A 54,391-nucleotide genomic window follows, 5' to 3' on the forward strand; every position below is an offset into this window, starting at 1 on the left:
GCCGTTGGCGAACTCGTAGGACGCGGTGGGGGTCGGCGTCACGCCGAGGTGCCCGGCGATCTCGTCGGTCAGCTCGGGGAAGGCCCGGCCGGAGAAGAGCATCAGGCTCTTGCTGGTCGCCTGCCGGATCGCGCTCATCGGCTCGTCCACCCCTGCTCGTCCGTCGGTCGGGCGACCGGCGGGCCCTACTCGGACGCCTCCGCGCGAGTGTCGGCCGCCGCCTCGGCCCCTGCATCCCCAGCCGCCTCGGCGGCCTGCGCGGCAGCCGTCCCGGGACGACGCCGACGTACCCAGCCTGCCACATTGCGCTGGCGCGCCCGCGCGACGCCCATCGCCCCCGGGGGGACGTCGTTGGTGATCACCGAGCCGGCCGCGGTGTAGGCGCCGTCCCCCACGGTGACCGGCGCCACGAGCATGGTGTCCGAGCCGATGCGCACGTGGTCGCCGACCCGCGTGTGGTGCTTCTCGACGCCGTCGTAGTTCACGAAGACCGTCGCCGCGCCGACGTTCGAGCCCCGCCCGATCGTGGCGTCGCCGACGTAGGAGAGGTGCGGCACCTTGGAGTCCTCGCCGACCTGCACGTTCTTGGTCTCGACGAAGGCGCCGACCTTCGAGCCGGCGGCCAGCCGGGTGCCCGGCCGCAGGTAGCTGAACGGGCCGACGGTGGCGCGGGGGCCGACGACCGCGCCGAGGACGTGCGAGCGGACCACGCTCGCGCCCTCCTCGACGGTGGTGTCGACGAGGGTGGTGTCCGGTCCGACGACGGCGCCGGTCGCGACCGACGTCGTCCCCCGGAGCTGGACGCCGGGCTCGAGCATCGCGTCCGCCGCGACGGTGACGGTGACGTCGACCCAGGTGGTGGCCGGGTCCACGACGGTGACGCCGGCGCGCATCAGGTCGTCGAGCACGCGGTCGTTGAGGGTCCGCCGGCGGGCGGCGAGCTCACGGTGGTCGTTGCAGCCGAGCACGTCGACCGGGTCCTCGGCGGGGGCACCGCCGACCGGGGCGCCCTCGGCGACGAGCAGGCCGAGGACGTCGGTGAGGTACTGCTCGCCCTGGTCGTTGTCCTCGCCCAGGGAAGCCAGCGTCCGGCGCAGCGCAGCGGCCTCGCCGACGTAGACGCCGGCGTTGACCTCGCGGATGGCGCGCTGCTCGGGGGTGGCGTCGCGCTGCTCCACGATGGCCCGCACCGCGCCGTCGGCGTCCCGCACGATCCGGCCCAGGCCGGTGGGGTCGTCGACCTCGGCGGTCAGCACGGTGAGCACGTTGCCGGCGGCGCGGTGCGCGTCGACCACCGCCGTCACCGTCTCGGGGCGCAGCAGCGGGGCGTCGCCGTTGACCAGCAGCACAGGGCCCTGGAGGTCGGGGACGGCGGCCAGCGCCACCGCCGCGGCGTGCCCGGACCCGCGCTGCTCCTCCTGCACGACCGGCCGGGCCTGGGGGGCGACCTGCGCCAGGTGCTCCCCCACGGCCTCCCGGCCGGCGCCGACCACCACGAGCGTGTGCCGAGGGGCGAGCGGCGCGGTCGCGGCCAGGACGTGGCCGAGCATGCTGCGTCCACCGAGGGCGTGCAGCACCTTGGGCGTCGACGACCTCATCCGGGTGCCCTGCCCGGCGGCGAGGACGACGACGGCGGCGATCCCGCCCTCGGGAGCGGCACCGGGCGGCAGCGGTTCGGACACGGATCTCCTCGGCCTCGGGCGTCTGTCGTTGCTGGGGGACTCGGACTCGAACCGAGACTTCCCGGCTCCAAAGGCCGGCGGGCTGCCGATTACCCCATCCCCCATCGCGGGCGGCACGGACACCGGACCGGCGCCCTCCGAGAGCCTAGGCGTCCGCCCCGCCGGGCTCCGACCCCCGCGCCCGGCGGGCGGGGTTCCCTACGGTGACGTAGCTTACGGTTCCGTACCGGTACGGCGGCCTCGCCGGACCGCACGACGCGACCTGGAGGCCGCTTGTCCGCTCCTGCCCGCACCCGGCCCACGGCCCCGGTCCTCCGGCCGGCCGCCCCCGACGCCGGTCTCCCGGCGAACGCCCTCGGCAAGGAGAAGGGGGCGTTGGAGCAGGTCACCCTCTACGTCTTCGTCGTCGTACCGTTCCTCGCCCTCGCCGCCGTCGTCCCCGCCGTGTGGGGCTGGGGCCTGTCCTGGCTCGACGTGGGTCTGGCCGTCGGCTTCTACTCCCTCACGCTGCTGGGCATCACCGTCGGATACCACCGGCACTTCACCCACGGCTCGTTCAAGGCCGCGCGGCCGCTGCGGATCGCGCTGGCCGTCGTCGGCTGCATGGCGATCCAGGGCCCGGTCGTGCAGTGGGTGGCCGACCACCGCCGGCACCACGCCTTCTCCGACCGCGAGGGCGACCCGCACTCGCCGTGGCGTTACGGCACCGACGCCCGCGCGCTGCTCAAGGGCATGTGGCACGCCCACCTGGGCTGGCTGTTCGACCGCCGGCAGACCAGCGCCGAGCGCTACGCCCCCGACCTGCTCAAGGACACCGGCCTGCGCCGCACCAGCCGGCTGTTCGTCGTGTGGGCGTTCCTCAGCCTCGCGCTGCCGGCCGTCATCGGCGGCCTGGCAACGGCGAGCTGGACCGGCGCGTGGACGGCGTTCTTCTGGGCCGGGCTGGTGCGGGTCGCGCTGCTGCACCACGTGACCTGGTCGATCAACTCCGTCTGCCACGTGGTGGGTGACCGGCCGTTCGTCTCGCGGGACCGCGCCACGAACTTCTGGCCGCTGGCGATCCTCAGCGCCGGGGAGTCGTGGCACAACCTGCACCACGCCGACCCGACCTGCGCCAGGCACGGCGTGCTGCGGGGGCAGGTCGACATCAGCGCCCGGGTCATCTGGGTGTTCGAGAAGCTGGGCTGGGCGCACGGCGTCAAGTGGCCCGACCCGGTCCGGCTGGCGGCCAAGCGCCGCCAGCCGGTGACGGCCGCGTCCTGAGAAGCACCCCGTCCCCCTCACCCTTCGCAGGCTCAGGGCGAGCCTCTGGACGGGGCCGGGGGACGACGGGCAGCGCGGCGCGGCCCCGGGTGCGGATGACCGGCGCCCAGCGGCGCCAGCAGCTGCTCGACGTCGGCCGGGAGGTCTTCGCCCAGCGCGGCTACGACGGCACCTCCATCGAGGAGCTCGCCGCGCGCGCCGACGTCAGCAAGCCCGTGGTGTACGAGCACTTCGGCGGCAAGGAGGGGCTCTACACCGTCGTCGTCGACCGGGAGATGCAACGGCTGCTGGACCGCTTCACCTCCGCCCTGGCCGCCGGCGGCTCCCCGCGCGAGCTGCTGGAGCGCGCCGCGCTCGTCCTGTTCGACTACATCGAGGAGGACACCGACGGCTTCCGGGTGCTCTCCCGCGACTCCCCCGTCACCGACCCGCCCGACGGCTACGCGTCCCTGCTCGGGGAGGTCGCGCACCGGGTGGAGCACGTCCTCGGCGCGCAATTCAGCGCCCGCGGCCACGACCCGGCGCTGGCCGAGCTCTACAGCCAGGCGCTGGTCGGGATGGTCGCCCTGGTCGGGCAGTGGTGGCTGGAGCGCCGCTCGCCGAGCAAGGAGGAGGTCGCCGCGCACCTGGTCGACCTCGCCTACAACGGCCTGGCGCACCTGCAGCCCTCGACCGGTCGCCGTCCCGACGGGTCACGCCGCGAGCCTGCGAGCGGTGGGGGGTGAGGGGCGGCCCCGTCCAGGGCACCGCCCTGAGCCTGCGAAGGGCGGGTGGGACGGGGTCCTTCTTCAGCCGACCAGCCGCGCGCCGGGCACCGGTCCGTGCACCGCCCGGACGGTGCGGTAGACGCCCTCCCCGGCCAGCGCCGCGGTCAGCCGGACGGCGGAGTCCTCGTCCTCGGCGAGCGCCGCGACCGTCGGGCCCGACCCGCTGACCAGCGCGCCGGCGGCCCCGGCCGAGGTCGCCGCGCGCAGCGCCCGCCGCAGGTCCGGCCGCAGCGAGAGCGCCGGGGGCTGCAGGTCGTTGCCGAGCGCGGCGGCCAGCGCCGGGACCGGCCCGCTGCGCAGCGCCGCGATCACCGGGTCGGGCGCGCAGAGCTCCTCCCCGTCGGGCACCCGGCCCGCGGCCCGCAGCCGGTCCAGCTCGGCGTAGACCGCCGGCGTGGACAGCCCCTCCCCGGCGATGCCGAGCACCCAGTCCCAGCGGCGGCGGGCCAGCACCGGCGACAGCTGCTCCCCGCGCCCGGAGCCCAGGGCCACCCCGCCGAGCAGGCTGAACGGGACGTCGCTGCCGAGGCGCGCGGCCAGCGCCGTCAGCTCGCCGCGGGTGGCGTGGGTGCCCCACAGCGCGTCGAGGGCGACCAGCGCCGCGGCGGCGTCCGCGCTGCCCCCGGCCAGCCCCGCTGCGGCCGGGATCGACTTGTCGATGGTGATGGCGGCGTCGGCGGGCACCCCGGCCTGCTCGGCCAGCAGCTCGGCGGCCCGCCAGACGAGGTTGCGGCGGTCGGTCGGGACGGCGTCGCCACCGCTGCCCGTCGTCCCCTCGCCGGTGACGGCGAGGGAGAGCCCGTCGCCGGGCCGCACGGTCACCGTGTCGAACAGCGAGACGGCCAGGTAGACGGTGCGCAGCTCGTGGAAGCCGTCGGAGCGCAGCGGCCCGACCGCGAGGTGCACGTTGACCTTGGCGGGAGCACGGGCGACGACGGCGCCGTCCCCGGCCAGCCGGCCGGGACCGCCGGGTGAGGACCAGCTCATGCCGGGACCTCCGTCGCGGCCAGTCGGGCGAAGTCCTCGACCGACAGCTGCTCGCCGCGGGTGGTCGGGTCGATGCCGGCGGCGCGCAGCCGGGCCTCGGCGGCCACCGGGCTGCCCGCCCAGCGGGCCAGCGCCGCGCGCAGTCCCTTGCGGCGGGTGGCGAAGGCGGCGTCGACGACGGCGAAGGTGGCCGCCCGGTCCCCCGGTGGCGGTGGACGGCGGTCCAGGGCGACCAGGCCGGAGTCGACGTTGGGCTCGGGCCAGAAGACCCGCCGTCCGACGTTGCCGGCCCGCCGCACGTCGCCGTACCAGGCGGCCTTCACCGATGGCACGCCGTAGGCCGGCGAGCCGGGGGCCGCGGCGAGCCGCTCGGCGACCTCGGCCTGGACGAGGACGAGCGCGCGCCGCAGTGTCGGCAGCAGCTCCAGCAGGTGCAGCAGGACGGGCACCGCCACGTTGTACGGCAGGTTGGCCACCAGCGCCGTCGGAGCGGGCCCCGGGACCTCGCGGATGCGCAGCGCATCGGCCTCGACGACGGTGAGCCGGTCGGCCATCTCGGGAGCGCGCTCGGCCACGGTGCGCGGCAGCAGCGCGGCCAGCCGGGGGTCGATCTCGACGGCGGTGACGTGCGCGCCGGCGGGCAGCAGACCGAGGGTCAGCGAGCCCAGCCCCGGGCCGACCTCGAGGACGACGTCCTCCGGGGTGAGCTCGGCGGTGCGCACGATCCGCCGGATGGTGTTGGCGTCGTGCAGGAAGTTCTGCCCGAGGGTCTTGGTCGGACGCAGGTCGAGCTGCTGGGCCAGGTCGCGGATGGCGGCCGGGCCCAGCAGCCCGTCGGCCTGCTCGGGTGGGGTGCTCAGCTCAGCAGGGTCCGATCAGTTGAAGAGGCGCGAACCGCAGTGCGGCCACTGGCCGGCGCCGGAGCGCTGGTAGAGCAGCTGCGCACGGTAGGTCTGCTCGTCGGCCGAGGCGGCGGCCGGGTCGCCGCTGCCGCCGACAGCGTTCCACGTGCTCTGGGAGAACTGGTACATGCCCCGGTACTTGCCGCTGCCGCTGACCGCGTGGGGGCGGCCGCCGGACTCGCACGCCGCCAGGGCGGCCCAGTTCAGGCCGTCGGCGCTGGGCTTGTTGCCGGCGGAGACCGGGCGCTCCTTGGTGCCGACGGTGACCAGCTCGTCGACCGGCTCGCGGGTGACCGTGGTGGCCAGCTGCTCGCGGCCGGTCTCGACGCCGTCGGTGACGGTGACCCGGTAGGTGGTCACCTGCTCGCCCTCGACGCCCTCCTGCGTGACCGTCTCGTCGCCCTCGAGAGCGTTGGGGTCCTCGGTCTCGACGGTCCGGTAGTCGATCGGCGTGGGGACGGCGACCTCGCTGACCTGCACGCGGAAGACCTGCAGCCGCATGTGGGCCAGCAGCGCCTGGTCCGGGTACATGCTGGTGCGGTCGGTCGCGCCGAGCGCGATCCCCTGCTCGACGAGCAGGTCACCGGCGGTGGCCGCGGTGGTGGTGACGACGCGCTCCTGGCCGTCGACGACGAGCGTCACGGGCTTGGGCGTGGTGATCGACAACTCCATGCCGTCGAGCGGGAGGCGCTCGCTGCGGCTGGCGGAGACGACCAGGTCCTCGGCGCGGTAGCCGAGCTGGGCCAGCGCCTCGTCGACCGACAGCGCGGTCACGTAGACCTCGCTCTGCACGCCGTCCACGGTGAGGGTGAGCGGGCGGGCGCGGTTGACCACCACGGTGTCACCATCGGCGACGGGAGCGGCGGCGTCCGGCAGGACGACGTCGTGCGACTGCGTCTGCAGCCCCTCCTCCTCGAGCACGTCACCGACGGTGCCGGCGTAGGTGCGGACCTCGCGCGCCTGCCCGTCGACGGTCAGCGTCACGGACTTCTGCGCGGCGACGTAGGCCGCGGAGCCGCCCACGAGTCCCAGCAGGACCAGGGCGAAGAGGACGGACTTCAGCGATCGGGGCACGACTCTTCCAGGGCTCAGGAGACCCGGGTAGAGGCGCGCACGGGCACCACGCCGGCTGGCGGGTACCGAGCACGTCCCGGCCCGGACGGCAGACGACCGGGAGACGGAGCTCCCGGTCGTGGTGCCCTCCGGGACGGTCCCCACCCCGGCTGGTCACGACACGATAACGGACACGATCTGTCTGGCGACGGTGCGCGACGAGTGAACCAGCGAGGCGATGTGTCGACTCGGGGACGCGCCGACACGGTCCGTGACGGCCGCGCCGCGTGGGACGCGTGTGACGAGTGCGCAGCGTGAGGCCGGAGGGGTGAGCAAGCCCACGCCGGGTGAGCCCGCGATCGAGCGCCGGGCGCGGCTCAGCGCAGACCGGGGACGGCGCCCGGCCGCGGTGTCAAGGGGAGTCGCCCCCGCGAGGGTCGGCCCGCGGCGCGGGGGCCGGAGGCTCCCCGACGCGGGGCGACGGATCAGCTCAGCGCAGGCCGGGGACGGCCATGGGTCGCGGTGTCGGCCGGAGGCCGACAGATCACACAGGTCACACGGTCAGCGCGCGGTCGTCGACCCGGATCGGCTTGAGCCAGGTGACCAGGAAGACGGCGAGGGCGAGGCCGGCGGCCAGCCCGGCGAAGCCCCCGGCGACGAGCGCCACGGGCACCAGGTCGAAGCCCGCCGTCACGCGGTCGCCGAGGTCGATGCCCGCGGTCAGCAGCAGGGCCCCCAGAGGCAGCAGCGCCAGCACGCTGACCGCCGCGGCGACCAGGTGCGCCGTCCAGGTGCGCAGCGCCTCGTCGACCGGCACGTCGGCGCCCTCGGCGGGCAGCGGGCGCACCTGCGCACGCAGCAGCGCCACCTCGGCGAGCACCCAGGCGACCAGTGGGACGACGACGGCGACCCCACCGACGCTGTCCGGCAGCTCGCCGCGCTGCCACATGAGGACGGCGGCGGTCAGCTCGGCGACGATGACCAGGCGCATCGACCAGAGCAGCCCCATCGAGATCAGCTCGGACTGGCGCGGACGGCGGGGCGGGGAGCCGGTCCGCCAGCGCGGCCGGGGGCGGGTCGCCTCGGCGAGGACGACGCCCAGCAGCAGCCCGAGGACGAGAGCCGGGAGCCACAGGAAGACCGACGCCTCGCCGAACAGCGCGATGCTGACGCCGATCCCGGCCAGCCCGAGCAGGAAGCCGAGCCGGCGCACCCGGCGTCCGTGCTGGGCCTGACGGGTCAGGGTGGCGAGCCCCTCCGGCGTGGGCGTGGTGAACCCGACCGCCGCTGCGGCGACGGCACGGCGTCCGGCGGCCAGGGCCCAGGCGCGGGCGAGCAGGACACCGGGCACCAGCACGGCGATGAAGAGCACGACGGCGATGAGGCGGCCCACGCAGACCAGTGTGCCCCTCCGATGCCACCGTCGGCCCCGCCGCAGGGTCCCGCGCCGAGCGCCGGCGAGGGTGGGGGCAGCCGGCCCCCGCTGCAGGGGCCCGCGCCGAGGGGAAGCGGGGTCCTTCACCAGCTGCCGAAGACGCGCTCGGCGGTGGCGGTGAGGTGGACGCAGAGCTCCTCGAGCTCGACGCCGGTGACCTCGGCGAGCGCGCGCACGGTGTGCGGGACCAGCCGGGAGGCGTTGGGCCGGCCGCGGAACGGCACCGGGGTGAGGAACGGCGAGTCGGTCTCCACCAGCAGCTGCTCGACCGGCGTCAGCGCGGCGGCCTCCCGCAGGTAGGCGGCGTTGGCGAACGTCAGCGTGCCCGCGAACGACAGCACGAAGCCCCGCTCGACGCACGCCGTGGCGAACGCGGCGTCGCCGGAGAAGCAGTGCATCACGACGTGCTCGGGGGCGCCCTCGTCGTCGACCACCCGCAGGATCTCGTCGTGCGCGTCGCGGTCGTGGACGACCAGCGCCACGCCGCGCTCCTTGGCGATCCGGATGTGCGCCCGGAAGGAGGCCTCCTGAGCCGCCCAGCCGTCGGGCCCGGTGCGGTAGCGGTCCAGGCCGGTCTCCCCCAGCGCCCGCACCCGCGGCAGCGCCGCCAGCCGGTGGATCTCGGCCAGCGCGTCGTCGGTCGCCGCGCCCGCGCCCGCCTCGTTGGGGTGCAGCGCGACGGCGGCCAGCACGTTCGGGTGCCGGGCGGCGAGCTCGGCCGACCAGCGGGAGGAGTCGACGTCCACCCCCACCTGCACCAGCCGCGGGACGCCGACGGCCGCGGCCTCCGCGATCTCGGCGTCGACGTCCTCGGGGGCCGGCGGCTGCCCGTCCTCGGGACGGAAGCCGCTGAGCACGATGTCGAGGTGGGTGTGGCTGTCGACCGCCGGCGCCGGCAGCGGCTCGGGGGACGGCGGCTTCTCCCCCCTCCGGTTGGCCCGCGACCCCGCCGACCGGCTCACTCGCCGCCCTCGAGCCGGGCCAGCTCCTCCTCGACGATCGACTCGTCCAGCTTCCGGAAGACCGGGGTGGGCGGCGACAGCGGCGTCCCCGGTGGCAGCGGCCGGGAGGCCCAGACCGCCTGGCCCTCGTCGTAGTCGCCGGTGATGATCGGGTACGGCGAGCCGTCGTCGAGGTCGGTGGCCTCCTCGACGCGCGGCTCCGGCGACCACACGCCGGTGCCGCCGAGCAGCTCGTGCACCTTCTGCGCCGAGTGCGGGAGGAACGGGGTGAGCAGCGCGTTGCAGTCGCTCACCGCCTGCAGCGCCGTGTGCAGCACGGTGTCCCGGCGGGCCGGGACCTCCTTGAGCTTCCACGGCGCCTGGTCCGACAGGTACTTGTTCGCCTCGCCGACCACCCGCATCGCCTCCGCGGCCGCGGCCTTCTGCCGGTTGCGCGAGAGCAGCTCCCCGACCGGGCCGAAGGCGCCCTGCGTGCTCCCGAGCAGCGCGCGGTCGGCGTCGGTCAGCTCGCCCGGCGTCGGGACGGCGCCGACGTTCTTCGCCGCCATCGACACCGTGCGGTTGACCAGGTTGCCCCAGCCGGCGACCAGCTCGTCGTTGTTGCGCCGCAGGAACTCCGCCCAGGTGAAGTCGGTGTCCTGGCTCTCCGGCCCGGCCGCGGCGATGAAGTAGCGCAGCGCGTCGGCGTCGTAGCGGGCCAGGAAGTCGCGGACGTAGATGACCACCTGGCGGGAGGAGGAGAACTTGCGCCCCTCCATCGTCAGGAACTCGCTGGAGACCACCTCGGTCGGCAGGTTGAGCCGGCCCAGCGACCCCGGCGTCCCGCCCTTGTCGCCCTCGCCGTCGTAGCCGAGCAGCTGGGCGGGCCAGATCTCGGCGTGGAAGACGATGTTGTCCTTGCCCATGAAGTAGTAGGCGTCGGAGTCCGGCGTCTGCCACCACTGGCGCCACGCGTCGTCGTCCCCGGAGCGGCGGGCCCACTCGATGGAGGCCGACAGGTAGCCGACGACGGCGTCGAACCACACGTAGATGCGCTTGTCGGGGCGGTCGCGCCAGCCGTCGAGCGGCACCGGGACACCCCAGTCGATGTCGCGGGTGTAGCTGCGCGGCTTGAGGTCGGTGAGCAGGTTCTTCGCGAAGTTCAGGACGTTGGGCCGCCAGCCGCGCCGCGAGTCCAGCCAGTCGCCGAGGGAGCGGGTGAAGGCCGGCAGGTCGAGGAAGTAGTGCTCCTCCTCGACGAACTTCGGCGTCTCGCCGTTGATCCGGCTCTTCGGGTTGATCAGGTCGACCGGGTCCAGCTGGTTGCCGCAGTTGTCGCACTGGTCGCCGCGGGCGCCGTCGTAGCCGCAGATCGGGCAGGTGCCCTCGATGTAGCGGTCGGGCAGGGTGCGCCCCGTCGACGGGCTGATCGCGCCGAGCGTCGTCTTCGGGAAGACGTACCCGTTCTTCAGCAGCCCGAGGAAGATCTCCTGCGCGATCCGCGCGTGGTTGACCGTCGTCGTCCGCGTGAACAGGTCGTAGGACAGCCCGAGCGACTGCAGGTCGCCGACGATGATCCGGTTGTTGCGGTCGGCGATCTCCCGCGGGGTCACGCCCTCGGCGTCGGCGGCGACGGTGATCGGCGTCCCGTGCTCGTCGGTGCCGCTGACCATCAGCACCCGGTCGCCCACCATGCGGTGGTAGCGGCTGAAGACGTCCGAGGGGACGCCGAAGCCGGAGACGTGGCCGATGTGCCGCGGGCCGTTGGCGTAGGGCCAGGCCACGGCGGTCAGGATGTGCCGATCACTCACGGCACGAGCCTAGGCGGCGGCGTCCACCCGGTTCAGCGCTGGCTGGTGCCCGCGGTCGCCGGGGCGTCGGGAGCGGCGGTGGGCGCCGGGGTGGTGAGCGCGACGGCGACCAGGGCCAGGCCGATGACGGCGAGGGTGGCCACCCGCGTCCGCGGGCCGGCGGCGGCCGGCTCGGGACGGCGGGCGGGGGTGCGCGGGCCCTCCGCGACCCACGCCACGACCGAGGGGGCGCCGGCGAGCAGCAGCTTGCCGACCGGCAGGCCCAGGGACAGCAGCGCCAGCGCCGGCAGCGGCAGGGCCACCGGCAGCGTGTCGAACAGCGGGGTCGTCAGGGCCAGCGCCGTGAACGCCCCGACGAGCGCGATCTCGGCGGTGGCGACGGCGGTGTGGACCCGCCGTCCGGACCCGTCGAGCAGCAGCACGCCCCCGCCGGCGCACAGCACCACCCAGCCGGCGAGGAGCAGCAGCACGACCGCCACCACCGGGCCCGCCGGCCGCAGCGGGGACAGCAGCAGGCCGTCCAGCCCGGTCAGCCCGCCCGCCAGCAGCGCGACCGCTTCCGCCACGCCGAGGGCGGCGACCGCCAGCACGGCGGCCGGCGGCCGGCGGCGGTCGGGGGACGACGGCGCGCGCGGGGTCTCGGCAGTGTCGAGGACGGTGCTCGCCACGGGTGTGCCCTCCCTGGCCGGGGACGTCGGTCACCGGTCGGGTCGGCGTGCGCGGCGGGCCGCTGGAGGTGTGCAGCGGGCGGCCTCACCCCTCCGAGGGGGTCATCGACGGGCGATGTTCTCGGCAGCCGACATGCGCTCCCCGGTGGCCATCCGGCTCCGGCGGCGGCCGTAGACGAAGTACATCCCGACGCCGAGCGCCATCCAGATGAGGAAGCGCAGCCAGGTGTCCGTGGGCAGGTTGGTCATGAGCCACAGGGAGGCCAGCGCCGAGACGATCGGCAGGACCGGCACCCACGGCACCCGGAAGCTGCGGTGCAGGTCCGGGCGGGTGCGCCGCAGCACCCAGACGCCGATCGACACGAGGAAGAAGGCGAACAGCGTCCCGATGTTCACCAGCTCGGCGAGCGCGGTGAGCGGGACGAACCCGGCCAGCAGCGCGACCACGACGCCGGTGGCGATGGTGATGCGGTAGGGAGTGCCGTACTTGGGGTGCACCTTCGCCAGGGCCGGTGGCAGCAGGTGGTCGCGGCTCATCGCGAACAGCACCCGGGACTGACCGAGCATCAGGATCATCACGACCGAGGTGAGCCCGGCCAGCGCGCCCAGCGAGATGATGCTCGAGAAGACCGGCATCCCGTTGGCCGAGAACGCCCCCGCGAGCGGCGCGGTCGCGCTCAGCTCGGTGTAGTTCTGCATCCCCACGACCACCAGCGAGACCGCCACGTACAGCGCGGTGCAGATCGCCAGCGAGCCGAGGATCCCGCGCGGCATGTCCCGCTTGGGGTTGCGGGTCTCCTCCGCGGCGGTGGCCACGATGTCGAAGCCGATGAAGGCGAAGAACACGATCGCGGCGCCGGCGAGCACGCCGCCCCAGCCGTACGTGCCGGGGCTGAACCCGGTGAGCAGCGAGATCAGCGGCGTGTGCAGCCAGCCCTCCTCCCCCGCGGCCGCGGGCTCAGCCGGGGGGACGAAGGGCGTGTAGTTCTCGGCCTTGGTGTAGAAGAACCCGACCACGATCACCAGCAGGACGACGACCAGCTTGATCCCCACGATGATGGCGGTGACGCGCGACGAGAGCTTGATCCCGAGGATCAGGACGCCGGTCATCACCAGGGCGATGAGGATCGCCGGGATGTTGACCGTCGCCGTCTCGCCCGCGATCGACGTCGGCAGCGGCGTGCCGATGTCGTCGAGCAGCTGGTTGAGGTAGCCCGACCAGCCGACGGCCACCGTGGCCGCGCCCAGGGCCAGCTCGAGGACGAGGTCCCAGCCGATGATCCAGGCGATGAACTCGCCGAAGGTGGCGTAGGAGAACGTGTACGCCGACCCGGCCACCGGCACCGTCGAGGCGAACTCGGCGTAGCAGATCGCCGCCAGGCCGCAGACCACGCCCGCGATGACGAAGGAGATCGCCACCGCCGGGCCGGCCTGGTCGCGGGCGACGATGCCCGTGAGCACGAAGATGCCGGTGCCGATGATCACGCCGACGCCGAAGACCGTGAGGTCCAGGCCCGACAGGTTCTTCTTGAGCCGGTGCTCCGGCTCGTCGGTGTCCCGGATGGACTCCTCGACGGACTTCACCCGACGGGTGTTGACGGCCACGACGCCCCCTACCTCTCGGCAGACTCCGACCCCGCGAGCGTGGCACGGGCAGCGCCCGACCGCATGCCTACGCTGTGCCGTCGACCCGCTCGGAGAGGAGTGCGGATGCCCGGCACGGAGGTCCCCCGGGGCGTGCGTCGCGAGCCGGCGACGGAGCCGCCGTCGACCCGGCCGCGGCCCGAGGGCCGGCCGCGCACGACGCCGTCCCGGCCGGACGGCATCGGCCCGGTCGTCGACTGCGCCGTCTACGTCGACGGACGCCGGGAGCCCCCCGTCGAGCCGCACGACGCGCTGCGGACGGCCGTGGACAAGGGGGGCTTCGTCTGGCTCGGCCTCTACGCGCCGACCGAGGGGGAGCTGGGCGAGATCGCCCAGCACTACGGGCTGCACCCGCTGGCCGTGGAGGACGCCGTCTACGCCCACCAGCGGCCCAAGCTGGAGCACTACGACGACGTGCTGTTCATGGTGCTGACCACCGCCCGGTACGTGGAGCACGACCAGCTGACCGCGACCAGCGAGGTCGTGGAGACCGGCGAGGTGATGGTCTTCGTCGGGCCGCACTACGTGATCACTGTGCGGCACGGCGAGCACGGTGCCCTGTCCGACCTGCGCCGCGGTCTCGAGGAGCAGCCCGACCTGCTCTGCCACGGCCCCGCGTCGGTGCTGTACGCGGTCGCCGACAGCGTGGTCGACGCCTTCGTCGACGTCGCCACCGCGGTCGAGGAGGACGTCGACGAGCTCGAGGCCTCGGTGTTCAGCCCGGAGCGCACCGACGACATCGGCCGGCTCTACCAGCTCAAGCGGGAGCTGCTCGCGCTGCGCCGGGCGGTCTCGCCGCTGGAGGTGCCGCTGGAGAAGCTGGCCGAGAAGCAGATCCCCGTGGTCCCGGCGGCGATGCGCTCGTACTTCCGCGACGTCGAGGACCACGCCATCCGGGTGCGCGACCAGGTCGGCGCCCTCGACGAGCTGCTCACCTCGATCCTGCAGGCGTCGCTGGCCCGCACCTCGCAGGCCGACAACGAGGACATGCGCAAGATCAGCGCGTGGGCCGGGATCATCGCCGTCCCCACCGCGATCGCGGGCATCTACGGGATGAACTTCACGCACATGCCCGAGCTGCACTGGCGCTACGGCTATCCACTGGTCCTGCTGGTGATCATCGGCACCTGCCTGCTGCTCTACCGCGGCTTCAAGCGCAACGGCTGGCTGTAGCGCGGGCCGTCGTGCGCTGAGTGTGGTCTCGTCCCGGCCGGAGACCGCATTCAGCGCACAGGCGTCAGGGCCGCGGCGATGCGGGCCCCCACGTCGTCAGGTCGGTGCAGATCGACCGCCGTCACGAACACCACCCGCCAGCCGGCCGCCTGCAGCCGGTTCAGCCGCTGCCTGTCCTTCGCGAACTGCCCCGGCTCGGCGTGCCAGGCGCCGTCGTACTCGACGGCGAGGCAGTGCTCCGGCCAGGCGAGGTCGACCCGCGCCACGAAGCCGCGGGCGTCCCGGACGACGTACTGGGCCACCGGCGCCGGCAGTCCGGCCCGCATGACCAGGAGACGCAGCCGCGTCTCCTGCGGCGACTCGGCCAGCCGGCAGGCCTCGCGCGCGCGTGCCGAACCAGGACCGCGGCCGTCGCGGCGAGGCCACGCAGCGGCCCGAGGTCGACGACCCCCGATGCGACCAGCCGGTCCACCGCGACGACGGCGTCGTCCCCCGACAGAGCCGCAGCGATGCGGACCGCCGTCGCCTCCGGCGTCGTCACGGCCACGCCGCCACGACGGCACACCCATCCGTCAGGCAGCCGACTCCGGCGCACGCGCAGCCCTGCGACCCGCACCGGGTGGTGGCCGGGCGGGACGGTCAGCTCGACGTCGGCCACGGCGTCGACGAGGTCGACACCCCACAGCACCCCTGCGCTGCACCCCGTCACGACGGACCCGGGCACGAGGAGCGTCGCCGCGGTGCGAGCTCGGAGGGTGTGCGTGACCTCGACGTCGCGGTGCACGTAGAGGTCCGGCCACACCCTCTGCCAGGTCGGGCCTCTCAGTTGGTTGCGGGTGAGCAGGCCCCGCTCGATGACCGCCGAGGCGCGGAAGACCCGGCCACGGAGGACGTCGGGCACGGTGGGCGGAACAGGCACCGGCGGACCGTGCCGCAACCGGCCCCTGAGCCCTGGGTCGTCGTCCACAGCTGCGCGGCTGTGCACCGATGGGGGTCTCCGGCTGGCGCGGGACCACCGGACGTGCACACCGGAGCGAGCTAGGAGGACTTGGCGGCGACGACGGCGTCGTACACGGTGCGGCGGGGCAGCCCGGTGCGGACGACGACGGCGCGGATGGCGTCCTTGCGGGTGGCGCCCGAGGCCTCCTCCGCGGCGACCTCCGCGGCCAGCTCGGACGGCGACAGCGCCACCGGAGCCACGGGTGCGCCACCGACGACCAGGGTGATCTCCCCGCGCACGCCGTCGGCCGCCCACGAGGCCAGCTCGGCCAGCGGCCCGCGGCGGACCTCCTCGTGGGTCTTGGTCAGCTCCCGGCAGACGGCGGCCGGGCGCCCCTCGCCCATCACCGCCGCGGCGTCGGTGAGCGCGTCGGCCAGCCGGTGCGGCGACTCGAAGAACACCATCGTGCGGCGCTCGTCGGCCAATCCGGCCAGCCGCGTCCGCCGCTCCCCCGCCTTGCGCGGCAGGAACCCCTCGAAGCAGAACCGGTCGACCGGCAGGCCCGACACCGCCAGCGCGGTCGTCACCGCCGAGGGCCCGGGCACCGAGGTCACCTCCACGCCGGCCTCGATCGCGGCGCGCACCAGCGTGTAGCCGGGGTCGGAGACCGACGGCATCCCGGCGTCGGTGAGCAGCAGGACGGTGCGCCCCTCGGCCAGCGCGTCCAGCAGCCCGGGCAGCCGGGAGCGCTCGACGGACTCGTGGAAGGAGACCACCCGACCCGACAGCTGCACCTCGAGGTCGGTGGCCAGACGGTGCAGGCGGCGGGTGTCCTCGACGGCGAGCACGTCCGCGGTCGCCATCGCGGTGCGCAGCCTCGGGCCGACGTCCCCGGGCTGTCCCAGCGGCGCTCCACCGAGCACGAGGCGTCCTCCCATGTCCCCGAGCCTGTCACGACGCCTGCCGTGGGCCCGCCTGCAGGGGCCCGCCGGCCCCGTCCAGGGCACCGCCCTGAGCCCGCGAAGGGTGGGGAGGACGGGGTCCTTCTACGAGCGCCGGAGGGCAGGCGGGTCCTTTCACTACCCTGGCCGCATGGCGGTGCTGGCTCCCGATCGCACGGACCGGGAGCCCGGCGAGCGCCGCCCGGCCCGGACGCGTCGCCGTCCGCTCCCCCGGCCGCGCCGCGACACGACCCCGCCGCTGCCGTCGGACCGCGTCCTCGCGTGGGTGCTCACCGCGCTGCTGGGCCTGTTCGCCCTCGGGATCCGGCTGTGGGACATCGGATACCCGGCCGACCTGCTCTTCGACGAGGCGTACTACCCGCCGGAGGCACGCGAGCTGCTCGAGTGGGGGCACGAGTACAACCGCGGCTACACGTTCATCGTCCACCCGCCGCTGGGCAAGTGGCTCATCGCCGGCGGCATCGGGCTGTTCGGCTACGACTCCTTCGGCTGGCGGTTCCCCTCCGCGCTCGCCGGCAGCATCGCCGTCGTCGTCCTCACCCGGCTGGCCCGGCGGCTGACCGGCTCGACGCTGCTCGGACTGGTCGCCGGCCTGCTGCTGGCGCTCGACGGCCTGGCCTTCACGCTGTCGCGGATCGGCCTGCTCGACGTCTTCCTGCAGGTCTTCGTGCTCTCCGCGGTGGCCTGCCTGGTCGTCGACCGGGACCGGGTGCGGGCCCGCACCAGAGCGGCCACGGCGACGGCGGCCGGCTTCGCGCTCGGCCCGCGGGGGTGGCGGCTGGCCGCCGGGTTCCTGTTCGGCTGCGCCTGCGCGGTCAAGTGGAGCGGGGTGTACTTCCTGGCCGCCTTCGCGGTGCTGAGCCTGTTCTGGGACCGCGCCGCCTGGCGCGAGGCCGGCGTCCTCTGCCCGACCCGCACCGCCGCGCGCCGCGGCCTGCCGGGGGCGCTGTGGGCGCTGGCCACCGTCCCGGTGCTGACCTACCTCGCGAGCTTCACCGGCTGGTTCCTCGGCGAGACCTCGCAGGGCAAGGCGTGGGCGCAGCAGCACCCGGAGACGGCGTTCCCGTGGGTCCCCGACGCGCTGCGCTCGCTGTGGCACCAGCACGCCGAGTGGCTGGCCTTCCACAACGGCCTGTCCACCCCGCACCCGTGGGAGTCCGGGCCGTGGAGCTGGCTGGTCAACGGCCGGCCGATCCTGCTGTGGAACCCGCAGGGCCTCACCGACGCGGCCGGCGACCCGGTCATCCGCTACATCCTCATGGTCGGGACGCCGACCCTCTGGTTCGCCTTCGCGCCGGCGCTGGTGTGGGTGGCCTGGCGCCTGGTCGCCCGCCGGGACCCCGCCGCGCTGACCGTCGCCGTCGCGGTCGCCGCGGGCTGGGGCACCTGGTTCCTCAACCCCGAGCGCACGATGTTCGCCTTCTACACGGCTCCCGTGCTGCCGTTCTTCGTCCTGGCCGTCGTCCTGGCGCTGCAGGACGTGCTGGGCCGCCCCGGCGCCTCGCGGCTGCGCCGGCAGATCGGCCTGGGCGTGGTCGCGCTCTACGTCGGCGTGGTGGCGGCGACCTTCGTCTTCTTCCTGCCCGTGCTGACCGGGGAGCCGCTGACGCGGGCGGAGTGGCTCGACCGGATGTGGTTCCCGTCATGGTTCTGACCCCCGGCCGGCCCGGGAGATGGTTGCGTATTACAACTGGATGACGTGAGTGCCTCCACCCGGGCGGCCACCCAGGCCGTCATGCTCGTCTCCCCGGTGGAGCGGCCGGTCGCGTCGGCGGCCTACGGCTTCGTGCGCTTCCTCGGCGGCGGCCTGGCCCCCTTCGCCGCCGGCGAGCTCGCCGAGCACTGGGACCTGCACGTGCCTTCCTCGTCGGCGCGGGAGCCGTCCTCGCCGCCGTCGCGGTGCTCGCCACCGGCCGGTCGATGCTGACCACGGCGGACGCCGGCCTGCACGGCGAGCCCGACGTCGCCGGGGAGTCGCCGACGAGTTCGGTGGTGCCCCTGACGCGGTCGACAGCGAGCTGCGCGCCCGCGCCTGACCCCTCGCTCCTCCGTACGGTGACGCCGGACACCCGGGGACTCCGAGGGGACGGCGATGGGCGACACACAGCGGGTGCGCACCGAGGTGGACGGCGACGTCTGGCGGGTCACCCTCGACTCCCCGGGCACCGGCAACGCCGTCGACCCGGCGATGGCCGCGGCGCTCGGCGAGGCGCTGCGCACCCGACCGCCGCAGACCCGGGCGGTGCTGGTGCTGGCCGAGGGCGAGCGCTTCTGCGTCGGCGGCGACGTCCGCGGCTTCGCGGCCGACGACCCGGGTGCCTCCGTGGGCCGGCTGGCCACCGACTGGCACGAGGTGGTGCGGGCGTTCCTGGCCACCCCCGTGCCGGTGGTCGCCGGCGTGCACGGCGCGGTCGCCGGGGCGGGGGTCGGGCTGATGGGCGCCTGCGACGTCGTCGTCTGCGCCCGCTCGACCCGGATCCGGCCCGCCTACGCCGCCATCGGCTTCTCCCCCGACGGCGGCACCTCCTGGACCCTGGCGCACGCCCTCGGCCCGGCCCGCGCCCTCGACCTCGTGCTGACCAACGGCACGCTCGACGCCGCGGAGGCCCACGCCTGCGGCCTGGTCGCCCGCGTGGTGGCGGACGACGAGCTGCGCGCGGTCGCCACCGAACTCGCGCACGCGCTGGCGGCCGGTCCGGTGCGGGCGATGGTGCGCACCCGCGCGCTCGTCCGCGGCGCCGCCGTCCGCACGCTCGACGCACACCTGGACGACGAGGCCCGGCTGATCGCGGAGTCGGCGGGCGACCCGGAAGGACGGGAGGGCGTGCGGGCCTTCGTCGAGAAGCGACGGCCGGACTTCCGCAGCGCGCGCTGAACGCGGGAGGCGGCCGGTCAGCAGGACGTGGTCAGCGAGGTGCTCACCACGTCCGACACCCACGCGCCGCGGTAGGCCCGGACCCGGTAGGTGTAGGTCGTGCCGTTGGCCAGACCCGTGTCGCTGGCGGTCGTCGTCCCGAACGGAACGGTGCTGGGGCCGTGGACCGTCCCACCGACGACCCGCTCGCCCTTGTAGCCGTCGGCCCAGGTGCTGGGGGTCGGGGCCCAGGACAGGGACGCGCCGACCTGCTGGAGGGCGGGACGCAGGACGACCGTCTGGGCGATCCAGGCGGTCGTGGAGCCGGACGTCGTCGAGGAGCGCTGCGGGACGGCACCGGACCCCGCGACGGGCTCGTCGAACGCGGTGATGCTCTCGCTGTCGGAGCTGCGCGTCCACAGTTCCCTGGAGCCCGTCGACGTCGCGGACTGCACCCCGCCCCTGGCCATCAGGTGGACGGCCACCGCACCGGTCGCCGTCGTCGTCACCGCCGGCGAGGTCGCGGTGTCGCCGGCGCCCGTGGCCCCACCGGAGGCGGCGACGGGAGCGGTCGCGCTGACCCCGCTGTACGCGACGATGCCTCCCACCATGTCGCCGCTCTCGGTGCTGGGACGGGCGAAGGACGCGGCCGGCTCGCCCGCTGCGGCGACCTTCCAGTAGACGGCGGAGGTCACGACGCCCCCGCTCGTGTCCGGCAGGACGACGCGGGTCCAGCCGCTGGGCGCCGTGAGGGGCGAGGTGCCGTAGTAGGCCACCTGCGCGACCAGCACGTCCCCCGCCTGGGTCCCGGCCGGGGGGCTGAGGGCCAGCGGTGACGTGCCCGTCGAGGCGAGGGCCCCCCGCAGGGCGATGGGGGCGTACGAGCACGTCTGCGTGACGGTGAGGCCGGACGGTGGCTGCAGCTGGTCGGCGGCCAGGGAGCTGGGCAGTGTGCCTCTCGTGGCCGAGAACGCCGTGTGGACCGAGGGCAGCGCCAGCACGGCGACGAGCAGCCCCAGCGCAGCGACCAGGCCGACCGCACCGGCTCCGGGAACCCGCCGGGCACGCCGGTCCGGCTCGTCCATCGTCGTCCCCTCCCGTCCGGTCCCGCGCCCTCGGGCGCGTGGTGCAGACATCGGCACGGGTCCGCCGGAGCTTGAGTGCTCCGCGCGCCGGTCCCGCCGCCCTGCCCCGAGGGAGGGACGCCGGGACCCGCGGTCAGCGGGCCGCGTGCTCCTCGACGGGTCGCGGCACCGGGATCGGCGGCACGAGGTCGGTGGCGCCGCCGGTGACCGGCCCCTCCACCCCCGCCAGGTGGGCCCGGTCCCGCCCGCCGGCCTTGGCGGCGTACAGGGCCGTGTCCGCGGTGGCGAGGAGTTCCGCGGCGGACAGGCCGGCCCCGTGCTGACAGGCGATCCCCAGGCTCGCCGTGATCGGCCTCGGCGCCTCCACCGCCCGCAGGACCGATCGCAGCCGGCGCGCGACCACGACGGCCTCGTCCGCCGTGGCGCCGGGCAGGACGAGCGCGAACTCCTCGCCGCCGTAGCGCGCGGCGACGTCGCCCGGCCGCACGCAGGACCGCAGCGCCGCGCCCACGCCCCGCAGCACGTCGTCGCCGGCCTGGTGGCCGTAGGTGTCGTTGAGCTTCTTGAAGTGGTCGAGGTCGATGATCAGGACCGACACCGGCGCACCGCTGCGGGCGGCGACCGACAGCTCCCGGTCGAACGCGGCGTCGAAGGCCCGGCGGTTGGCCACCCCGGTGAGTCCGTCGGTGAGCGCGCTGGCCTGCAGGTGCTCCAGCAGCGCGACGCGGGCGAACGCCGTCGCGGCGTGCGCCACCGCCTGTTCGGCGACACCCACCCGGCGTCGCTCGATGCGCGAGCCGCTGCGTGCGTCGTCCTGGAAGGTCAGGACACCGCTGCCGGATCCGTCCAGGCCGAACGGGACGGCGACGACCCGACGGGCGCCCTCCAGCACGTCGTCCACCCACTGGTCGGGGCCCTTCATGGCCGCCAGCAGCGTGCTGCCCCGGTCGACCGCTGCGGCGAGCAGCGACCCTGGTGGGGGTGCGCCGACCGCCCGCAGGGGCTCGGCGTCGTGGTCCCGGTGCTTGCGGACGGCCAGGTCGACCGCCGGCACGGCGCTGCCCTCGGGCACGTGGCAGTGCACCGCGGCAAGCGGGGAGTCGGCCGCGTCGACGGTGAAGTCGAGCAGCGCCTCGGCCACCTTCGCGCCGGTGTCCGCCTCGTGCAGGGCGCCCGCCAGCCGGCGCAGCGCCTCCTCGTCGTAACTGCGGCGACGCAGCTCGCGCTCGTTCACCGCGCCCAGGCCCGAGGTCATCATCGCGGTCACCCAGACGGCGACCAGGAAGACCCCGTAGGGCAGGGACTCGAAGCCCTGGACGACTCCGTGGGCGGGCAGCAGAGCCGTGTCGACCGCCTTGAGGACCGACATCACCACGAGCGAGTGCCACAGCGCGAGCTTCAGACCGGTGCGGAACGAGCCCAGCAGCGTCACGCAGATGACGTGCAGGACGATCACGTACACCACCGGCCCGGAGATGCCCCCGGCGACGTAGAGCGCCCACCCCAGGTGGACGGCGTCGAGGATCACCGGCGCCGTGATGGCCGCCACCGCCCAACGCCGGCCGAACGCCGAGAGCCTCTGCAGCACGAGCCCGACGGTCAGCAGCACGAGGCCGGGCACGACGAGCGCGTCCACCCCGGGTGTGTCGGCCGTCCGCGTGGCCACCCACGCCGCCACGGGCAGCAGGACGACGACGCCGATGCGGACGCCGAGCAGCCACCGCAGGCGGTCGGCCAGGGGCAGGTTGTCCAGGGAGCCCTGTGCTGCGGCAGGTGTCTGGCTCATGGGGATGCCGTCCTCGGCAACTCGGGGAAGTCTCGGAAGTCGTTCAGTTCCTGGTGCACCCGGGCCAGCGCCAGCTTCGGGTCGCTGCGGTCGAGCCGGCCCTGCACGGCGAGGAAGCCCGCGGCGACGGCGACCAGCGCGAGCGGGAACTGGCCGTCCTGGACGACGGCGATCGCCGTCTCACCGACCGCGGCGGCCACCTCGGCGACCGTCGTGGGGGGTCCCTGCAACGGCGGCGCCTGGACGACGTCGCTGCCGCCGCCGCGCGGCGGGTCCTCGGCCGGGTCGGTCGCCGGCGGTGCCGGGGTCGGGGTCGGGCTCGGGGTCTCGGACGGGAGGGCCGGCTCCGGCTGGGGCGTCGGGACGGCGCTCGGGGTCGGCGTCGCAGTCGGGGTGGGTTCGGGCTCCGGCGTCGGCTCGGGAGCCGACGCGGGCACCGGGGCCGGCTCGGGGGTCGGCTCCGGCGTCGGGGTCGGCTCCGGCTCGGGGGTCGGCTCCGGGGTCGGGGTCGGCTCCGGGGTCGGGGTCGGCTCCGGGACCGGCTCGAAGTCGAGCGCCCAGACGAAGGTGGCCGCGGCCCTCAGTCCCTGCGCCCGGGGGTCGTCGAGGACCGTGATGCTGACCCGGTAGGTCGTCGAGGTCGAGTCCCCGGGCCGCCAGCCCGTCGGGATCCCCGCGGCGGCCGTCCGCGGGAGCTGCGCCAGCGTCCCGCTCCACGCGGGGACGCCGGTGAACGACGCGCAGCGCGCCGGGTCGCCGAGCCTGCCCCGCTCGACGGTGAGGTGCAGGTAGGGCGCGAGGGCGTCCTCGGTGACCTCGGCGCTGAGCGTCACCTCACCGGTCGACCGGGCGGACCCGGTCGCCGCCAGCGCCACGCAGGCGGTCTCCGTGGCACCCGGGCGCAGCCCGGTCGAGGTGAACAGCGCCGAGCCACCGCGGTCGTCGACCAGGCTGACCGCACTGGTGCTCGCGGCGGCGGCGTCGACCGGCAGCTCGACCCACCCGGCCGTCAGGTGGGCGAGCAGGGCGGCGCCGACCAGCCAGGCGGCACCCCGGCTGCTGCCCAGCAGGCGCGGGGGCGTGGGAAGCGGTGACGGGCGCACACCCACCCCCTCCCTGGCGAGGCCGCGGTCCGGCCGTCGGACCGGTCTGGCTCGCTCATGTCTTCGGCTGCGCGGCGCGGATGTTGAGCAGGGACGACGGTCAGCGGAGCGGGCCACCGGCCGGCAGCGGCGTCCGGAGCCGCGCGCCGGCTCCCGGCCGAGCGGCCGGGGGCACGGGCGGCAGCCCGACGCGGCGGACGACGGGCTCGGCGGGGGTGGCCGCGAGCCGGTCGGCGCTGGTCCGGCCCCGGGGACCACTGCCCCGGCTGCGGGACCCGCTGGAGAGGGAGGAGATCGCTCCCCCGAGCAGGACGGTGAGCGCGGCCAGGTGGCCCCACTGACCGGTGGACCGCCAGTACGCGGGGAGCCCGACGTAGGGGACCCCGACCTCGGCCGCACCGATGACGCTCGAGGTCGGCACGTGCGTGCTGTCGTTGCTCTGGTTGGCGTCCCCCCGGGTGACGAGGTCCCCCCGCTCGTCGAAGGAGACGAGGCGGTGGAGCACCAGCCGGTCGGCCCCCTCGGGGTCGGGGAAGAGCAGCACCTGCCCCGGCTGCAGGTCCTGCGGCAGCACCGGACGGGTCAGCACCACGTCGCCGGGCGAGAGCCGCGGCTCCATCGAGCCGGAGACGACCACGTGCCCCTGGAAGCCGACCAGCCGGGGCGCCAGGGCGAGGAACACCAGGCCGGCCACGGCCACCAGCACGGCCGCGACGACCGCGCGGTACACGGCGGCCGGGCGGAGGCCCCGGCCCGGGACGGCGGAGTCGGGCCCGGCGGGGCGCGGGGGGCCGCTGATCACGGTGGGCGCGGTCACGGGGTGTTCCGCGCTTCCCACGTGAACGTGGCGCTGGACTGCTTGTTCTGCGCCCCGTTGTCGTCCTTGAGGGAGTAGGTGATCCGCAGGGTCATGTACGTGTTCGGCGCGGTGGCCGGGTTCACCGCGATGCCGGTGGTGTAGTCCGCGTGCTGGGCCCTGAGGTGGGCCAGCGTCCGCGAGGTCTCCACCGTGGGGGCGTCGGTGTGGGTCGCGCTGTCCAGGTAGGTCGGCGTGGCGGTGGGGGTGAACCCCGTGCTGCAGTCGGCCGCCACCGTGGTCGTCGAGGTGACGTCGATGCCTCGCTCCACGCTCATCACCAGGTAGGGGTCCAGCGCGGTGGCGCCACCCGATGGGGTGCCGACGTACATGCGGATGTCGGCCGGCAGGGTGCCGGTGTAGTCCAGGCGGATGCACCGCGAGCGGGGCGGCAGTCCGGGCTTGAGGGCGCCGTCACTGGCGCTGGTGAACAGGGCCGAGCCGCTGGCGCTGTGGTCCAGGACCACGCTGCCGGTCTGCCACGAGTTGCCGACGTTGCCGGTGCTCGCGTAGAAGGCCGCCTGGGTCGAGCCCCAGGTCAGCGCCAGGCTCGTCACGAGACCGATGGGCACCGCCACGGCGAGGGCGGTGCGACGGGCCCGGGGGGCGCGGTGGTGCACGGCGACTCCTCCGACGGTGGTGGGACGCAGCGACCTGCGTCCTCGACACCAGGGGCATCGGCGCCGCCGCCGGACCGCTGAGGGGTCCGGCGGAGTCCGTCACCCGATCGGGTGGGAGAGCCCGACCACGCCTGGCCTCGGCGAGGGGCGCCGGGCCCGTGCGCGGCGCGCTGGACCGGGTTGCGGCCGGGCCTCGCGGGCAGCCAGGCTGCGGGGAGCGCGACCGGCGGAGACACCGCCGCGGGTGATGACCGGCGCCGGCACGAGGAGGCGGCCATGGGCCTGCCAGCACGCGACGAGGCCAGGGAGTGGGTCGGCTGGACCGTGGTCGACCGCGAGGGGATCGAGCTCGGCTCCTGCACCGCGGTCCTCGCCGACGAGTCCACCGGCCGACCGGAGTGGGTGTACGTCGAGGTCGAGGGCGCGAGCGCCGTCGTCCCGGCGCTGGACGCCGACGGCTCGGGCGGCCGGGTGACGGTCGCGGTGACCCGCGCCCAGGTGACGACCGCGCCGTCGGTCGGCGACGCCCGGGAGCTGTCCACGGGCCAGGAGGCCGACCTCTACCGGCACTACGGCATCGAGTCGTCGAGCGAGGCCTCGGAGACCCTGCTGCCGGCTGCCGCCGCAGGGACCGGCGCCGGAGCCGACACCGCGGCCGACACCGCCCCGGCCGACACCGCCCCGGCCGACACCGCCCCGGCCGACACCTCCTCGGGAGCCGACACCGCGGTCGCAGCCGACACCACCTCGGGATCGACCGGTCGCGGGGCCGTGCTCGCTGCGGGCGCCCTCGCCGCGGTGGCCGGGCTCGGCGTGGTGCGGGCCCGCGCCCGTCGCGCAGCGGTCCGGCAGCCGTGGCCCCGGCGGCTGTGGGCCCGTCGCCCGTGGGCGCCATCCCCGCCGTCCCGCGCCGACGTGCTCGCCGGGCAGGTGCTCGCCGTGTCCGCGCGGACGGCGGAGGGCGCCCGCTCCCTCGGTCGGACGGCCGCGCCGCTCGCGGTGGCTGCCGCCGAGTCCGCCCGGCACCGGGCGGTGCGCGCCGGGGAGGAGGTCCGGCACCTCGGTCGGACGGCCGCGCCGCTCGTCGTCGCAGCGGCCGAGTCGGCGCGGCACCGGGCGGTGCTCGGCGCCGAGGAGGTGCGTCACCTGGGTGCGGTGGCCTCGCAGGCCGCGGTCGCCGCCGTGGCCCGGGCACGCAGCTGACCCGCACCCGGATGCCGGAGAGCCCCGCGCCGGGCGGACAGGGCGGGGCTCTCGGTGTCGGGGTGGAGCTGAGGGGATTCGAACCCCTGACCCCCTCGATGCGAACGAGGTGCGCTACCGGACTGCGCTACAGCCCCTGACGGAGACGAGCTTACCGTCCGCCTCCGCCCCCGCCACGACCGGGGTGGCCAGCCTTCAGGGGCCCGCGCCGAGCCTGCGAGGCGTGGGGGGAAGGGTGGTCCGTCATCCGTTGACGACCCGGCGCGGCTGGTAGACGTCGATGTCGGCGAAACCGATGTCGTCGTCGTCCAGGCCCACGACGGCGCTGTTCTGCCAGCCGGCCGGGGCAGCGGTGCGGGCGGCCACGACCCGGCCCGGGCGCAGCGGGTGCACCGGCGCCAGCGGCAGGCTCGGGTGCGGCAGGCCGACGGTGGAGTGCACCTCCGCGGCCGGCTCCTCCTCGACGGGGGCCGGCCGGGGCGCCGGCACCGGGCGCGCGGCAGGACGCGCGGCCGGCTGACGCACGGAACGCGCGGCGGCCCGGGCGGCGCGGCGGGCGGCCAGCCGCTCCCGGCGCGCGACGGCCCGCAGCACCATCAGGTAGGCGACGACCGCGACGTCGAGGACGCCCTGCGCGATCCACAGCCACGGGCTCCAGACCAGCGCGCCGACCAGCGCGAGCAGCGTGAGGGCGAGCAGGCCGGCGAGGGTGCGGCGGCGGACGGCGTGGACGTCGACCCGCAGCTCGCCGGAGGTCAGCAGCGCCGCGCGGTCGATGGAGACCCGCTCGGTCTCCGCGAACACCGCGGGGTCCACCGTCCGGCGCCGCTGCAGCGTGCGCCCGGCGTCGGCCCCCGTCGAGGGGACGGCCGAGGAGTCACCGCGGGTCACCACCATGGGCACCAGCACGACGAACCACAGCACGACCAGAGCGGCCAGCAGCACACCCGAACCCATCCTGAACACCACCCGTCACATGCGTCACCTGCCGGGCGAAGTTACGGCCTGCCCTCCTCCGTCGGAGGGAGGCGCGCGGCGTGTCCCGGAGTGTCGTGTGACTGGAGTGTGTTGCTGGGGTCCCGGATCGGCGTGTCGATCCGGCGGCACGCGCCGTCCGCCGGTCAGCGTGGTACGCGGGACCGCCACCGTTCGACCACGCCGCCGGGCAGGTCCTCGGCCAGCAGGGCGAACGTGTCGTGGTCGCGCCAGTCACCGTCGATGTCGAGGTACCGGCGCAGCAAGCCCTCGCGACGGAACCCCAGCCGGTGCACCAGCCCCCGGCTCGGCCCGTTCTCGGGACGGATGTCGGCCTGCAGCCGGTGCAGCCGCGCGGGCCCGAAGGCGTGGTCGCACACCAGGGCCACGGCCAACGAGGCCATCCCCCGGCCGGCCACGGCGCGGTCGACCCAGTAGCCGAGGTTGCCCGAGCGCAGCGCGCCCCGGACGACGTTGTCGATGGTCACCTGCCCGGCGAACCGGCCCTCCACCCGGATGACGAACGGCAGCGACAGGCCCATCGCGGCGCGGCGCAGCACGGCCCGCCGCATCACCCGGTAGGCCCCCGGGGTGTGCCGCGCGGCCCACGGTCCGGCCGCGGTCGGCTCCCACGGCGCCAGCCACGCCTCGTTGGCCAGCCGGACCCGGCTCCACTCCTCGGCGTCCCGCCGGCGCGGCGGGTGCAGCTCCACCGGGCCCCAGGCCAGGTGCGCCGGCCAGCCGGGGCGCAGGGAGGGGTCGACCACGGCGCCGCTCAGCCGCCCAGCAGCAGCGGCATGACGGTGACCAGCCCGCCGGCGGCCACCTCGGTGACGTCCTCGTCGATCACGATCAGGCAGTTCGCCCGCGCCATCCGGGCCAGCATCGCCTCGTCGCCGTCCCCCAGGGGCTCGACGACGTAGCCGCCGTCGGGGTGGCGCATGACCTGGCCGTGCAGGTACTGCCGGTAGCCCAGCGGCGAGAGCAGCCGCTCGGCGGCGATGGCCTGCACGGTGCGGCGGAACAGCTGGCGCTTGCCCAGCATCATGCGGATCGCCGGGCGCACGAAGACCTCGAAGGCGACCAGCGCCGCGACCGGCTCGCCGGGCACGCAGATGACCGGGACGGAGTCCGGGCCCAGCCGGCCGAAGGCCTGCACGGGTCCCGGGTGCATCGTCAGCTGCGAGAACTGCATGGGGCCGAGGGCGGCGAGCGCCTCCTGCACCGGGTCGCCCTCGCTGGCGAAGGTGCCGGCGACGAGCACCAGGTCGCTGCGCAGCAGCTGGCTCTCCAGCACCTCGGACAGCCGGCGCGGCTCGGCCGGGAGGATGCCCCACCGGTAGGCCTCGGCCCCGGCGTCGCGCGCCGCGGCGGCCAGGGCGTAGCTGTTGACGTCGACGACCTGGCCGGGGCCGGGCGGTGTGCTGATCTCGACGAGCTCGCTGCCCGCGGAGAGGACGGCGACCCGCGGCCGGGGGCGCACCTGCACCCGGTCGCGGCCCACGGCGGCCAGCAGGCTGATCTGTGCGGGGCCGATCGGGGTGCCGACCTGCACCGCGGTGGTGCCCGGCGCGACGTCGTCCCCCGCGCGGCGCACGTAGGTGCCGGCGAGCGGGCCGGCGTGCACGGCGACGGTGGCCATGCCGCCGTCGGTCCACACCACCGGGACGACGACGTCCGCGCCGGCCGGTAGCATCGCGCCGGCGGCCACCTTCTGCGCCATCCCGGGGCCGATGGAGGCCGGGCCGCTCGGGCCGGCGACGGTCTCCCCCACCACCGACAGGTGCGCCGGCTCCGCGGGTGTGGCGCCCTCGACGTCCAGCGCACGGGCGGCGTAGCCGTCGAGGGCGGCCTGGTCGAAGGCCGGCAGCGCGCGCTGGCTGACGACCTCCTCCGCGCAGAGCAGGCCCTGCCCGTCGAGCACGGCCAGCTCGATCGGGTCCGGCTGGGGCACCGCCGAGAGGATCTCGTCCAGGTGCTGCTCGACGCTGCGCAGCGGTACCGGCTCGGCCGTGGCGGGGGGCGGCGGCACGGCGCCGCGGTCGATGGCCGTCGTCTCGTGCACGGGGGCCCCGTCGCCGGCGGGCGACGGCGCCGGGACGTCCCGCACCGGGGTGCCGGAGCGCAGGTCCAGCGCCGTGGTGTCCCGGTACCCCGGGACCGTCCCGTCCGTGCCGTCCTCGGTCATGCCCACCACAGGGGTCGATGCTGCCCTCTGAGGGCCTCCGCTCAGGCCTCCGACGCGCCCGCAGGGGACAGGTCGGCCACGAACTCGGCCAGCCACGAGCGGAAGCCCGGGCCGAGGTCCTCCCGCTCGCTGGCCAGCTGGACGACGGCCTTGAGGTAGTCGAGCCGGTCGCCGGTGTCGTAGCGGCGACCGGAGAAGACCACGCCGTGGACCGGCTCCCCGCGCCCGACGAGGGTGGCCAGGGCGTCGGTCAGCTGGATCTCCCCGCCGCGGCCGGGCGCGGTCTCGCGCAGCACGTCGAAGACCTCGGGGGCCAGCACGTAGCGCCCGATGATCGCCAGGCTGGACGGCGCCTCGTCGGCCGGCGGCTTCTCGACGAGGCCGGTGATGGTGACGACGTCCGTGCCGCCGGGCTCGACGGCGACCGCGCCGTACTTGTCGATGTTCTCCCGGCCGACGTCGAGCAGCGCGACGACGGAGCCGCCGTGCTCGGCCTGCACCTGCAGCATCTGCTCGAGCAGGTGGTCGCGGGCGTCGATGATGTCGTCGCCGAGCAGGACGGCGAACGGCTCGTCCCCGACGAAGGCGGCGGCCTGCAGCACCGCGTGGCCGAGCCCGCGCGCCTCGCCCTGGCGGACGAAGTGGACCTGGGCGATCTCGGTGGAGGCGTGCACGGCCGCCAGCCGGGCGGCGTCCCCCTTCTTCTCCAGCGCGGTCTCGAGCTCGGGGACCCGGTCGAAGAAGTCCTCGATCGCGGCCTTGTTGCGGCCGGTGACCATGAGCACCTCGCCGAGCCCGGCGCGCGCGGCCTCCTCGACGATGTACTGCAGCGCGGGCCGGTCGACCACCGGCAGCAGCTCCTTGGGCACCGCCTTGGTGGCCGGCAGGAATCGGGTACCCATCCCGGCGACGGGGATGACGGCCTTCCGCGTCGGGCGGGTGCTCGGAGTCGGCATGCGCGCGAGCCTAGGGCTTGGCTGACGGACCCATGCCGACGGGAGGGCCGGCCAGGCGGATGCTCCGCGCGGTGCCGTCGGGACGCCGCCGGACGGGTGCGCGGGTCGTCGTCGGCGACACGCGCGCGGACACGCCGTCCACGCCACCCGTGCGGGAGCGGCCGGACCGGGACTCCCAGGCGGGCTGGCTAGCCTGCGGCCGTGACCCCCGCGGACGACGTGACCGAGGCCAAGGTCGCGCTCCGCGCCCGGATCAGGGCCCGCCGTGAGGCCTGCTCCCCCGAGGAGCGCGCCGCCGCCAGCGCGGCGCTCGCCACCGCCCTGCTGCGCGGCCTGGCCGGCGTTCGGACGCTGGCCGCCTTCGCACCCGACCCGACCGAGCCCGGGGCCGGCCGGCTGCCGGCGGCCTTCACCCAGCTCCGCTCACGGGTGCTCCTCCCGGTGATCCCTGCCGAGGGGCGCGAGCTGACCTGGGCGGTCGACACCGGCCGGCTGGCCCCGGGCCGCTTCGGGCTGCTCGAGCCGGTCGGGCCGCGGCTGGGACCGACCGCGATCGGCGCCGCCGAGGTCGTCGTCGTCCCCGCGCTCGCGGTCGACCGGACCGGGGTGCGCCTGGGCCGCGGCGGCGGCTACTACGACCGCGCGCTGCGGCACGTCCGCCCCGGCGCGCGGCTGGTGGCCCTGGTCTTCGACGACGAGCTGGTCGATGCGCTGCCGGTCGAGCCGCACGACCAGCGCGTCACCGCGGTGGTGACCCCCTCGGGCGGCTGGCTCGACCTGGCCTGAGCCGCTCACCCCAGGGTCGCGCGGCTGACGCCCGGCCGGGCGGCGAGATCACGCTCGGCGGGCAGCCGGTCCCCCGGGTCGAGGCCATCGGAGTCGGCCCAGGAGATCAGCTGCTGGACGACCTGCTCGTACAGCCGCGGGGAGCGGCGCAGCGGCCGCATGACGCCTGGGGGCTCACCGGGCGCGGGCACGGGCCCCTCCCTGGATGCTGAGACGTGGTGCGTGACACAGTGCCCCCGCCCTGGTGGCTGGGCCACTGGTCCACTGAGGCGAGGTGTCCCCGTCCTCCGACGCCGTAGGAGCCGCTCGTGTCACCGGAGATCGTCACCATCCTGGCGCTCGTCGTGATCTTCGCGATCGCGACGTTCCTGCCCATCAACATGGGGGCGCTGGCCTTCGTGGCCGCGTTCCTCGTGGGCACGCTGTCGGTCGGGCTGAGCACCGACGACATCCTGGCCGGGTTTCCGTCCGAGCTGGTGCTGACCCTGATCGGGGTCACCTACCTGTTCGCCATCGCCCAGAACAACGGGACCGTCGACCTGCTGGTCCGCGGTGCCGTGAAGCTCGTCGGCGGCCACGTCGCCGCCATCCCGTGGATCATGTTCTTCGTCACCGCGGTGCTCACGGCGATCGGCGCGCTCTCCCCCGCCGCCGTCGCGATCATCGCCCCGATCGCGCTCACCTTCGCCGCGCGGCACGGGATCAGCCCGCTGCTCATGGGCATGATGGTCATCCACGGCGCGCAGGGCGGCGGCTTCTCCCCCATCAGCGTCTACGGCGTCACGGTGAACGACATCGTCGAGGAGGCCGGCCTGCCGGGCAGCTCGATCCAGGTCTTCCTCGGCAGCCTGTTCTTCAACCTGGCGATCGCCCTGGTGCTGTTCGTCGTGCTGGGCGGTCGGAAGCTGCTGGGGCGGAAGGTGGCGGCCGTACCGTTGGAGCGCGTCGAGCACGCCCACGGCACCGAGGTCCGGGGCCACGGCGCCGCCCCGGGGCCGGCGGTCGGCGGCGACGACGACGAGCACATCCACCCCGACGTCGCCCAGCCGGTGCGGTTCGAGCAGATCCTCACGCTGATCGGTCTGGCGGTCGTCGCCGTCCTGGCGCTGGTCTTCGATCTCGACATCGGGTTCGTCTCGGTCTCCGTGGCCGTCGTCCTGGCGCTGTTCTCCGCGCAGCAGCACAAGGGCGCGGTCGCCCAGATCAGCTGGAGCACCATCCTGCTGATCGCCGGGGTGCTCACCTTCGTCTTCGTGCTGCAGGAGGCGGGCACCATCGACTACGTCGGCGAGGCGGTCACCGGGATCGGCGCGCCACTGCTCGTGGCCCTGCTGCTCTGCTACATCGGCGCGGTGGTGTCGGCGTTCGCGTCGTCCGTCGCGATCATCGCCGTGGCCATCGCGCTCGCCGTGCCCTTCCTGCAGGCCGGGGACATCGGGGCCGTGGGCGTGGTCGTCGCCCTGTCCGTGGCCTCGACCATCGTCGACGTGAGCCCGTTCTCGACGAACGGCGCGCTGGTCCTGGCCAATGCGCAGGACGTGGACAGAGACCGCTTCTACAAGCAGATCCTGGCGTACGCCGGGATCGTCGTGGTCGCAGGTCCGCTGCTGGCCTGGCTGACGTTCGTCGTCGTCCCGTCGTTCTTCTGATCGGAGCTGTGATCCGAACCATGTCCGGACCCCTGGACGGCGTGCTCGTCGTCGACCTCACGCGGGCCCTCGCCGGACCGCACGCCGGGATGATGCTCGGCGACCTCGGCGCCCGCGTCATCAAGGTGGAGAACCCCGGCAGCGGGGACGACACCCGCGGTTGGGGCCCGCCCTTCCTCCACCCGGAGGGCGCCGAGCGGGAGTCGACGTACTTCCTCTCGACCAACCGCAACAAGGAGTCGGTCACCCTCGACCTCAAGGACGACGGCGACAAGGAGCTGCTGCGCGAGCTGGTCCGCCGTGCCGACGTGCTCCTGGAGAACTTCCGTCCCGGCACCCTGGACCGCCTCGGCTTCGGCACCGACGTGCTCGAGCAGCTCAACCCGCGGCTGGTCACCCTCTCGATCAGCGGCTTCGGCCACGACGGGCCCGAGGGCGGGCGGGCCGGCTACGACCAGATCGCCCAGGGCGAGGGCGGGCTGATGTCGCTGACCGGTTCCGGCCCGGACGACCCGCAGCGGGTCGGCGTCCCGATCGCCGACCTGCTGGCCGGCATGTACGGCGCCTACGGGGTGCTCGCCGCGCTCATCGAGCGGCAGCGCACCGGCCGCGGTCAGGTGGTGCGCACCTCCCTGCTGGCGGCGATCGTCGGCGTGCACGCCTTCCAGGGCACCCGGTGGACGGTCGCCGGCGAGGTCGGGCGGGCGCAGGGCAACCACCACCCCTCGATCGCCCCCTACGGCCTGTTCCACTGCAAGGGGGGCAGCGTCCAGCTCTCCTGCGGGTCGGAGGGGCTGTGGCGGCGGCTGTGCACCGAGTTCGGCCTGGACGCCGAGGCGCCCGGTCTGGCCACCAACGGCGAGCGCGTCGACCACCGCGACCAGGTGATCGAGCTGCTGGAGCGGGCCTTCGCCGATCTCACCCCCGAGGAGCTGCTCGCCCGCCTCGCCGGTGCTGGCGTCCCGGCGGGCAAGGTGCGCACCCTCGACGAGGTCTACGGCTGGGACCAGACCCTGTCGCAGGGCCTGCTGGTCGACGTCGAGCACCAGACGCTCGGCCGGCTGCAGCTGCCCGGCCCACCGCTGCGCTTCTTCGCCTCCGGCCCGGACGGCGAGACCGAGACCACCCGGCGAGACCACGCCGCGCCGCCGGTGCTCGGCTCCTCGAACGAGGCGATCCGCGCCTGGCTCTCGCGGTGAGCGGGCTCGCGGGCCCACCCATGAGCAGCGCACGCTCCGGCGCACTTCCGACGAGCGCCGGCGAGGAGGCCGGGTGACGTCCCTGGACGCCCGGGCGCTGCGGGACCTCGTCCTCGACCCCGGCTCCTGGAAGAGCTGGGACTCCCCCGTTCCGGTGGGCGACGTCCCGGAGTCCTACGCCGCCGAGCTGGTCCGCGCGGTGGAGCGGACGCGGCAGGACGAGTCGATCACCACCGGCGAGGGCCAGCTGCGCGGACGGCGGGTCGCGGTGATCGCCGGCGAGTTCGGCTTCCTCGCCGGCTCCATCGGCGTGGCCGCTGCCGACCGGCTCATCGCCGCGGTCGAGCGGGCCACCGAGGAGGGGCTGCCGCTGCTGGCCGCGCCGGTCTCCGGCGGCACCCGGATGCAGGAGGGCACGGTCGCCTTCCTGCAGATGATCGGCATCACCGCGGCGATCGCCCGGCACAAGGAGGCCGGGCTGCCCTACCTGGTCTACCTGCGGCACCCCACGTTCGGCGGCGTCCTGGCCTCGTGGGGGTCGCTGGGCCACGTGACCATCGCCGAGCCCGGCGCCTCGATCGGCTTCCTCGGCCCGCGGGTGTACGAGGCGCTCTACGGCGAGCCGTTCCCCGAGGGCGTGCAGACCGCCGAGCACCTCGCCGAGCACGGGCTCATCGACGCCGTCGTCCCGTACGAGGAGATCGCCGAGGTCGCCGACCGGGCGCTGCGGGTGCTGGCCGCCCGGCAGACCTGGCACCGGGACGTCGCCGACGCCGAGCGGCCCAGACCCGAGGACGGCACCGAGGCCGACGACCCGGAGGACGGCCGCAGCGCCTGGGCGGTCGTCACCGCCTCCCGCCGCGAGGACCGGCCCGGCGTGCGGCGGCTGCTGCGGACGGCGGCCACCGACGTCGTCGGCCTGTCCGGCACCGGCGCCGGGGAGAAGGACCCCGGGCTGCTGCTGGCCCTGGCGCGCTTCGGCGGGGCGCCCTGCGTCGTCCTCGGTCAGGACCGGCGCGGGCAGTCGCTGTCGGCGCCGCTGGGGCCGGCCGCGCTCCGCGAGGCGCGGCGCGGGATGCGGCTGGCCGCCGAGCTGCGGCTGCCGCTGGTCACCCTCATCGACACCCCCGGCGCGGCGCTGTCCAAGGAGGCCGAGGAGGGCGGGCTGGCCGCCGAGATCGCCCGCTGCCTCGAGGACATGGTGGTGCTGCGGGCGCCGACGCTGGCGGTGCTGCTGGGCCAGGGCACCGGCGGCGGGGCGCTCGCGCTCGCACCGGCCGACCGGGTGCTGGCCGCGGCCAACGGCTGGCTGGGCCCGCTGCCGCCGGAGGGTGCCTCGGCGATCGTGCACCGGACCGTCGACCGCGCCGACGAGATGGCCGCCGCCCAGGGGGTGCGGGCCACCGACCTGTGGCGGGCCGGGATCGTCGACCGCGTCGTCCCGGAGCGGCCGGACGCCGCCGACGAGCCGGTCGAGTTCTGCCGGCGGCTGGGGCGGGTGCTCGGCGAGGAGCTGGCCGGCCTGCTCGGGCGGGACGACGGCGAGCGCTTCCGCACCCGGCTGCACCGCTACCGCCACCTCGGCCGCTGAACGGGCTCCCCGACGATCAGGTGAGCTGGTCGTCGCGGCTCCTGGCTCACGACCGGTGGTGAGCCAGGACCCGCGGTGGTGAGCCAGGACGTCGGCCGCCGGACGGCGACCGCCGGGTGAGGCCGGCGGTCAGCCGGCGTCCGCCACCTCCCGCAGGCGCAGGCTGTGGTCGGGGTCGAGCCGGTCGAGCACCGCCTGCAGCGCGTCGCCGAGGGCGCGGGTCTGCTCGTCGGTGAGCGGGTCGAACACCGCCGCGCGGACGGCCTCGACGTGACCGGGCGCGACCGAGCGGACGACGTCCCACCCGGCGTCGGTGAGGACGGCGACGTGCCCCCGGCCGTCCTCGGCGGAGCGCTCACGGCGCACCCAGCCGCGCTCCTCCAGCCGCGCGACGGTGTGCGAGAGCCGGCTCTGCGACTGGTTGGCGCGGCGGGCCAGGTCGCTCATCCGCCGGCTGCGCCCGGGCGCCTCCGAGAGCATGGCCAGGACGACGTAGGCGGCGTGGCTGAGGCCGGCGTCGCGCTGGAGCTGGGCGTCGAGGACCCGCGGGAGCAGCTCGGCGACGCTCAGCCACGTCCGCCAGGTCCGCTGCTGCTCCTCGTCGAGCCACCGCTGCGCCACATCCGGAACCGTACTGGTGCGCGACACGCCGAGACACGCCGGAGGTCAGCCCTCGACGCGGATGGCGAGGGCGGCGATGTCGTCCTCGCGGTCGTAGCGGACCGGTGCCAGCACGCGGTCGAGGATCGCGTCGACCGGCAGCTCCTCCAGCCCGCCGAGCGTGGCGGCGAGGGCGGCGATGCCGGCGTCGATGTCCTGGCCGGTGCTGCGGCGCTCGATCAGGCCGTCGGTGTAGAGCAGCAGCGTGCCGCCTCCGGGCAGGCCCGTCGCGTGGTCCCGGCGCGGCCGGGTGGGGTCGATGCCGACGAGCATGTCCGGCGGGGTGCGCAGCACGTCGACCGTGCCGTCGGGGCGCAGCAGCAGCGGCGGCGGGTGGCCAGCGTTGGTCCAGCGCAGCCGCCGCGACCCGTCGGGCTGCGCGGGCTCGATGCGGGCCAGGACGATCGAGGCGATGGCGCTCACCGGCAGCCGGGCCATCGCCCGGTCCAGGCGCTGCATCGTGTCGGAGGGGACCTCGCCGCGGTCGACGGCGTAGCCGCGCAGCAGCGTCCGCAGCTGGCTCATGTCCGCGGCGGCGGCGATGTCGTGGCCGACGGTGTCGCCGATCGCCAGCACCGTGACGTCGTCCGCGGTGCAGAAGCCGTCGAACCAGTCACCGCCCACCCGGTCGTTGCCGTGCGCGGGCAGGTAGCGGCCGGCCATCTGCAGCCCGCCGGGCTCCGGGAGCTGCGGCAGCATCGCCCGCTGCAACGTCTCCGCGACGCTGCTGCGCTCCTCCAGCAGCTGCTGGGTGGCCGCCACTCGCGGGCGGCGACGTCGGCGGCCTGCGCGGCGCGCGCGGTCATGATCCGCAGCTGCAGCTCCGAGGAGCAGGCGCCGGCCAGGTCGGTGAGCACCGCCAGGTCGGTGTCGGTCCAGTGCCGCGGCTGGGAGTCGATGGCGCACAGCGAGCCGATCACCCGGCCGTCGGCGTCCACCAGCGGCATCCCTGCGTAGGCGACGACGTGCAGGTCGGGGACGGCGAGGTTGTGCCGGACCAGGGGGTGGCGCCGCGCGTCCTCGACGACCAGCGGCTCGGACGAGGCGACCACGTGCTGGCAGAACGAGTGGCTCAGGGGGGTGCGCCGCTCGCTCTGGTATGGCTCGGGCAGCCCGGCGGCGCCGGGGAAGACCTGCTCCTCGGCGCTCACCAGTGTCACCAGCGCCACCGGCACCGACAGCTGGTGGCGGACCAGCCGCACGAACCGCTCGAACGCCTCGTCGGACGCCGCCGGCAGCAGCGTCCCGGCGGGCAGCGGGGACGACGCGGCGCGCGGACGCGACGACGGGAGGGCCACAGTGCCTCCCGCCTGTGCCTGCGCTCGGCCACGATCGGTGGGTCGCGACTCGGTTGCGCAACTCCACGGTAGCGGAGACGCCCCTCCCGCGCTGTGACGCACACCCCTCTGAGCAGGGGGGATGCCTGCTGCAGCGGCTCAGCGGAGGGGGATGTCGTATCCCGGGCCCCGTTTCGACGTCAGGGCGCGGGCCGTGCCACCGCCGGTCGGTCCCGGCGATGGGGACGTCGTTGGTGCTCGCCTCGCGACGGCACATGAGACCACGCTCGTCGGACTCCCAGAGCTCGTTGCCGTAGCTGCAGAACCACTGCCCTGCGGCGTCGTGCCACTCGTACTGGAACCGGACGGCGATGCGGTCGTCGGTGGAGCCCCACAGGCTCTTGCGCAGCACGTAGTCGAGCTCGCGCGCCCACTTGCGGGTCAGGAACTCGACGATCTCCGCCCGGCCGGTGAGGAACTCGTCGCGGTTCCGCCAGACGGAGTCCTCGGTGTAGGCCAGGCTCACGCGGTGCGGGTCGCGGGTGTTCCACGCATCCTCGGCGGCCTGCACCTTGGTCAGCGCGCCGTCGCGGTCGAACGGCGGGAACGGCGGTCGGGGCTCGGTCACGGCGGCGCTCTCCTCCCGGTCGAGGGCAGGACCCCGGATCCTGCCCCGCCGGGCGACGGGCACGTCCCTCCGTGCCCCGGTCAGCCGCCGGGCAGAGCGAGCCGCAGGCCGAGACCGAGCAGGGCGACACCGGTGACGCCCTCGACGGTCCGGCTGACCCCCGGGCGCTGCAGCCACCGGCGGGCGGCCACCGCACCGAGGACGAGGACGGCGAACCAGACGAGGCTCAGCGCCGCGTGGACGAGGGCCAGCAGCACGCCCATGCCGAGGGCCGGGGTCCCCGGCGGGAGGAACTGCGGCAGCACGGACACGTAGAAGGCGCCGACCTTCGGGTTGAGCAGGTTGGTCAGCAGACCGGTGCGGGCCGACCGCCAGGCTCCTCCCGGCGACCGGGACGAGCCGGCGGCCGCCTCGGCAGGGTGGCGGACCAGGCGCCACAGGATCCGCCCGCCGAGCCAGACCAGGTAGCCGGCGCCGACGAGCCGGAGGACGTCGTAGGCGATGGTGGACGCGGTCAGCAGGGCGGACACCCCGACCGCGGCGGCGGCGCCCCACGCCAGGACGCCGGCGACCACCCCGAGCGCCGTGGCCACCGCATCCCGTCGTCCCCGCGTGATGGCGGCGCGGAGGACCAGGGCGGTGTCGAGGCCCGGGGTGATGGTCAGCAGCAGGGCGACGAGGCCGAAGCCGAGCACGGCTCCCTGGACGCTCACGCCCCGATCCCCGCGGCGGTGGTCACGGTCCGAGCGTAGGGAGGCGGCGCCTCCCCACCGGCCGCCCCGACCGCGTGCGCACCGGACCCGGGTCCGGTGCGCACGACGCCGCGCTGGCCGGGAACGAGGCGGGCTGGACGACCTGGACCAGGAGCCGCTGTCCCTCGGTGTGGCAGGGTGCCGCCGTGGCGCCTGTGACGACCGTGCTGCGGTGAGGTTCCTCGACGCGGACGCCGTCGCCGCGCTCGGCCCGGCCGGCGCGGTCCGGGCGATCACCGACGCGCTGCGCGGCGGCCTGGACCCCGCGGCCGACCCACCCCGCACGGCGGTCGGCCTGTCGCACGGCCAGTTCCTGCTCATGCCCTCGGAGACGCCGGCCGCGGCGGGGATCAAGGTGGCCACCGTCGCGCCGGACAACCCGGCCCGCGGCCTGCCCCGCATCCAGGCCGCCTACCTGCTCTTCGACCGGGAGACCCTCGCGCTGCGCGCGGTGCTCGACGGCACGGCGCTGACCACGCTGCGCACCCCGGCCGTGTCGGTCGCCGCCGTCCTCCCGGCCCTGCCCGACCGGCCGCTGCGCGTGGCCGTGGTAGGGGCCGGACCCCAGGCCACCGGGCACGCCACCACGCTGGCCGCCGTCCGCCCGCTGGCCGGCGTCACCCACCTGGTCCGCGATCCGTCCCGGACTCCGGTGGAGGCGGTGCGGCTCGGCTCCGCGGACGCCGACGAGGCGCTGCGGGCCGCGGACGTCGTCGTCTGCGCGACCTCGGCCCGCGCGCCGTTGTTCGACTCGAGCCTGCTGCGCGACGACGCCGTGGTGGTCGCGGTCGGCTCGCACGAGCCCGACGCCCGCGAACTCGACGCGCCGCTCCTGGGCCGGGGCACCGTGGTGGTCGAGGACGTCGCGACCGCGCTGCGCGAGGCCGGGGACGTGGTGCTGGCCATCGCCGAGGGCGCGCTGACCGCCGCCGACCTCGTGCCCGTGCGCGACCTCGTGACCGGCGCGGCTCCCCCGCCGGCCGACCGGCCGCTGGTCTTCAAGAGCGTCGGGATGTCCTGGCAGGACCTGGTCGTCGCAGCAGCGGTGGTCGAGGCCGGCTGACCGTCCGTCTGCCGTGTCGGCCGTGGTTCCCTCCGACGACGGGCCGGTCAGGCAGGTCCCACCGCGCGTCGAGGCGATGGGAACGGAGCGCTCGTCGTGTCCGGGCGCTGGCGGCTCGGGACCGCGGCCCCCAGGCCGGCGAGGAGGACCCGCACGCCCACCCAGCGCAGGGCCGCCAGTCGTTCGTGCACTCGCACGGCGACCCGGCGGAGTGGCACGTGTCGGAACGTCCCCTGACCGGCAGCTGCCCGAAGATCCGCGGGCTCGGCTCGCCGCTGGGCCGCGTGTGCCGTTCTGCGTCTGCGATGAGTTCGCGGGCGTCCGGCAGTCTCTCCCGGCATGACACTGATCGCTGGCCTCACCCTGTCGCTCGACGGCTACTACGAGGACGCGAACGGGAGCGCCGGCGCGCTGTACACCGACCTGGAGGCCCTCCAGGACTCCGCCTACATGAAGGCGCTGCAGGCCGAGACCGGCGCGGTCCTGATGGGCCGCCGGACCTTCGACATGGGCGGCGATCCCGACCTCTGGGTCGACGGCTACGAGTTCCAGGTGCCGCTGTTCGTGCTCACCCACCAGGCACCGGAGCGGGAGCCCAAGCGCGACGAGGACCTGTACTTCACGTTCGTCACCGACGGCCTCGAGTCGGCGGTCGCCCAGGCCACCGCTGCCGCCGGCGACAGGGCCGTGACCGTCGTCGGTGGTGCTGACCTGAATCGGCAGCTGCTCGCCGCCGGGCTCGTCGACGAGCTGCGCATCGACGTCATGCCGGTGCTGCTCGGGAGCGGGCGGCGCCTCTTCGACGACGTTGCCGGGACGCGGCTGGAGAAGCTCGGCGTCGAGGAGGCCGGGGGCCGCACCAGCCTGAGCTTCCGGGTGGTCGGCCCGCTCAGCTGAGCGGAGGCCCGTCGGGGCCGCGCACGACCTCATCCCCGGTGACCAGCGGCGACCGGACCACCGCGCCGTCCACCACCCGGGCGTCGAGCAGCCCCGGGAGCCCGCACCAGCAGAGGACCTCCACCCGGACCGGCTGGACGTCGTCGGCGACCTCAGCGCACACGGGACCCTCGCCACCGCAAGGCGGCCCTCGTGGCCTGCCGCACGTGGACCCTCGCTCGACGCAGACCTCACACTCGCCGACAGCACGTGGACGGATGCCGGAGCGACGCGCATCATTGGCAGTCGCCGGGTGAGAGTGCCAACCCGGCCCGTCCGACGAGGAGTACCACCACCGTGCCCACGTACCAGTACGCCTGCACCAACCCCGACGGGAAGCACCAGTTCGAGGTGGTGCAGAGCTTCACCGACGCCCCGGTGAGCGAGTGCCCCGAGTGCGGCAGCCCGGTGCGCAAGGTCTACGGCTCGATCGGCGTGGTCTTCAAGGGCTCGGGCTTCTACCGCACCGACAGCCGGTCCAGCTCCTCGTCCGGCGAGTCGAGCCCGTCCTCCAACGGCAACGGCAACGGCAAGAAGGACGCCGCGCCCGCCGCGTCCACCCCGTCGTCCTCGGACTCCTCCTCGTCGAGCGGTTCCAGCTCTTCGAGCAGCGCCGCCGCCGGCTGACCCGCGGTCCACAGGTGGTCGCCGGTTCCACAACCCGGCGTCCGCCGTCCTCCAGCCGGTCGCGGGGGGTCAGCGTGGGCGCATGGTCCGCCTCCGCCGCCCGCGCCGGCCGCTGCACACCGCCCGCCAGGTCCTCGCTGCGCTCCTCGCCGCCACCGCTCTCGTCCTGGCCCTGCGCCCTGCTCCCGCACCGGCCGGCGCTCCGGCCGCCGTCCCGGTCGTCGTCGCCGCGGCCGACCTCGCGGCCGGCGCCGTCCTGACTGCTGGGGACGTCACCGTCGCGCACTATCCGCCCGAGCTGCGCCCCGCCGGCACGGTCGAGGAACCGGCCGCGGTCGAGGGCCAGGTGCTCGCCGGCGGCGTCCGGGCCGGCGAGCCGCTCACCGACGCCGCCCTGGTCGGGGCGGGCCTGACCGCCCAGCTCGGTCCCGGCCAGGTCGCCGCGCCGGTGCGCCCCGCCGACCTCGCGGTCAGCGCGCTGGTGCAGCCGGGTGACCGGGTCGACGTCCTGGCCACGCCGCCGGGCGCCGCCCGCGCCGAGGTGGTCGCCGCCGGGGCGCCGGTCCTGGCCACCCCCGGGCCGGAGGACGACGGCCTGCTGCTGCTCGCCGTCGACGCCGACACCGCGGCCCGGCTCGCCGCCGCGGCCACCACCGCGACGCTCACCCTCAGCCTCCCGCCACGCTCGACGCCGGGTGCTGGACCTGTTGCGCTCCGTGTGGGTGCGGGTGGATGACGCCCGTGCTCACGGGCTTCACGGACTTCCTGCTGCGCGGCAACGTCGTCGAGCTGCTGGCCGTCGACCGCGGAGGCGCCACCGAGCTGACCGCCGCCGCCCACCAGGTGGACCAGCGGGGTCAGGAACTCGGCGAACCGGTCGACGACCGCGTGCAGGGTCCCGCCGCGAGCCTGCGAGTGGCGGGGGCAGGAGGGTCCTTGCTCAGTCGCTGCCCCAGTGCGGCGGGCGGTCCTCGAGGTAGCGCCGGTCGGCGGCCGACAGCTCCTCGGGGCGCTCGCCCCAGCCGACGTCCCGGTCGTCGGGAGCCCGCTCGGCCGGAGCCGCCGCAGCCGGGCGCGGCGGCTCGGCGACCGGGTGGCCCAGCCCCTCGAGGACCTCCGCGGCGGGCAGCGCGGTCAGCGCGGCCCCGGACACCGCCAGCTTGCTGCCCCGGGTGCCCGACCCGACGACCACGAGGTCGGCGGCCGCGACGGCGGGGTCGACCAGCACCGGCCAGGACGGCGGCAGCCCCAGCGGGGTGATGCCCCCGTACTCCATGCCGCTCTCGGCGACGGCGACGTCCTGCGGCGCGAAGGAGACCTTGCGGGCGCCGAGGTGGCGGCGCACCAGGCCGTTGACGTCGGCACGGGTGGTCGCCGGGACCAGGCACGCGGCGAGCTCGGTCTGCCCGGCACGGCGGGCGGCGACGACCACGCAGTTCGCCGAGACCTCCAGCGGCACCCCGTAGGCCTCGGTGAAGGCGGCGGTGTCGGCGAGGTCGGGGTCGATCTCGGCGACCCAGGCGGGGGCCGCCAGCGCGCCCAGCGCCGCGGCCACCGGGGCGGCGAGCAGCTCGGGCCGCTCAGCGGCGGGGATCCAGGTCAGCGAGCCGAGCCGGGGGGCGGTCGAGGAGTCCACGGGGACGATCCTGCCCCGATGGCCCGATCGTCGCGGCGGGCGGCCGGATCACCGCTGGCCCGCCACTCCCCCGGCCCGCAGGATGGGCCCATGATCGGCCAGTTGCACTCCGTCGTCATCGACGCCCCGGACGCGTACGCCCTCGCGACGTTCTACGCCGACCTGCTGGGGATGGAGGTCAGCAAGGGCTCCCCGGGCGACGACTGGGTCGTCGTCACCGGTCAGGGGTACCGGCTGGCCTTCCAGCAGGCGCCGGACCTCACGCCCCCGGCCTGGCCCGACCCGCAGCGCCCGCAGCAGTTCCACCTCGACGTCCGGGTGGCCGACATCGAGGAGGCCGAGCCGAAGGCGCTCGCGCTCGGCGCGCGCTCGCTGCCCGGCGGCGGAGGCGACTTCCGCGTCTACGCCGACCCGGTGGGCCACCCGTTCTGCCTCGTGTGGGACGCCGCATGAGCGCCGACCTGCCCGCGGTCGACCTCGCCTCGGCCAGCCCGTTCGTCGCCGCCACCGCCTTCGAGGTCGGCGAGGTCAGCGGCACCCGCGTGACCGGCACGGTCCAGGTCGGGCCCGAGCAGCACACCCCGTGGGGTGTCGTCCACGGCGGGCTCTACTGCGCCGTCATCGAGTCCGCGGCCAGCATCGGCGCGAGCGTCGCGGTGGCCGACGACGGGCAGTTCGCCGTCGGCGTCAACAACAACACCGACTTCATCCGCTCGATGACCGAGGGGCGGCTGCAGGTCGTCGCCGAGCCGGTGCAGCAGGGCCGCACGCAGCAGCTCTGGCAGGTCCTGCTCACCCGGGCCGACGACGGCAAGCTGGTCGCCCGCGGCCAGGTGCGGCTGCAGAACGTGCGCCGGCCCGGCGCGTGATGGAGGACCCCCCTGCACCCGCCCCGGCCCCGTCCAGGGCACCGCCCTGAGCTGGCGAACGGCGGGGAGGACGGGGTCCTTCCGCCTGCAGGGGGCCGGGCGGCGCGGGCCCTGCGCGCCGCCCGAGCGGTGGCCGCCGAGCACGGGATCCGTCCGACCGAGCCGCGGGTCCTGCGGGACGGCGTCAACGTCGTCGTCCACCTGGCGCCGGCGCCGGTCGTGGCGCGCGTGGCGACCCTGACGCCGCTGCTGCGCACCAGCCCACTGCGCTCGTTCGCCCGGGACCTGGCGGTCGCCGGTGCGCTCGCGGCGGCGGGCGCGCCGGTGGTCCCGCCCAGCGATCTGCTGCCGCCGGGGCCGCACCGGTACGCGGGCCTCGAGCTCTCCTTCTGGCGGCTCGTCGAGGTGCTGCCGGTGGCGCCGTCCGCCGGGGAGACGGCCGCGGCGCTGGTCGAGCTGCACCGGCACCTGGCCGCGATGCCGGTGGACGGCGCGCCGCTGGACACCCCGCTCGACGACCTCGCCCGCTTCGTCTCGCTGGGGCGGGCGTGGGGCGCCGCTCCGGCGCAGCTGGACCGCCTGCGCGACCGGCTGGCCGAGCTCCGTCCGAGGCTGGTCGGCGAGGTGGTGCGGCTGCACGGCGACGCGCACCCGGGCAACCTGCTGGCCACCCCCGACGGCTGGCGGTGGACCGACTTCGAGGACACCTGCGCCGGGCCGCGCGCCTGGGACCTCGCCTGCCTGCGCAGCACCTCCCGGCTCGACGGCCGGGCCGCGCTGGACGCGGTCGGCGGCCCCTCCGACGCCGAGCTGGCGCCGTGGCTGGAGCTGCGCCGACTGCACGTCGCGGCGTGGACGCTGGTCGCCGCGACCGGGCACCGGCGGCCGGTGGCCGGCGAGCGGCTGACCGCGGCGCTCGACGCCGGCTACGCCAGCGGCAGGGCCGGCTCGCGGTAGGTGGTGCCGGCCAGCGCCGGTGGCAGCACGTCGGGGTCGATGACGACGGAGAACAGCGCGCGCGGGTCCTGGAGCGTGGCCGGCGGGCGGGCGGCGGCGCGCGGCACGACGCGGTCCCAGCGGGCGGGACGGCGGTGCGGCAGCAGCTCGCGCCCCTCGAACAGGTAGTCGCCGACCACCTCCCCCACGAGCAGCCCCGCGCCGTGCTCGATGGGCAGTGCGACCGGGTCGCCGGGGCGGACCTCGTCGAGGAAGGCCGAGAGCTGGCGCAGGTCCTTGGCCGGGCGGCGGCCGGAGATCTCCTTGGACAGCGCGCGCAGCTCGGCCGGGGACAGCCCGGTGGCGTCCACGTCGATGCCCGACTGGGTGCCCAGGCCGACCACCCCCGCGGCCAGGCAGGCGCCGAGCTCGTTGTGCGCCCGGGGGCGCACCACCCACACCCGCGTGCCCTCCGGCTCCGGCGCCGGCCGGAGGTCGTCGGGCTCGGGCCACACGTAGGGCAGGTCCTCGGGCTCGGCGCCGAAGAGCGGGCCGAACAGCGGCCGGTAGAAGTCCGGCTCCTTCGCCAGCAGGTTCGACCGGTGCGACAGGTGCAGTGCCTCGTCGCCCACCCAGGAGGGCAGCATCCCGGCCCGGGCCAGCTCCTCCTGCGGGACGCCGACCACGTCGGGGGCGAACTCGGCGATCAGCGTGTGCGTGGTGTCGGCGAACCCGCGTTCCCGCCACACCCGGACCATGGCCAGCCCGTACGCCACCAGCGCCGGCGTCCGCCCGCGCCACATCCGGACCACCGGGTGCGACGTCCAGCCGTAGTCGGGCAGCTCGAGGGCCCGCAGCACCTGGAGCGTCTCCACCCGCTGCTTGCCCAGGCGGGGCGAGTCCAGGAGCCGGGCGCTCTCCTCGAAGTCGGCGACGGGCAGGAAGGTCTGCATCGACGGCCTACCTGCCCGTCCCGGCGCGGCGTCAACCGCCGTGTGGCCTCCCTGCAGGCGGGAGGACCCCGTCCACCCCACCCTTCGCACGCTCAGGGCGATGCCCTGGACGGGGCCGTGGTGGGGGCAGGGAGGTCATTCGTCCAGGGCCGCGAGGGCGGACTCCCAGCGGGCCCGGCGCGCCCCGTCGTCCTGGTCCCACCAGGCGGGCCCGCGCTCCCCCAGCCCCGTCTTGGCCAGCTGCACCCGGGCCCGGGCCGCCGCCAGCGCGGCGTCGTCGCCGGCTCGACCGGCCGAGCGGACCGCCGAGCGCGCCACCCCGAGGTGGTGCAGCAGCCGGGCGCGGACGTCGTCGGGCAGCGCGGGGTCGGCCGCCCGCCAGCGCCGGCCGTCGACGACCAGCCAGCGGCCGTCCTCGGTACGGCCGACCTCGCGCGTCATGCAGCCACGCGGCGGACCAGGTCGGGCAGCACCGCCCCCAGCGAGGCGTCCACCCGGACGTCGGCCTTCGCGTCACCGCGGGTCGGGCCGAGGTTGACCAGCCCGACGGGGATGCCGAGCTTCTCGGCGCGCAGCACGAACCGGTAGCCGCTCATGACCGTCAGCGAGGAGCCCACCACCAGCAGGGAGCCGGCCTGCTCGACCATCGCGAAGCAGGCGTCCACCCGGTCGCGCGGCACCGTCTCGCCGAAGAAGACGACGTCGGGCTTGAGCGGACCGCGCCCGCAGGCCAGGCAGTCGACCATGACGAACCCGTCGAGCAGCTCGTCGAGCAGCTCGGCGTCGCCGTCGGGGTTGACCTCGTCGACGTGCGGCCCGAAGTGCGGGTTGACCGCGCGCAGCCGCTCGTGCAGCTCCCCGCGGTCGGCGACGTCCCCGCACGCCAGGCAGATGGTGCGGTCCAGCCCGCCGTGCAGCTCGACGACGTCCCGCGCGCCGGCTGCCTGGTGCAGCCCGTCGACGTTCTGCGTGATCACCCCGGCCACCAGGCCGGCCAGCTGCAGGTCGGCGACCGCGGCGTGCCCGGCGTTGGGCCGGGCCTCGCGGATCTGCGGCCAGCCCACGAAGCTGCGCGCCCAGTAGCGGTGCCGGCCGCGCGGGTCGCGCAGGAACGTCTGGTACGTCATCGGCGTGTGCCGCCGCAGCGACCCGGTCGCCCCGCGGTAGTCGGGGATGCCGGAGTCGGTGGACAGGCCGGCTCCCGACAGCACCACGACGTCGCCGTCGGCCACGAGCCCGGCGAGGGCCTCGAGCGGGCCGGGGTCTGCGGCGGCCGGGTCGAGGGCGGGCCGGTCGACGGCGACGGGGTCGGCGGTGGGGACGGCGGTCACGCCGCCATGGTCCCCCTGCCCGGCAACCCGTGCCGCGACCTCAGGAGGTGGCGACCTCGCGGTCGAGCCGGCCCAGCAGCTCCTCGTACACCCGGCGCAGCCCCTTGGGTGCGAAGGTGCGCTCGAAGAAGCCGCCGATGCCACCGGCGCCGTTCCAGGTGGTGCGGACCCGCACGGTGGTCAGCCCGGCGTCCGCCGGGTGCAGCGTCCAGGTGGTCACCATCGAGGAGCGGGTGTCGGTCTCGACCAGGGTGTCCGGGTCGGGCCGGCTGACCTCGACCAGTTGGTCGCGGACCCGCTTGGAGGTGGCGGCGAAGCGCCAGGCGACGCGGGTGCCCGCGCCCTGGCCGCCGGACTCGACCCGGTAGCCGCTGAACTGCTCGGGGAGCACCCGGGGACGCGTCCCCTCGTAGTCGGCGAGAGCGGACCGCACCCGGTCCACCGGCGCTCGGACGACCCGTTCCGCGGTGGCGACGACCTGACCCATGGCCCCCATCCTGCCGTCGTTCCCACCGGGGGCGTCGCCAGGGCTGCCAGATGGCGCACGGCTGCGACGAGCGGGGCCCGACCTCGGCGCACGGCGGCCGCTCCGCGGGCCAGGCCGGCTCGCCGTCGGCGTCGGGGACGAGCAGGTCCGCGCGCAGCCCCCACCCGTTGAGGAACACCTCGCAGTCGCAGAAGCCACCACGGGCCTCGAGGCGACGCTCCAGGCCGGTCGCGCGCAGCAGCCGCAGGTCGCGCCAGCGCCGCGCCCAGCGCAGCGTGCAGTCGCAGCCGAAGGCCGCCAGCATGCGCTCGACGTAGCACAGCACGCACTCGTCCGGTCCCGGTGCGGTGAGTGCCGTCGACAGGTCGGCGAGGTGCTGCTCGAGCTCGTCGGGTGTGCTGATCCCCACGGGGGCCTCCTCGTTCGGTGGGCGGCCAGGCTCGGCAGCGGGGACGACGGTCCGGGGAGCGCCGTCCACACCGGGCGCCGTCGTCCACAGCCCGCGGTCCGACCCGGCGCAGTCCGCCGCACCGGGGTACGCGCGAGCGGGTGGGCACGACGTCGGGTGCGGGAATCCGGGCCTGCCTGCACGATCACACCGCCGCCGTCCCGCGAGGAGGAGCCGTGACCACACCACCGCTGCCCACCGTCCCGACCGACCTGTCCCCCGAGGAGCGCGACCGGTTCTTCCTCGGCCTGGCCGTCGAACAGGCGCGCATCGGCTGGGAGGAGGGCGGGGTCCCGATCGGTGCGGCGCTGGTGGACGGCGACCGTGTGCTGGCCGTCGGCCGCAACCGCCGCGTGCAGATGGCCAGCGCCATCCGGCACGGGGAGACCGACTGCATCGAGCGGGCCGGCCGGCTGCCGGCGTCGGTGTACCGCCGCAGCGTCCTCTACACGACCCTCTCCCCCTGCCTCATGTGCGCGGGGACGGCGCTGCTCTACGACATCCCGCGCGTCGTCGTCGGTGAGAACCGCAGCTTCCAGGTCTCCGAGGAGCTGCTGCGGTCCCGCGGCGTGCAGGTCGACGTGCTGGACGACCCGGACTGCCTCGCCCTCATGGAGCGGATGCTCGCCGAGCGGCCGGAGCTGTGGCTCGAGGACATCGGGGAGGAGTCGTGACCGCGTCCGAGGCCCCGACGACGGAGGTCGTCGACCCGGACTACCCGGTCACGCCGGTCCCGGCGCACGCGCGGAAGTCGTTCTTCTCGATCGCGGTCGTGCTGCTCGGCTTCACCGTGTTCACCCCGACGATGCTGGCCGGCGCCACGCTGGGGCCGGCGTTCGCCTTCGACGACCTCGTGCTCGTCATCCTCACCGGCTCGCTCATCCTCGGTGCCTATGTGGCCGTGATGGGCTGGGTCGGAGCGCGAACCGGCCTCACCACCGTCGTCATGGCCCGCTACACGCTCGGCACCCGCGGCGCCAAGCTGGCCTCGATCCTGCTGGGCGGCACGCAGATCGGCTGGTACGGCGTCGTCGTCGGCACCATCGGCGACCTGACCGCCGAGGCGCTGGACTGGCGCTCGTACGGTGCCCGGGCCGCGGTCATGGTCCTCACCAGCGTGCTGATGTGCGCCACGGCCTACTGGGGCTACCGCGGCATGTACTGGGTGTCGCTGGTCTCCACCCCGCTGATCCTCGTGCTGGCGTTCTGGGTGGTCGGTCGGTCGCTGCAGGAGGTCGGCGGCCTCGACGGGCTGACGAGCATCCGGCCGACGGCGTCGATGGCCGTCGCGGTCGCCATCACCACCGTCGTCGGCACGTTCGTGTCCGCCGGCACCCAGGCGCCCAACTGGACCCGGTTCGCCCGGCGCGGCTCGCACGCGGTGTGGGCCTGCGTCATCGGCTTCCTCGTCGGCAACGGGCTCATGGTCTTCTTCGGCGCGATCGGGGCGCTGACCTTCGGCGAGGGCGACTTCGTCCTCGTCCTGTACCAGCTCGGGCTGGTCGGCTGGGGCCTGGTGCTGCTGTTCGGGAACCTCTGGAAGAGCAACGCCGACACCGCCTACGCCTTCGGGGTGGCCGGCGCCGAGCTGTTCGACCGTCCCAGCAAGGGCCCGTTCGTGATCGGCGGCGCGGTGATCGGCACCGTGCTCGCGCTCACCGGCGTGCAGAACCACCTCGTCGAGTACCTGGGGCTGCTCGGCACGTTCATCCCCCCGCTGGGTGGCGTGATCATCGGCGACTTCCTCGCCCGCTGGCGGCGGCGCGGCATCCCCACCGGGACCACCCCGCCCGCGGTGCGGTGGCCGAACCTGCTCGCCTACGCGGTGGCCGCCTCCCTCGCCTGGCTCAGCGGCGAGCTCGGCATCGGCATCCCGCCGGTCATCGGCATCGTGGTGGCCATCGCGCTGTCGACCGGGCTGGCCCGGGTCGGGTCCCCGGACACCGCGCCGGCCGGCGCGGGTCGCTGACCGCGTGAGGAGACTCACCTCCGGCCCGGGGTGGACGCCGGGTACCACGGAGGGGTGACCCGACCGCTGACCCTCACCCGTACCGGCTCCGGCGAACCACTCCTGCTGCTCCACGGGATGGGCAGCTCGCAGCGCGACTTCGCCGCCGTCATCGGGTCGCTGGCCGAGCGCTTCGACGTCCTGGACGTCGACCTCCCCGGGGTCGGCAGCTCACCGGCCCTCGACGAGCGGCCCACGGTCGCCGCGCTCACCGACGCGGTCGAGCGGACCCTCGACGAGCAGGGCGTCGGCCGGGTGCACGTGCTCGGCAACTCGCTGGGCGCCCGGGTCGCCCTCGAGCTGGCCGTCCGCGGCCGCGCGCGGTCCGTCGTCGCGATCGCGCCGTCCGGGCTCAACCTGCTGCTCGAGCGGGTCGCCCAGGGCAGCGGGATGGGGCTGGCACGGGTCGCCCTCCGCACGCTGGCACCGCTGGTCGACCCGCTGTCCCGTTCCGCGCCCGGCCGCGCGGCGCTGCTGGCACCGCTCAAGGCGCGCCCGTGGAGCACCTCACCCGCGGAGGCCGTCGGAGCGCGCGAGGGGTTCGCCGACTCCCGCGACTACTGGCGCACCCTGCTGTGGGGGCTGCTGCTCGACGTCCCGCGGGGTCTGGACCGCATCGACTGCCCGGTCACCCTCGTGCAGGGCGTGGCCGACTGGGTCGCCTCGGGGCAGACGGTGCGCTACCTGCCGCTTGTCCCCGGGTCCCGCTTCGTCCCGCTGCTGTGGGCCGGGCACGCACCCCAGTCGGACCGGCCGCGGACCATCGTGCGGCTCGTCGAGGAGGCCGCCGGCCGGGCCGGTCAGCCGGCGGACTCCTCCGCGTTCAGGAACGAGCACCGGAACCGGGCTCCCGACATCGCCTCGGTGAACCGTGACTCCCAGGCCGGGTCGGTCGCTGGGAAGGCCGTGTAGACGCGCTCCTCGAGCACGACCGGCAGCCCGTCGGGGCCGGGGTAGGACCGCCGCAGGAGCACCCGCGTCTCGCCGTCCACCTCGTCGTGCGCCGGCGCCCACCGGGCGCGGGCGACGGCGTCGGCGAGCCGGGCCTGCTCCCGTCCGGACAGGCGCTGCCGGCCGGCGGCCGGTGGGACTGCAGGACGCGCGGACCAGACGCCCAGCGCGTAGAGCAGCAGGCCGACGAGGGCCAGCAGCACCACCAGCTCGAGGACCAGGCCGATCACAGGGACGACGGTAGCCACGTAGGGGCGCCGCGGACGGGGCCGCCGCCCCGCCCGCTAACCTCGACGGGTACGCCCCGGTCGGCCCCGCGTCGACGAGCCCCCGTAGCTCAGGGGATAGAGCATCGGTTTCCTAAACCGTGTGTCGCAGGTTCGAATCCTGCCGGGGGCACTGGCGTACCTGCAGGTCAGCGAGCTGTTCGGCACCCCAGCCGAGGTGCTGGACGGACGCCGATCGGATGAACGCGGCTCGCGCGGGCCGGCTGCGGACCGGGAGCGGTCCGCGACGGCGTCCAGCTTGTCGCCAAGGGGTGGCCGTACCGGTCCAGCGTCATGGCGGCTGCTGAGGTGCGAGGTCCCGGTCCGCCGTCACCGCACAGCGGCGGTCCAGCGGGACGGCCAGGAGCCCACGAGCGCTGGCAGAGCGGTGGCTGTGCCAGGTCGCGCTCAGTACTCGTCGTGCAGTCGGAACCAGCCGGGTGTCTCGTTGCGGCCGAGTGGTGCGCGGTCGAGCCACTGGTACATCCCCCACAGCGCGTCGCCGCCGCGCGCGTAGGCCGAGTAGGTGTGGTGCACCGCGTCGTCCTGCAGGGCGAAGGCGCTAATGCCTGGCAGGTCGCGCGGTGCGGCATCCGGGTCGGGCACGGGCGGGAGCTTGCGGAAGTTGTACTCCGCGCCTTCGGTCAACTGCTCGTCGGTGAACGAGACTGCGAAGTCGTAGTTGAAGTCGCTGCCCTGCGACGACGCCCACTCGAAGGTCCAGCCCATGCGCTTCTTGTGGGCGACCAGCTCCTCGAGGGGAGCCCGGCACACCGCGGTGAAGGCGACGTCGTGGTTCTCCAGGTGGATGACGAAGCCGTTGAAGCCATCTGCCATGGCGGCACAGCTCGGGCAGGCCGGGGACATGTAGTGGTAGACGAGTAGCTGCGACCGCCCGCGGAAGAGGTCCTCCAGCGTCGCCGGGCCGTGTTCGGTGTCGAAGCGGTAGTCCTTCTCGACCCGAACCCACGGAAGCTCTTGGCGCCGCCGGGCCAGCTCGTCACTCCGCCGAGTCAGCTGCTTCTCCTCCGCGAGGAGTTCGAGCCGTTCCGCCCGCCACTCGTCGCGCGTTCCCACTCTGTGCGGCGCCACCGACGTCTCCTTCCGTGAGGCGCGGTTCACGTCCCCGTAGGCAGCGTGCCCGTGTCGGGGTAGACCCTCGCGACGCCGGGAAGTCATCGGTCTGAGGCGGCACGCGGCCCGTCGCCCGCGTCCCCGCCCATGACGTCTCACCGGCGCGGCCGGGGCGCCGCAGCACGGTGCCGCAGGGGACACCCATGCGGGACACCCGGGCCATCCCCCGGGTCCGCGACCATGGTGAGCCGCCCAGGATTCCGCTCGTGGACACGTGCGGTCGGGGTTCCCTGGCGGGACGTCGGTGCGGCTCCGCCCGGGGCGATGGGTTCCCGGGCTCGCCCTCGGTCACCACCGGCACAGGACGTCCGCAGGAGGAAGGACAGCCCGATGTCGAGCCTCATGGTCGACTTCATCACCTCACTCGACGGTTTCGGGGCCGCGGAGGGCTGGCCCGGCTACTGGGCATGGAGGGGCCTGAGTACCTCGCCTGGATCGAGCAGGATGCCGAACGCGAGCACACCGCCCTCTTGGGTGCGACGACGTACCGGCTGATGTCCGGGTTCGCCGCGGAGATGCCCGACGAGCCGGGCCTCGCAGCACTGACCGCGATGCCCAAGGTGGTGTTCTCCTCCACGCTGGAGGCGCCACTCTCCTGGGCCAACACCGAGTTGGTCGGTGGGGACCCCGTCGAGTGGGTGCAGCACGTGAAACGGCGCGACTCGCGCCCCCTGCGCACCGTCGGCAGCCTCCGCCTCTGCCGGTCCCTGCTCGAAGCCGGCGTGGTGGACCGCTTCCGGGTGGTGGTCTTCCCGGTCATCACCGGCGCCACCGGGAGGGACCGCATCTTCGACGGGTATCCCGACATCGCCCTCGACTTGGCCGACAGCCGCACGTTCGACGGTCGGCTCCAGTTGCTCGAGCACGTTCCGACGGTGCTCGGCGGGCCGCCTGACGTCGGTGACTAGACGTGCCCGTCGCCCGCGCGGACAGGGTCCTCCGGGATGGTGCGCTGTGTGCGGCTCGCGGCACCGGCGCGGGGTCGAGTGCCGGGCGAGGACGCGGGCCGGTACTCGACGATGCGGTGCGCGGTGCCTCCGAGCTGGCGGCACATCCGCTGCGCACGCAGAGGTGGATGACATCGCGGCGATGAGTGCCGCCTGCTGAGCCAGTCCAAGGATCCGACCACCACACCACCGTCTGTCCCGGAGGACCGCCGAGATGGCCGAGCCTGACCGCACTGAGCAGGCGAGCGGGCCCAGTGCCCCGAAGCCCCACCCGAAGCTGCGCGAGCTCGACGTGCTGAGAGGCACGTGGGCGGCTGGAGGGCCGCGATCTGGTTGGCGGCGCGCCCTTCACGGGCACGGTGAAGCGGCGCTGGCTACCGGGGGTCACTTCCTCGTGCAGGAGATGAGGATCGACGGCGACGAGCACGAGGGCTCCGAGTACATCGGCTACGACCACGCCCAGGAAACGCTGCGCTCCATGTTCTTCAGCAACGAGGGACCAGGTCCGTTCTGCTCGTTCGCGCTCGAGTACTTCTGGCAGATCGAGGGGGATGACCTCACGATCTGGCACGGGTCCAAGGACTCCCCGGCGCGCTTCAGGGGCAGGATCGACCGCATCGCCGGCACCACGGAGGGACGCTGGGAGTGGCCTGGCGGCGGGTACGAGGCCACCGAGACCCGCATCGACGAGCACGAGTGAACAGCGGATTCGACACGGACGAACTCCGTGACCGTGGACCCGTCGACCGCCACATCCGTCGGCGACCGGTTGCGCCTGATCACCCACGAGACGCACCCCTGGACCGTGTGTCGCAGGTTCGAGGTGCTGCCGGGGGCACCTCACCTCGGTTGCCCGGCTGCAGCATGGGTACTGACCGTCACGTCAGGGGAACTGCCGGTCGGCCGAGGCCACCGGTCCCCGGTCCCGGCCGTGAGAGTCCGTGGCCCGGAGGGGAGCGGCATGAGCACCGGTGAGCGCCTCACCTGGGAGACCTGCCCGACCTGTGGCCGGTGTGCGGCGGTGGGCTGGCGCGACGGGGTGCCCGTGGCGGTCGACTGTCCCGGCGGCTGCCGACCACCCCCCGCCGAGTTCGCCCAGCAGGCGCCGGGGACCGCCGTCCCCTCGTCCGCCGACCGCTGGACCGCCGCGGCACACACCTGGACCTGAGCACACCCGGCCGCCGCGGGTACCGGGACGTCCATGGCACTCCGCAACGCGGCGGTCGCGGCCGCCGGCCAGTGGGTCGACCCCGACGACGGCATCCGCTACCCCTCCGGTGAGGTCCACGCGTGGGAGCGCGGGCGCAACGAGACGGTCTGCGGCCTGTCACTGAGCAGGTCGCGCCTGGCCCGCTTCCCGCACGTCAGCTGGGCCGACGTCCAACCGGAGTCCGGTCGCCACG

General features: G+C 75.2%; 58 protein-coding genes, 3 tRNA genes and 3 pseudogenes (2 of these 64 only partly in view). 26 read left to right on the top strand and 38 right to left on the bottom strand.

Features of this window, described 5'->3' with window-relative positions; all coding sequences use genetic code 11:
- The 3 genes from ACWIX7_RS08765 to ACWIX7_RS08775 form a co-directional block, all read right to left on the bottom strand.
- Positions 1-138 carry the 5' end (the start) of a ribose-phosphate diphosphokinase gene (locus ACWIX7_RS08765; protein WP_448621159.1) on the bottom strand. The gene continues 843 nt to the left of window position 1, outside the view, so the window shows 138 of its 981 coding nt (coding positions 1-138); its start codon is at positions 136-138; its stop codon lies off the left edge, out of view.
- 47 nt (positions 139-185) lie between these two features.
- Complete coding sequence (gene glmU, locus ACWIX7_RS08770; protein ID WP_448621160.1) at positions 186-1,682, bottom strand: bifunctional UDP-N-acetylglucosamine diphosphorylase/glucosamine-1-phosphate N-acetyltransferase GlmU; 1,497 nt, start codon at positions 1,680-1,682, stop codon at positions 186-188.
- A gap of 31 nt (positions 1,683-1,713) precedes the next feature.
- Positions 1,714-1,786 (bottom strand) — tRNA-Gln (locus ACWIX7_RS08775).
- 169 nt (positions 1,787-1,955) lie between these two features.
- Here ACWIX7_RS08775 and ACWIX7_RS08780 point away from each other — a divergent pair.
- Positions 1,956-2,945: an acyl-CoA desaturase gene (locus tag ACWIX7_RS08780; RefSeq protein WP_448621161.1), complete on the top strand. Its 990-nt coding sequence runs from the start codon at positions 1,956-1,958 to the stop codon at positions 2,943-2,945.
- Between the two features lie 95 nt (positions 2,946-3,040).
- Complete coding sequence (locus tag ACWIX7_RS08785) at positions 3,041-3,670, top strand: TetR family transcriptional regulator (RefSeq protein ID WP_448621162.1); 630 nt, start codon at positions 3,041-3,043, stop codon at positions 3,668-3,670.
- A 63-nt stretch (positions 3,671-3,733) separates the two neighbouring features.
- Here the strand turns inward: ACWIX7_RS08785 and ACWIX7_RS08790 are convergent, their stop codons facing one another.
- From ACWIX7_RS08790 to ACWIX7_RS08825, 8 genes are all read right to left on the bottom strand, one after another.
- A complete protein-coding gene (locus tag ACWIX7_RS08790) occupies positions 3,734-4,699 on the bottom strand; it encodes a 4-(cytidine 5'-diphospho)-2-C-methyl-D-erythritol kinase (RefSeq protein ID WP_448621163.1) in 966 nt (321 codons plus the stop codon).
- A complete protein-coding gene (gene rsmA, locus ACWIX7_RS08795; RefSeq protein ID WP_448621164.1) occupies positions 4,696-5,421 on the bottom strand; it encodes a 16S rRNA (adenine(1518)-N(6)/adenine(1519)-N(6))-dimethyltransferase RsmA in 726 nt (241 codons plus the stop codon). The genes ACWIX7_RS08790 and rsmA overlap by 4 nt, the downstream gene beginning before the upstream one ends.
- 153 nt (positions 5,422-5,574) lie before the next feature.
- Positions 5,575-6,675: a ubiquitin-like domain-containing protein gene (locus ACWIX7_RS08800; protein ID WP_448621165.1), complete on the bottom strand. Its 1,101-nt coding sequence runs from the start codon at positions 6,673-6,675 to the stop codon at positions 5,575-5,577.
- Positions 6,676-7,207: 532 nt separating this feature from the next.
- On the bottom strand, positions 7,208-8,047 hold the full coding sequence (locus ACWIX7_RS08805; protein ID WP_448621166.1) for a hypothetical protein: 840 nt from the start codon (positions 8,045-8,047) through the stop codon (positions 7,208-7,210).
- Between the two features lie 125 nt (positions 8,048-8,172).
- Positions 8,173-9,051: a TatD family hydrolase gene (locus tag ACWIX7_RS08810; RefSeq protein ID WP_448621167.1), complete on the bottom strand. Its 879-nt coding sequence runs from the start codon at positions 9,049-9,051 to the stop codon at positions 8,173-8,175.
- Positions 9,048-10,841, bottom strand: a complete 1,794-nt coding sequence (metG, locus tag ACWIX7_RS08815; RefSeq protein WP_448621168.1) for a methionine--tRNA ligase — start codon at positions 10,839-10,841, stop codon at positions 9,048-9,050. Before metG ends, ACWIX7_RS08810 begins: the two co-directional genes overlap by 4 nt.
- A 32-nt stretch (positions 10,842-10,873) precedes the next feature.
- Positions 10,874-11,509 (bottom strand): hypothetical protein, encoded by a 636-nt coding sequence (locus ACWIX7_RS08820; RefSeq protein ID WP_448621169.1) that lies wholly within the window; start codon positions 11,507-11,509, stop codon positions 10,874-10,876.
- A 102-nt stretch (positions 11,510-11,611) separates the two neighbouring features.
- Positions 11,612-13,114, bottom strand: a complete 1,503-nt coding sequence (locus ACWIX7_RS08825) for an amino acid permease (RefSeq protein ID WP_448621170.1) — start codon at positions 13,112-13,114, stop codon at positions 11,612-11,614.
- A 105-nt stretch (positions 13,115-13,219) separates the two neighbouring features.
- Here ACWIX7_RS08825 and corA point away from each other — a divergent pair, with 105 nt between their 5' ends.
- Positions 13,220-14,326 (top strand): magnesium/cobalt transporter CorA, encoded by a 1,107-nt coding sequence (corA, locus tag ACWIX7_RS08830; protein WP_448621171.1) that lies wholly within the window; start codon positions 13,220-13,222, stop codon positions 14,324-14,326.
- A gap of 50 nt (positions 14,327-14,376) precedes the next feature.
- On the opposite strand, the gene ACWIX7_RS08835 is transcribed toward corA, so the two are convergent.
- Together ACWIX7_RS08835 and rsmI are read right to left on the bottom strand one after the other, a co-directional pair.
- On the bottom strand, positions 14,377-14,652 hold the full coding sequence (locus ACWIX7_RS08835) for an endonuclease domain-containing protein (protein ID WP_448621172.1): 276 nt from the start codon (positions 14,650-14,652) through the stop codon (positions 14,377-14,379).
- A gap of 712 nt (positions 14,653-15,364) precedes the next feature.
- Positions 15,365-16,204, bottom strand: coding sequence for a 16S rRNA (cytidine(1402)-2'-O)-methyltransferase (gene rsmI, locus ACWIX7_RS08840; RefSeq protein ID WP_448621173.1), 840 nt, complete (start codon positions 16,202-16,204; stop codon positions 15,365-15,367).
- Between the two features lie 154 nt (positions 16,205-16,358).
- Here rsmI and ACWIX7_RS08845 point away from each other — a divergent pair, with 154 nt between their 5' ends.
- From ACWIX7_RS08845 to ACWIX7_RS08855, 3 genes are all read left to right on the top strand, one after another.
- Positions 16,359-17,882, top strand: a complete 1,524-nt coding sequence (locus ACWIX7_RS08845) for a dolichyl-phosphate-mannose--protein mannosyltransferase (RefSeq protein ID WP_448621174.1) — start codon at positions 16,359-16,361, stop codon at positions 17,880-17,882.
- A gap of 45 nt (positions 17,883-17,927) precedes the next feature.
- Positions 17,928-18,155, top strand: a complete 228-nt coding sequence (locus tag ACWIX7_RS08850; RefSeq protein WP_448621175.1) for a hypothetical protein — start codon at positions 17,928-17,930, stop codon at positions 18,153-18,155.
- 165 nt (positions 18,156-18,320) lie between these two features.
- On the top strand, positions 18,321-19,103 hold the full coding sequence (locus ACWIX7_RS08855) for an enoyl-CoA hydratase/isomerase family protein (RefSeq protein WP_448621176.1): 783 nt from the start codon (positions 18,321-18,323) through the stop codon (positions 19,101-19,103).
- A 17-nt stretch (positions 19,104-19,120) separates the two neighbouring features.
- On the opposite strand, the gene ACWIX7_RS08860 is transcribed toward ACWIX7_RS08855, so the two are convergent.
- From ACWIX7_RS08860 to ACWIX7_RS08880, 5 genes are all read right to left on the bottom strand, one after another.
- Positions 19,121-20,167 carry a fibronectin type III domain-containing protein gene (locus ACWIX7_RS08860; protein WP_448621177.1) on the bottom strand — a complete coding sequence of 349 codons (1,047 nt, stop codon included), beginning with the start codon at positions 20,165-20,167 and terminating at the stop codon, positions 19,121-19,123.
- A 133-nt stretch (positions 20,168-20,300) separates the two neighbouring features.
- Positions 20,301-21,953 carry a diguanylate cyclase gene (locus ACWIX7_RS08865; RefSeq protein WP_448621178.1) on the bottom strand — a complete coding sequence of 551 codons (1,653 nt, stop codon included), beginning with the start codon at positions 21,951-21,953 and terminating at the stop codon, positions 20,301-20,303.
- Positions 21,950-23,056, bottom strand: coding sequence for a hypothetical protein (locus ACWIX7_RS08870; RefSeq protein ID WP_448621179.1), 1,107 nt, complete (start codon positions 23,054-23,056; stop codon positions 21,950-21,952). Before ACWIX7_RS08870 ends, ACWIX7_RS08865 begins: the two co-directional genes overlap by 4 nt.
- Before the next feature lie 100 nt (positions 23,057-23,156).
- Positions 23,157-23,873, bottom strand: a complete 717-nt coding sequence (locus ACWIX7_RS08875; RefSeq protein ID WP_448621180.1) for a signal peptidase I — start codon at positions 23,871-23,873, stop codon at positions 23,157-23,159.
- Positions 23,870-24,532, bottom strand: coding sequence for a hypothetical protein (locus ACWIX7_RS08880; protein WP_448621181.1), 663 nt, complete (start codon positions 24,530-24,532; stop codon positions 23,870-23,872). The genes ACWIX7_RS08875 and ACWIX7_RS08880 overlap by 4 nt, the downstream gene beginning before the upstream one ends.
- A gap of 276 nt (positions 24,533-24,808) precedes the next feature.
- On the opposite strand from ACWIX7_RS08880, the gene ACWIX7_RS08885 reads away from it, so the two are divergent.
- Entirely contained in the window at positions 24,809-25,735 is a 927-nt protein-coding gene (locus tag ACWIX7_RS08885) for a hypothetical protein (RefSeq protein ID WP_448621182.1), read from the top strand.
- Between the two features lie 63 nt (positions 25,736-25,798).
- Here the strand turns inward: ACWIX7_RS08885 and ACWIX7_RS08890 are convergent.
- The 5 genes from ACWIX7_RS08890 to galU form a co-directional block, all read right to left on the bottom strand.
- Positions 25,799-25,872: transfer RNA gene (locus tag ACWIX7_RS08890), tRNA-Ala, on the bottom strand.
- A 106-nt stretch (positions 25,873-25,978) separates the two neighbouring features.
- Entirely contained in the window at positions 25,979-26,692 is a 714-nt protein-coding gene (gene sepX, locus ACWIX7_RS08895) for a divisome protein SepX/GlpR (RefSeq protein ID WP_448621183.1), read from the bottom strand.
- A gap of 164 nt (positions 26,693-26,856) precedes the next feature.
- Entirely contained in the window at positions 26,857-27,477 is a 621-nt protein-coding gene (locus tag ACWIX7_RS08900; RefSeq protein ID WP_448621184.1) for a GNAT family N-acetyltransferase, read from the bottom strand.
- A gap of 8 nt (positions 27,478-27,485) precedes the next feature.
- Positions 27,486-28,898: a molybdotransferase-like divisome protein Glp gene (glp, locus tag ACWIX7_RS08905; RefSeq protein ID WP_448621185.1), complete on the bottom strand. Its 1,413-nt coding sequence runs from the start codon at positions 28,896-28,898 to the stop codon at positions 27,486-27,488.
- A 41-nt stretch (positions 28,899-28,939) separates the two neighbouring features.
- Complete coding sequence (gene galU, locus ACWIX7_RS08910; RefSeq protein ID WP_448621186.1) at positions 28,940-29,854, bottom strand: UTP--glucose-1-phosphate uridylyltransferase GalU; 915 nt, start codon at positions 29,852-29,854, stop codon at positions 28,940-28,942.
- 201 nt (positions 29,855-30,055) lie between these two features.
- On the opposite strand from galU, the gene ACWIX7_RS08915 reads away from it, so the two are divergent.
- The gene (locus ACWIX7_RS08915) at positions 30,056-30,640 is read left to right on the top strand and encodes a 5-formyltetrahydrofolate cyclo-ligase (RefSeq protein ID WP_448621187.1); all 585 of its coding nucleotides are present in this window, start codon (positions 30,056-30,058) and stop codon (positions 30,638-30,640) included.
- A gap of 5 nt (positions 30,641-30,645) precedes the next feature.
- On the opposite strand, the gene ACWIX7_RS08920 is transcribed toward ACWIX7_RS08915, so the two are convergent.
- Complete coding sequence (locus ACWIX7_RS08920; RefSeq protein WP_448621188.1) at positions 30,646-30,831, bottom strand: GntR family transcriptional regulator; 186 nt, start codon at positions 30,829-30,831, stop codon at positions 30,646-30,648.
- A gap of 117 nt (positions 30,832-30,948) precedes the next feature.
- Between ACWIX7_RS08920 and ACWIX7_RS08925 the strand changes: the two genes are divergently transcribed.
- The 3 genes from ACWIX7_RS08925 to ACWIX7_RS08935 all read left to right on the top strand — a co-directional run bounded on the left by ACWIX7_RS08925 (position 30,949) and on the right by ACWIX7_RS08935 (position 35,079).
- Complete coding sequence (locus ACWIX7_RS08925) at positions 30,949-32,289, top strand: SLC13 family permease (RefSeq protein WP_448621189.1); 1,341 nt, start codon at positions 30,949-30,951, stop codon at positions 32,287-32,289.
- A gap of 20 nt (positions 32,290-32,309) precedes the next feature.
- Complete coding sequence (locus tag ACWIX7_RS08930; protein WP_448621190.1) at positions 32,310-33,488, top strand: CaiB/BaiF CoA transferase family protein; 1,179 nt, start codon at positions 32,310-32,312, stop codon at positions 33,486-33,488.
- A gap of 73 nt (positions 33,489-33,561) precedes the next feature.
- On the top strand, positions 33,562-35,079 hold the full coding sequence (locus ACWIX7_RS08935; protein WP_448621191.1) for a carboxyl transferase domain-containing protein: 1,518 nt from the start codon (positions 33,562-33,564) through the stop codon (positions 35,077-35,079).
- Between the two features lie 129 nt (positions 35,080-35,208).
- Here ACWIX7_RS08935 and ACWIX7_RS08940 read toward each other — a convergent pair whose 3' ends face one another.
- The 5 genes and pseudogenes from ACWIX7_RS08940 to ACWIX7_RS08960 all read right to left on the bottom strand — a co-directional run bounded on the left by ACWIX7_RS08940 (position 35,209) and on the right by ACWIX7_RS08960 (position 38,357).
- Positions 35,209-35,700: a MarR family winged helix-turn-helix transcriptional regulator gene (locus tag ACWIX7_RS08940; RefSeq protein WP_448621192.1), complete on the bottom strand. Its 492-nt coding sequence runs from the start codon at positions 35,698-35,700 to the stop codon at positions 35,209-35,211.
- A gap of 45 nt (positions 35,701-35,745) precedes the next feature.
- The gene (locus ACWIX7_RS08945) at positions 35,746-36,501 is read right to left on the bottom strand and encodes a PP2C family protein-serine/threonine phosphatase (RefSeq protein WP_448622143.1); all 756 of its coding nucleotides are present in this window, start codon (positions 36,499-36,501) and stop codon (positions 35,746-35,748) included.
- Positions 36,502-36,572: 71 nt separating this feature from the next.
- Positions 36,573-37,139 (bottom strand): annotated as a pseudogene (locus ACWIX7_RS08950) (GAF domain-containing protein); the annotation flags it as partial.
- Positions 37,140-37,293: 154 nt separating this feature from the next.
- A pseudogene (locus ACWIX7_RS08955) lies at positions 37,294-37,821 on the bottom strand (DUF1348 family protein); the annotation flags it as partial.
- Positions 37,725-38,357, bottom strand: a complete 633-nt coding sequence (locus ACWIX7_RS08960) for a LysE family translocator (protein WP_448621193.1) — start codon at positions 38,355-38,357, stop codon at positions 37,725-37,727. The gene ACWIX7_RS08960 and the pseudogene ACWIX7_RS08955, both read right to left, overlap by 97 nt.
- Positions 38,358-38,568: 211 nt before the next feature.
- Here ACWIX7_RS08960 and ACWIX7_RS08965 point away from each other — a divergent pair, with 211 nt between their 5' ends.
- On the top strand, positions 38,569-39,459 hold the full coding sequence (locus tag ACWIX7_RS08965; protein WP_448621194.1) for an ornithine cyclodeaminase family protein: 891 nt from the start codon (positions 38,569-38,571) through the stop codon (positions 39,457-39,459).
- 339 nt (positions 39,460-39,798) lie between these two features.
- A complete protein-coding gene (locus ACWIX7_RS08970; protein ID WP_448621195.1) occupies positions 39,799-40,356 on the top strand; it encodes a dihydrofolate reductase family protein in 558 nt (185 codons plus the stop codon).
- Here the strand turns inward: ACWIX7_RS08970 and ACWIX7_RS08975 are convergent.
- On the bottom strand, positions 40,349-40,519 hold the full coding sequence (locus ACWIX7_RS08975; RefSeq protein ID WP_448621196.1) for a hypothetical protein: 171 nt from the start codon (positions 40,517-40,519) through the stop codon (positions 40,349-40,351). The two genes, ACWIX7_RS08970 and ACWIX7_RS08975, sit on opposite strands and share 8 nt — an antisense overlap.
- Before the next feature lie 173 nt (positions 40,520-40,692).
- Here ACWIX7_RS08975 and ACWIX7_RS08980 point away from each other — a divergent pair, with 173 nt between their 5' ends.
- Both ACWIX7_RS08980 and cpaB read left to right on the top strand, forming a co-directional pair.
- Complete coding sequence (locus ACWIX7_RS08980; protein ID WP_448621197.1) at positions 40,693-41,022, top strand: FmdB family zinc ribbon protein; 330 nt, start codon at positions 40,693-40,695, stop codon at positions 41,020-41,022.
- 82 nt (positions 41,023-41,104) lie between these two features.
- On the top strand, positions 41,105-41,758 hold the full coding sequence (gene cpaB / locus ACWIX7_RS08985) for a Flp pilus assembly protein CpaB (protein WP_448621198.1): 654 nt from the start codon (positions 41,105-41,107) through the stop codon (positions 41,756-41,758).
- A 204-nt stretch (positions 41,759-41,962) separates the two neighbouring features.
- Here cpaB and ACWIX7_RS08990 read toward each other — a convergent pair whose 3' ends face one another.
- Entirely contained in the window at positions 41,963-42,658 is a 696-nt protein-coding gene (locus tag ACWIX7_RS08990; protein WP_448621199.1) for a YbaK/EbsC family protein, read from the bottom strand.
- Between the two features lie 90 nt (positions 42,659-42,748).
- On the opposite strand from ACWIX7_RS08990, the gene ACWIX7_RS08995 reads away from it, so the two are divergent.
- From ACWIX7_RS08995 to ACWIX7_RS09005, 3 genes are all read left to right on the top strand, one after another.
- Positions 42,749-43,111, top strand: a complete 363-nt coding sequence (locus tag ACWIX7_RS08995) for a VOC family protein (protein ID WP_448621200.1) — start codon at positions 42,749-42,751, stop codon at positions 43,109-43,111.
- Positions 43,108-43,527 carry a PaaI family thioesterase gene (locus ACWIX7_RS09000; protein WP_448621201.1) on the top strand — a complete coding sequence of 140 codons (420 nt, stop codon included), beginning with the start codon at positions 43,108-43,110 and terminating at the stop codon, positions 43,525-43,527. Before ACWIX7_RS08995 ends, ACWIX7_RS09000 begins: the two co-directional genes overlap by 4 nt.
- Before the next feature lie 129 nt (positions 43,528-43,656).
- The gene (locus ACWIX7_RS09005; RefSeq protein WP_448621202.1) at positions 43,657-44,484 is read left to right on the top strand and encodes a phosphotransferase family protein; all 828 of its coding nucleotides are present in this window, start codon (positions 43,657-43,659) and stop codon (positions 44,482-44,484) included.
- On the opposite strand, the gene ACWIX7_RS09010 is transcribed toward ACWIX7_RS09005, so the two are convergent.
- The 5 genes and pseudogenes from ACWIX7_RS09010 to ACWIX7_RS09030 all read right to left on the bottom strand — a co-directional run.
- Positions 44,454-45,416 carry an MSMEG_6728 family protein gene (locus ACWIX7_RS09010; RefSeq protein ID WP_448621203.1) on the bottom strand — a complete coding sequence of 321 codons (963 nt, stop codon included), beginning with the start codon at positions 45,414-45,416 and terminating at the stop codon, positions 44,454-44,456. The two genes, ACWIX7_RS09005 and ACWIX7_RS09010, sit on opposite strands and share 31 nt — an antisense overlap.
- 135 nt (positions 45,417-45,551) lie before the next feature.
- Entirely contained in the window at positions 45,552-45,857 is a 306-nt protein-coding gene (locus ACWIX7_RS09015; RefSeq protein WP_448621204.1) for a biopolymer transporter Tol, read from the bottom strand.
- Positions 45,854-46,747: an NAD-dependent protein deacetylase gene (locus ACWIX7_RS09020; protein WP_448621205.1), complete on the bottom strand. Its 894-nt coding sequence runs from the start codon at positions 46,745-46,747 to the stop codon at positions 45,854-45,856. The genes ACWIX7_RS09015 and ACWIX7_RS09020 overlap by 4 nt, the downstream gene beginning before the upstream one ends.
- A 40-nt stretch (positions 46,748-46,787) precedes the next feature.
- Positions 46,788-47,234 carry an SRPBCC family protein gene (locus ACWIX7_RS09025; protein ID WP_448621206.1) on the bottom strand — a complete coding sequence of 149 codons (447 nt, stop codon included), beginning with the start codon at positions 47,232-47,234 and terminating at the stop codon, positions 46,788-46,790.
- 178 nt (positions 47,235-47,412) lie between these two features.
- Positions 47,413-47,871 (bottom strand): annotated as a pseudogene (locus tag ACWIX7_RS09030) (DUF2695 domain-containing protein); the annotation flags it as partial.
- Here ACWIX7_RS09030 and ACWIX7_RS09035 point away from each other — a divergent pair.
- The 3 genes from ACWIX7_RS09035 to ACWIX7_RS09045 are packed head-to-tail and all read left to right on the top strand — an operon-like array spanning position 47,859 to position 50,602.
- The gene (locus tag ACWIX7_RS09035) at positions 47,859-48,356 is read left to right on the top strand and encodes a nucleoside deaminase (RefSeq protein WP_448621207.1); all 498 of its coding nucleotides are present in this window, start codon (positions 47,859-47,861) and stop codon (positions 48,354-48,356) included. The pseudogene ACWIX7_RS09030 and the gene ACWIX7_RS09035 sit on opposite strands and share 13 nt — an antisense overlap.
- Positions 48,353-49,651 (top strand): cytosine permease, encoded by a 1,299-nt coding sequence (codB, locus tag ACWIX7_RS09040; protein ID WP_448621208.1) that lies wholly within the window; start codon positions 48,353-48,355, stop codon positions 49,649-49,651. The genes ACWIX7_RS09035 and codB overlap by 4 nt, the downstream gene beginning before the upstream one ends.
- 54 nt (positions 49,652-49,705) lie before the next feature.
- Positions 49,706-50,602, top strand: a complete 897-nt coding sequence (locus ACWIX7_RS09045) for an alpha/beta fold hydrolase (RefSeq protein ID WP_448621209.1) — start codon at positions 49,706-49,708, stop codon at positions 50,600-50,602.
- Here the strand turns inward: ACWIX7_RS09045 and ACWIX7_RS09050 are convergent.
- Entirely contained in the window at positions 50,491-50,871 is a 381-nt protein-coding gene (locus ACWIX7_RS09050; protein ID WP_448621210.1) for a hypothetical protein, read from the bottom strand. The two genes, ACWIX7_RS09045 and ACWIX7_RS09050, sit on opposite strands and share 112 nt — an antisense overlap.
- 96 nt (positions 50,872-50,967) lie before the next feature.
- Here ACWIX7_RS09050 and ACWIX7_RS09055 point away from each other — a divergent pair.
- Positions 50,968-51,040 (top strand) — tRNA-Arg (locus ACWIX7_RS09055).
- Between the two features lie 275 nt (positions 51,041-51,315).
- Here ACWIX7_RS09055 and ACWIX7_RS09060 read toward each other — a convergent pair.
- Positions 51,316-51,999, bottom strand: a complete 684-nt coding sequence (locus ACWIX7_RS09060; protein WP_448621211.1) for a DUF899 domain-containing protein — start codon at positions 51,997-51,999, stop codon at positions 51,316-51,318.
- Between the two features lie 449 nt (positions 52,000-52,448).
- On the opposite strand from ACWIX7_RS09060, the gene ACWIX7_RS09065 reads away from it, so the two are divergent.
- From ACWIX7_RS09065 to ACWIX7_RS09080, 4 genes are all read left to right on the top strand, one after another.
- On the top strand, positions 52,449-52,949 hold the full coding sequence (locus ACWIX7_RS09065) for a dihydrofolate reductase family protein (protein WP_448621212.1): 501 nt from the start codon (positions 52,449-52,451) through the stop codon (positions 52,947-52,949).
- Between the two features lie 442 nt (positions 52,950-53,391).
- The gene (locus tag ACWIX7_RS09070; protein WP_448621213.1) at positions 53,392-53,688 is read left to right on the top strand and encodes a hypothetical protein; all 297 of its coding nucleotides are present in this window, start codon (positions 53,392-53,394) and stop codon (positions 53,686-53,688) included.
- 261 nt (positions 53,689-53,949) lie between these two features.
- Positions 53,950-54,156, top strand: a complete 207-nt coding sequence (locus ACWIX7_RS09075; protein ID WP_448621214.1) for a hypothetical protein — start codon at positions 53,950-53,952, stop codon at positions 54,154-54,156.
- A gap of 33 nt (positions 54,157-54,189) precedes the next feature.
- Positions 54,190-54,391 carry the 5' portion of a hypothetical protein gene (locus ACWIX7_RS09080; protein ID WP_448621215.1) on the top strand. It continues 95 nt past the right edge of the window, so only the first 202 of its 297 coding nucleotides appear in the window; it begins with the start codon at positions 54,190-54,192; the stop codon falls past the right edge of the window.

The sequence above is a fragment of the Geodermatophilus sp. URMC 65 genome (assembly GCF_053502545.1).

What these genes read in the sequence shown, in the direction of transcription:
- ACWIX7_RS08855 (WP_448621176.1), top strand. Translation starts at nt 18,321, where the DNA reads ATGGGCGACACACAGCGGGTGCGCACCGAGGTGGACGGCGACGTCTGG.
- ACWIX7_RS08860 (WP_448621177.1), bottom strand. Translation starts at nt 20,167, where the DNA reads ATGGACGAGCCGGACCGGCGTGCCCGGCGGGTTCCCGGAGCCGGTGCG.
- ACWIX7_RS08970 (WP_448621195.1), top strand. Translation starts at nt 39,799, where the DNA reads ATGACACTGATCGCTGGCCTCACCCTGTCGCTCGACGGCTACTACGAG.
- ACWIX7_RS08995 (WP_448621200.1), top strand. Translation starts at nt 42,749, where the DNA reads ATGATCGGCCAGTTGCACTCCGTCGTCATCGACGCCCCGGACGCGTAC.
- corA (WP_448621171.1), top strand. Translation starts at nt 13,220, where the DNA reads ATGCCCGGCACGGAGGTCCCCCGGGGCGTGCGTCGCGAGCCGGCGACG.
- ACWIX7_RS09075 (WP_448621214.1), top strand. Translation starts at nt 53,950, where the DNA reads ATGAGCACCGGTGAGCGCCTCACCTGGGAGACCTGCCCGACCTGTGGC.
- ACWIX7_RS08790 (WP_448621163.1), bottom strand. Translation starts at nt 4,699, where the DNA reads ATGAGCTGGTCCTCACCCGGCGGTCCCGGCCGGCTGGCCGGGGACGGC.
- glp (WP_448621185.1), bottom strand. Translation starts at nt 28,898, where the DNA reads ATGACCGAGGACGGCACGGACGGGACGGTCCCGGGGTACCGGGACACC.
- galU (WP_448621186.1), bottom strand. Translation starts at nt 29,854, where the DNA reads ATGCCGACTCCGAGCACCCGCCCGACGCGGAAGGCCGTCATCCCCGTC.
- ACWIX7_RS09070 (WP_448621213.1), top strand. Translation starts at nt 53,392, where the DNA reads ATGAGGATCGACGGCGACGAGCACGAGGGCTCCGAGTACATCGGCTAC.
- ACWIX7_RS09065 (WP_448621212.1), top strand. Translation starts at nt 52,449, where the DNA reads ATGGAGGGGCCTGAGTACCTCGCCTGGATCGAGCAGGATGCCGAACGC.
- ACWIX7_RS09000 (WP_448621201.1), top strand. Translation starts at nt 43,108, where the DNA reads ATGAGCGCCGACCTGCCCGCGGTCGACCTCGCCTCGGCCAGCCCGTTC.
- rsmI (WP_448621173.1), bottom strand. Translation starts at nt 16,204, where the DNA reads ATGGGAGGACGCCTCGTGCTCGGTGGAGCGCCGCTGGGACAGCCCGGG.
- ACWIX7_RS08785 (WP_448621162.1), top strand. Translation starts at nt 3,041, where the DNA reads ATGACCGGCGCCCAGCGGCGCCAGCAGCTGCTCGACGTCGGCCGGGAG.
- ACWIX7_RS08865 (WP_448621178.1), bottom strand. Translation starts at nt 21,953, where the DNA reads ATGAGCCAGACACCTGCCGCAGCACAGGGCTCCCTGGACAACCTGCCC.
- sepX (WP_448621183.1), bottom strand. Translation starts at nt 26,692, where the DNA reads ATGGGTTCGGGTGTGCTGCTGGCCGCTCTGGTCGTGCTGTGGTTCGTC.
- ACWIX7_RS09015 (WP_448621204.1), bottom strand. Translation starts at nt 45,857, where the DNA reads ATGACGCGCGAGGTCGGCCGTACCGAGGACGGCCGCTGGCTGGTCGTC.
- ACWIX7_RS08845 (WP_448621174.1), top strand. Translation starts at nt 16,359, where the DNA reads ATGGCGGTGCTGGCTCCCGATCGCACGGACCGGGAGCCCGGCGAGCGC.
- ACWIX7_RS09025 (WP_448621206.1), bottom strand. Translation starts at nt 47,234, where the DNA reads ATGGGTCAGGTCGTCGCCACCGCGGAACGGGTCGTCCGAGCGCCGGTG.
- ACWIX7_RS09010 (WP_448621203.1), bottom strand. Translation starts at nt 45,416, where the DNA reads ATGCAGACCTTCCTGCCCGTCGCCGACTTCGAGGAGAGCGCCCGGCTC.
- ACWIX7_RS08930 (WP_448621190.1), top strand. Translation starts at nt 32,310, where the DNA reads ATGTCCGGACCCCTGGACGGCGTGCTCGTCGTCGACCTCACGCGGGCC.
- ACWIX7_RS08885 (WP_448621182.1), top strand. Translation starts at nt 24,809, where the DNA reads ATGGGCCTGCCAGCACGCGACGAGGCCAGGGAGTGGGTCGGCTGGACC.
- cpaB (WP_448621198.1), top strand. Translation starts at nt 41,105, where the DNA reads ATGGTCCGCCTCCGCCGCCCGCGCCGGCCGCTGCACACCGCCCGCCAG.
- ACWIX7_RS08835 (WP_448621172.1), bottom strand. Translation starts at nt 14,652, where the DNA reads ATGCGGGCCGGACTGCCGGCGCCGGTGGCCCAGTACGTCGTCCGGGAC.